57 protein-coding genes and 1 tRNA gene (2 of these 58 running past the window's edge) are annotated in these 55,365 nt (G+C 69.4%); 23 read left to right on the top strand and 35 right to left on the bottom strand.

Annotated features, from left to right (window positions below; translation table 11 throughout):
* On the bottom strand, window positions 1–425 hold the 5' portion of the coding sequence (gene idi / locus ACIBL3_RS10815) for an isopentenyl-diphosphate Delta-isomerase (protein WP_396353074.1). Its footprint begins 133 nt before the window's first position; 425 of the gene's 558 nt are visible here — the first part of the coding sequence; it begins with the start codon at window positions 423–425; its stop codon lies beyond the left edge, outside the window.
* 215 nt (window positions 426–640) lie between these two features.
* Here idi and tyrS point away from each other — a divergent pair, with 215 nt between their 5' ends.
* From tyrS to ACIBL3_RS10835, 4 genes are all read left to right on the top strand, one after another.
* Window positions 641–1,864 carry a tyrosine--tRNA ligase gene (gene tyrS, locus ACIBL3_RS10820; protein ID WP_396353075.1) on the top strand — a complete coding sequence of 408 codons (1,224 nt, stop codon included), beginning with the start codon at window positions 641–643 and terminating at the stop codon, window positions 1,862–1,864.
* A 78-nt stretch (window positions 1,865–1,942) separates the two neighbouring features.
* Complete coding sequence (locus tag ACIBL3_RS10825; RefSeq protein ID WP_396353076.1) at window positions 1,943–2,773, top strand: hypothetical protein; 831 nt, start codon at window positions 1,943–1,945, stop codon at window positions 2,771–2,773.
* A gap of 211 nt (window positions 2,774–2,984) precedes the next feature.
* Complete coding sequence (locus tag ACIBL3_RS10830) at window positions 2,985–4,172, top strand: phosphotransferase family protein (RefSeq protein ID WP_396353077.1); 1,188 nt, start codon at window positions 2,985–2,987, stop codon at window positions 4,170–4,172.
* Complete coding sequence (locus ACIBL3_RS10835) at window positions 4,169–4,993, top strand: NAD(P)H-binding protein (protein ID WP_396353078.1); 825 nt, start codon at window positions 4,169–4,171, stop codon at window positions 4,991–4,993. The genes ACIBL3_RS10830 and ACIBL3_RS10835 overlap by 4 nt, the downstream gene beginning before the upstream one ends.
* Here the strand turns inward: ACIBL3_RS10835 and ACIBL3_RS10840 are convergent.
* From ACIBL3_RS10840 to ACIBL3_RS10855, 4 genes are read right to left on the bottom strand one after another with little or no spacing between them, the layout of a single operon-like run.
* Window positions 4,986–6,296: a cytochrome P450 gene (locus ACIBL3_RS10840; protein ID WP_396353079.1), complete on the bottom strand. Its 1,311-nt coding sequence runs from the start codon at window positions 6,294–6,296 to the stop codon at window positions 4,986–4,988. The genes ACIBL3_RS10835 and ACIBL3_RS10840 overlap by 8 nt on opposite strands.
* 34 nt (window positions 6,297–6,330) lie before the next feature.
* Window positions 6,331–6,867, bottom strand: coding sequence for an isochorismatase family protein (locus tag ACIBL3_RS10845; RefSeq protein ID WP_396353080.1), 537 nt, complete (start codon window positions 6,865–6,867; stop codon window positions 6,331–6,333).
* Window positions 6,864–8,510 carry a family 43 glycosylhydrolase gene (locus ACIBL3_RS10850; RefSeq protein WP_396353081.1) on the bottom strand — a complete coding sequence of 549 codons (1,647 nt, stop codon included), beginning with the start codon at window positions 8,508–8,510 and terminating at the stop codon, window positions 6,864–6,866. Before ACIBL3_RS10850 ends, ACIBL3_RS10845 begins: the two co-directional genes overlap by 4 nt.
* Entirely contained in the window at window positions 8,507–11,677 is a 3,171-nt protein-coding gene (locus ACIBL3_RS10855; RefSeq protein ID WP_396353082.1) for a DUF2961 domain-containing protein, read from the bottom strand. The genes ACIBL3_RS10850 and ACIBL3_RS10855 overlap by 4 nt, the downstream gene beginning before the upstream one ends.
* 181 nt (window positions 11,678–11,858) lie before the next feature.
* Between ACIBL3_RS10855 and gndA the strand changes: the two genes are divergently transcribed.
* From gndA to ACIBL3_RS10880, 5 genes are all read left to right on the top strand, one after another.
* Window positions 11,859–13,298 (top strand): NADP-dependent phosphogluconate dehydrogenase, encoded by a 1,440-nt coding sequence (gene gndA, locus ACIBL3_RS10860; RefSeq protein ID WP_396353083.1) that lies wholly within the window; start codon window positions 11,859–11,861, stop codon window positions 13,296–13,298.
* Window positions 13,299–13,407: 109 nt separating this feature from the next.
* A complete protein-coding gene (locus ACIBL3_RS10865) occupies window positions 13,408–13,830 on the top strand; it encodes a DUF6319 family protein (RefSeq protein WP_396353084.1) in 423 nt (140 codons plus the stop codon).
* Window positions 13,831–14,224: 394 nt separating this feature from the next.
* On the top strand, window positions 14,225–14,761 hold the full coding sequence (locus ACIBL3_RS10870) for a DUF6817 domain-containing protein (RefSeq protein ID WP_396353085.1): 537 nt from the start codon (window positions 14,225–14,227) through the stop codon (window positions 14,759–14,761).
* Window positions 14,762–14,834: 73 nt separating this feature from the next.
* The gene (locus ACIBL3_RS10875) at window positions 14,835–15,242 is read left to right on the top strand and encodes a hypothetical protein (RefSeq protein WP_396353086.1); all 408 of its coding nucleotides are present in this window, start codon (window positions 14,835–14,837) and stop codon (window positions 15,240–15,242) included.
* Window positions 15,243–15,478: 236 nt separating this feature from the next.
* Window positions 15,479–16,270, top strand: a complete 792-nt coding sequence (locus ACIBL3_RS10880) for a hypothetical protein (RefSeq protein ID WP_396353087.1) — start codon at window positions 15,479–15,481, stop codon at window positions 16,268–16,270.
* Window positions 16,271–16,338: 68 nt separating this feature from the next.
* Here ACIBL3_RS10880 and ACIBL3_RS10885 read toward each other — a convergent pair whose 3' ends face one another.
* The 9 genes from ACIBL3_RS10885 to ACIBL3_RS10925 form a co-directional block, all read right to left on the bottom strand.
* Window positions 16,339–17,058: a PIG-L deacetylase family protein gene (locus ACIBL3_RS10885; RefSeq protein ID WP_396353088.1), complete on the bottom strand. Its 720-nt coding sequence runs from the start codon at window positions 17,056–17,058 to the stop codon at window positions 16,339–16,341.
* Window positions 17,059–17,067: 9 nt separating this feature from the next.
* Entirely contained in the window at window positions 17,068–18,366 is a 1,299-nt protein-coding gene (locus ACIBL3_RS10890) for a D-arabinono-1,4-lactone oxidase (protein ID WP_396353089.1), read from the bottom strand.
* Window positions 18,363–19,517 carry an amino acid deaminase/aldolase gene (locus ACIBL3_RS10895; protein ID WP_396353090.1) on the bottom strand — a complete coding sequence of 385 codons (1,155 nt, stop codon included), beginning with the start codon at window positions 19,515–19,517 and terminating at the stop codon, window positions 18,363–18,365. The genes ACIBL3_RS10890 and ACIBL3_RS10895 overlap by 4 nt, the downstream gene beginning before the upstream one ends.
* Window positions 19,518–19,563: 46 nt before the next feature.
* The gene (locus ACIBL3_RS10900; RefSeq protein WP_396353091.1) at window positions 19,564–20,340 is read right to left on the bottom strand and encodes a hypothetical protein; all 777 of its coding nucleotides are present in this window, start codon (window positions 20,338–20,340) and stop codon (window positions 19,564–19,566) included.
* Window positions 20,337–21,692: a M15 family metallopeptidase gene (locus ACIBL3_RS10905; RefSeq protein ID WP_396353092.1), complete on the bottom strand. Its 1,356-nt coding sequence runs from the start codon at window positions 21,690–21,692 to the stop codon at window positions 20,337–20,339. Before ACIBL3_RS10905 ends, ACIBL3_RS10900 begins: the two co-directional genes overlap by 4 nt.
* A gap of 85 nt (window positions 21,693–21,777) precedes the next feature.
* Entirely contained in the window at window positions 21,778–22,878 is a 1,101-nt protein-coding gene (gene dapC / locus ACIBL3_RS10910) for a succinyldiaminopimelate transaminase (protein WP_396353359.1), read from the bottom strand.
* On the bottom strand, window positions 22,878–23,780 hold the full coding sequence (locus ACIBL3_RS10915) for an alpha/beta fold hydrolase (protein WP_396353093.1): 903 nt from the start codon (window positions 23,778–23,780) through the stop codon (window positions 22,878–22,880). The genes dapC and ACIBL3_RS10915 overlap by 1 nt, the downstream gene beginning before the upstream one ends.
* A 28-nt stretch (window positions 23,781–23,808) precedes the next feature.
* Window positions 23,809–24,405, bottom strand: a complete 597-nt coding sequence (locus ACIBL3_RS10920) for a TetR/AcrR family transcriptional regulator (RefSeq protein ID WP_396353094.1) — start codon at window positions 24,403–24,405, stop codon at window positions 23,809–23,811.
* A 41-nt stretch (window positions 24,406–24,446) separates the two neighbouring features.
* Window positions 24,447–24,917 (bottom strand): MarR family winged helix-turn-helix transcriptional regulator, encoded by a 471-nt coding sequence (locus ACIBL3_RS10925; protein ID WP_396353095.1) that lies wholly within the window; start codon window positions 24,915–24,917, stop codon window positions 24,447–24,449.
* 87 nt (window positions 24,918–25,004) lie between these two features.
* Between ACIBL3_RS10925 and ACIBL3_RS10930 the strand changes: the two genes are divergently transcribed.
* The gene (locus ACIBL3_RS10930; RefSeq protein WP_396353096.1) at window positions 25,005–25,382 is read left to right on the top strand and encodes a DoxX family protein; all 378 of its coding nucleotides are present in this window, start codon (window positions 25,005–25,007) and stop codon (window positions 25,380–25,382) included.
* Here the strand turns inward: ACIBL3_RS10930 and ACIBL3_RS10935 are convergent.
* Window positions 25,379–25,858, bottom strand: coding sequence for an amidohydrolase family protein (locus ACIBL3_RS10935; protein ID WP_396353097.1), 480 nt, complete (start codon window positions 25,856–25,858; stop codon window positions 25,379–25,381). The genes ACIBL3_RS10930 and ACIBL3_RS10935 overlap by 4 nt on opposite strands.
* A 46-nt stretch (window positions 25,859–25,904) precedes the next feature.
* Between ACIBL3_RS10935 and ACIBL3_RS10940 the strand changes: the two genes are divergently transcribed.
* From ACIBL3_RS10940 to ACIBL3_RS10950, 3 genes are read left to right on the top strand one after another with little or no spacing between them, the layout of a single operon-like run.
* Complete coding sequence (locus tag ACIBL3_RS10940; RefSeq protein WP_396353098.1) at window positions 25,905–26,549, top strand: FMN-binding negative transcriptional regulator; 645 nt, start codon at window positions 25,905–25,907, stop codon at window positions 26,547–26,549.
* Window positions 26,546–27,598 carry an FAD-dependent oxidoreductase gene (locus tag ACIBL3_RS10945; RefSeq protein WP_396353099.1) on the top strand — a complete coding sequence of 351 codons (1,053 nt, stop codon included), beginning with the start codon at window positions 26,546–26,548 and terminating at the stop codon, window positions 27,596–27,598. Before ACIBL3_RS10940 ends, ACIBL3_RS10945 begins: the two co-directional genes overlap by 4 nt.
* On the top strand, window positions 27,588–28,700 hold the full coding sequence (locus ACIBL3_RS10950; RefSeq protein ID WP_396353100.1) for an amidohydrolase family protein: 1,113 nt from the start codon (window positions 27,588–27,590) through the stop codon (window positions 28,698–28,700). Before ACIBL3_RS10945 ends, ACIBL3_RS10950 begins: the two co-directional genes overlap by 11 nt.
* Here ACIBL3_RS10950 and ACIBL3_RS10955 read toward each other — a convergent pair.
* From ACIBL3_RS10955 to ACIBL3_RS10980, 6 genes are all read right to left on the bottom strand, one after another.
* Window positions 28,691–28,984, bottom strand: coding sequence for a co-chaperone GroES (locus ACIBL3_RS10955; protein ID WP_131362142.1), 294 nt, complete (start codon window positions 28,982–28,984; stop codon window positions 28,691–28,693). The two genes, ACIBL3_RS10950 and ACIBL3_RS10955, sit on opposite strands and share 10 nt — an antisense overlap.
* A gap of 41 nt (window positions 28,985–29,025) precedes the next feature.
* Window positions 29,026–29,289 carry a DUF3618 domain-containing protein gene (locus ACIBL3_RS10960; RefSeq protein WP_396353101.1) on the bottom strand — a complete coding sequence of 88 codons (264 nt, stop codon included), beginning with the start codon at window positions 29,287–29,289 and terminating at the stop codon, window positions 29,026–29,028.
* 75 nt (window positions 29,290–29,364) lie between these two features.
* Entirely contained in the window at window positions 29,365–30,408 is a 1,044-nt protein-coding gene (locus tag ACIBL3_RS10965) for a glucose 1-dehydrogenase (protein ID WP_396353102.1), read from the bottom strand.
* Between the two features lie 4 nt (window positions 30,409–30,412).
* Window positions 30,413–31,255 carry a transglutaminase domain-containing protein gene (locus tag ACIBL3_RS10970; protein ID WP_396353103.1) on the bottom strand — a complete coding sequence of 281 codons (843 nt, stop codon included), beginning with the start codon at window positions 31,253–31,255 and terminating at the stop codon, window positions 30,413–30,415.
* Complete coding sequence (locus ACIBL3_RS10975) at window positions 31,252–32,196, bottom strand: alpha-E domain-containing protein (RefSeq protein WP_396353104.1); 945 nt, start codon at window positions 32,194–32,196, stop codon at window positions 31,252–31,254. The genes ACIBL3_RS10970 and ACIBL3_RS10975 overlap by 4 nt, the downstream gene beginning before the upstream one ends.
* A 16-nt stretch (window positions 32,197–32,212) precedes the next feature.
* Window positions 32,213–33,721: a circularly permuted type 2 ATP-grasp protein gene (locus ACIBL3_RS10980; RefSeq protein WP_396353360.1), complete on the bottom strand. Its 1,509-nt coding sequence runs from the start codon at window positions 33,719–33,721 to the stop codon at window positions 32,213–32,215.
* Between the two features lie 197 nt (window positions 33,722–33,918).
* On the opposite strand from ACIBL3_RS10980, the gene bcp reads away from it, so the two are divergent.
* The 6 genes from bcp to ACIBL3_RS11010 all read left to right on the top strand — a co-directional run bounded on the left by bcp (window position 33,919) and on the right by ACIBL3_RS11010 (window position 39,383).
* Window positions 33,919–34,386 carry a thioredoxin-dependent thiol peroxidase gene (gene bcp, locus ACIBL3_RS10985; RefSeq protein WP_396353105.1) on the top strand — a complete coding sequence of 156 codons (468 nt, stop codon included), beginning with the start codon at window positions 33,919–33,921 and terminating at the stop codon, window positions 34,384–34,386.
* 375 nt (window positions 34,387–34,761) lie between these two features.
* Window positions 34,762–36,366: a substrate-binding domain-containing protein gene (locus tag ACIBL3_RS10990; RefSeq protein WP_396353106.1), complete on the top strand. Its 1,605-nt coding sequence runs from the start codon at window positions 34,762–34,764 to the stop codon at window positions 36,364–36,366.
* 57 nt (window positions 36,367–36,423) lie between these two features.
* Window positions 36,424–36,504 (top strand) — tRNA-Leu (locus ACIBL3_RS10995).
* A 59-nt stretch (window positions 36,505–36,563) separates the two neighbouring features.
* Window positions 36,564–36,830 carry a hypothetical protein gene (locus ACIBL3_RS11000; RefSeq protein ID WP_396353107.1) on the top strand — a complete coding sequence of 89 codons (267 nt, stop codon included), beginning with the start codon at window positions 36,564–36,566 and terminating at the stop codon, window positions 36,828–36,830.
* Window positions 36,827–38,683, top strand: coding sequence for a TOMM precursor leader peptide-binding protein (locus ACIBL3_RS11005; RefSeq protein WP_396353108.1), 1,857 nt, complete (start codon window positions 36,827–36,829; stop codon window positions 38,681–38,683). The genes ACIBL3_RS11000 and ACIBL3_RS11005 overlap by 4 nt, the downstream gene beginning before the upstream one ends.
* Window position 38,684: 1 nt before the next feature.
* The gene (locus tag ACIBL3_RS11010; RefSeq protein ID WP_396353109.1) at window positions 38,685–39,383 is read left to right on the top strand and encodes a SagB/ThcOx family dehydrogenase; all 699 of its coding nucleotides are present in this window, start codon (window positions 38,685–38,687) and stop codon (window positions 39,381–39,383) included.
* Here the strand turns inward: ACIBL3_RS11010 and ACIBL3_RS11015 are convergent.
* The 6 genes from ACIBL3_RS11015 to ACIBL3_RS11040 all read right to left on the bottom strand — a co-directional run bounded on the left by ACIBL3_RS11015 (window position 39,380) and on the right by ACIBL3_RS11040 (window position 45,659).
* Complete coding sequence (locus ACIBL3_RS11015; protein WP_396353110.1) at window positions 39,380–42,319, bottom strand: AAA family ATPase; 2,940 nt, start codon at window positions 42,317–42,319, stop codon at window positions 39,380–39,382. The genes ACIBL3_RS11010 and ACIBL3_RS11015 overlap by 4 nt on opposite strands.
* A 94-nt stretch (window positions 42,320–42,413) precedes the next feature.
* Window positions 42,414–42,812, bottom strand: coding sequence for a hypothetical protein (locus ACIBL3_RS11020; RefSeq protein ID WP_396353111.1), 399 nt, complete (start codon window positions 42,810–42,812; stop codon window positions 42,414–42,416).
* Window positions 42,813–42,912: 100 nt separating this feature from the next.
* Window positions 42,913–43,509: a hypothetical protein gene (locus tag ACIBL3_RS11025; RefSeq protein ID WP_396353112.1), complete on the bottom strand. Its 597-nt coding sequence runs from the start codon at window positions 43,507–43,509 to the stop codon at window positions 42,913–42,915.
* A gap of 2 nt (window positions 43,510–43,511) precedes the next feature.
* On the bottom strand, window positions 43,512–44,117 hold the full coding sequence (gene rdgB / locus ACIBL3_RS11030; RefSeq protein WP_396353113.1) for an RdgB/HAM1 family non-canonical purine NTP pyrophosphatase: 606 nt from the start codon (window positions 44,115–44,117) through the stop codon (window positions 43,512–43,514).
* Window positions 44,114–44,830: a ribonuclease PH gene (gene rph, locus ACIBL3_RS11035; RefSeq protein WP_396353114.1), complete on the bottom strand. Its 717-nt coding sequence runs from the start codon at window positions 44,828–44,830 to the stop codon at window positions 44,114–44,116. The genes rdgB and rph overlap by 4 nt, the downstream gene beginning before the upstream one ends.
* A gap of 10 nt (window positions 44,831–44,840) precedes the next feature.
* Window positions 44,841–45,659, bottom strand: coding sequence for an SGNH/GDSL hydrolase family protein (locus tag ACIBL3_RS11040; protein WP_396353115.1), 819 nt, complete (start codon window positions 45,657–45,659; stop codon window positions 44,841–44,843).
* 162 nt (window positions 45,660–45,821) lie between these two features.
* On the opposite strand from ACIBL3_RS11040, the gene ACIBL3_RS11045 reads away from it, so the two are divergent.
* The 3 genes from ACIBL3_RS11045 to ACIBL3_RS11055 all read left to right on the top strand — a co-directional run bounded on the left by ACIBL3_RS11045 (window position 45,822) and on the right by ACIBL3_RS11055 (window position 48,965).
* Window positions 45,822–46,994: a Gfo/Idh/MocA family protein gene (locus ACIBL3_RS11045; protein WP_396353116.1), complete on the top strand. Its 1,173-nt coding sequence runs from the start codon at window positions 45,822–45,824 to the stop codon at window positions 46,992–46,994.
* 163 nt (window positions 46,995–47,157) lie between these two features.
* Window positions 47,158–47,997, top strand: a complete 840-nt coding sequence (locus ACIBL3_RS11050; RefSeq protein ID WP_396353117.1) for a hypothetical protein — start codon at window positions 47,158–47,160, stop codon at window positions 47,995–47,997.
* Window positions 47,994–48,965 carry a DNA glycosylase AlkZ-like family protein gene (locus tag ACIBL3_RS11055; RefSeq protein ID WP_396353118.1) on the top strand — a complete coding sequence of 324 codons (972 nt, stop codon included), beginning with the start codon at window positions 47,994–47,996 and terminating at the stop codon, window positions 48,963–48,965. The genes ACIBL3_RS11050 and ACIBL3_RS11055 overlap by 4 nt, the downstream gene beginning before the upstream one ends.
* Here ACIBL3_RS11055 and ACIBL3_RS11060 read toward each other — a convergent pair.
* The 4 genes from ACIBL3_RS11060 to murI form a co-directional block, all read right to left on the bottom strand.
* Window positions 48,960–49,553, bottom strand: a complete 594-nt coding sequence (locus tag ACIBL3_RS11060; RefSeq protein WP_396353119.1) for a TetR family transcriptional regulator — start codon at window positions 49,551–49,553, stop codon at window positions 48,960–48,962. The two genes, ACIBL3_RS11055 and ACIBL3_RS11060, sit on opposite strands and share 6 nt — an antisense overlap.
* The gene (locus ACIBL3_RS11065) at window positions 49,550–51,064 is read right to left on the bottom strand and encodes a DHA2 family efflux MFS transporter permease subunit (protein ID WP_396353120.1); all 1,515 of its coding nucleotides are present in this window, start codon (window positions 51,062–51,064) and stop codon (window positions 49,550–49,552) included. Before ACIBL3_RS11065 ends, ACIBL3_RS11060 begins: the two co-directional genes overlap by 4 nt.
* 70 nt (window positions 51,065–51,134) lie before the next feature.
* On the bottom strand, window positions 51,135–51,881 hold the full coding sequence (locus tag ACIBL3_RS11070; RefSeq protein ID WP_396353121.1) for an MBL fold metallo-hydrolase: 747 nt from the start codon (window positions 51,879–51,881) through the stop codon (window positions 51,135–51,137).
* Between the two features lie 134 nt (window positions 51,882–52,015).
* Window positions 52,016–52,819 carry a glutamate racemase gene (murI, locus tag ACIBL3_RS11075; RefSeq protein WP_396353122.1) on the bottom strand — a complete coding sequence of 268 codons (804 nt, stop codon included), beginning with the start codon at window positions 52,817–52,819 and terminating at the stop codon, window positions 52,016–52,018.
* Window positions 52,820–53,021: 202 nt separating this feature from the next.
* Between murI and ACIBL3_RS11080 the strand changes: the two genes are divergently transcribed.
* Window positions 53,022–53,381: a hypothetical protein gene (locus ACIBL3_RS11080; protein ID WP_396353123.1), complete on the top strand. Its 360-nt coding sequence runs from the start codon at window positions 53,022–53,024 to the stop codon at window positions 53,379–53,381.
* 188 nt (window positions 53,382–53,569) lie between these two features.
* Here ACIBL3_RS11080 and ACIBL3_RS11085 read toward each other — a convergent pair whose 3' ends face one another.
* From ACIBL3_RS11085 to ACIBL3_RS11100, 4 genes are all read right to left on the bottom strand, one after another.
* Entirely contained in the window at window positions 53,570–54,520 is a 951-nt protein-coding gene (locus ACIBL3_RS11085; RefSeq protein WP_396353361.1) for a PLP-dependent cysteine synthase family protein, read from the bottom strand.
* A complete protein-coding gene (locus tag ACIBL3_RS11090) occupies window positions 54,520–54,798 on the bottom strand; it encodes a MoaD/ThiS family protein (RefSeq protein WP_396353124.1) in 279 nt (92 codons plus the stop codon). Before ACIBL3_RS11090 ends, ACIBL3_RS11085 begins: the two co-directional genes overlap by 1 nt.
* A 2-nt stretch (window positions 54,799–54,800) precedes the next feature.
* Window positions 54,801–55,256 (bottom strand): Mov34/MPN/PAD-1 family protein, encoded by a 456-nt coding sequence (locus ACIBL3_RS11095; protein ID WP_396353125.1) that lies wholly within the window; start codon window positions 55,254–55,256, stop codon window positions 54,801–54,803.
* Window positions 55,257–55,320: 64 nt separating this feature from the next.
* A protein-coding gene (locus tag ACIBL3_RS11100) for an aldo/keto reductase (RefSeq protein WP_396353126.1) crosses the window boundary here: on the bottom strand, window positions 55,321–55,365 show its 3' end. The gene runs 933 nt beyond the window's last position; only the last 45 of its 978 coding nucleotides appear in the window; its start codon lies off the right edge, out of view; its stop codon occupies window positions 55,321–55,323.

Here is a 55,365-nt window from a genome sequence, read left to right on the forward strand (position 1 = left end):
TCGGCCCACCGGTACGACGCCACTTCGGCCGGATTCGGCGTGGGTTCGCCGGTCCAGGCGACCCGGTAGACGGGACACAGCTCGTTCTCGACCACGCCGGTCGGCATCTCGGCGCGGTAGCGGAACTCCGGCAGCACCAGGTCGACCTGGTCCGCGACGATCCCGAGCTCGTCGACGAGGCGGCGCCGTACCGCGTCTGCCACCGGCTCACCCGGAAGTGGGTGCCCACAGCAACTGTTCGTCCACACGCCTGGCCAGGTCGGTTTGTCCAACGCGCGTTGGGTGATCAGCACCCGGCCGGCCGCGTCGACCACGTAGCTTGAGAACGCCAGGTGCAACGGGGTCGCCGCATGATGGACCGTCGCCTTGGTCTCGGTCCCAATCGCCCGACCGGCCTGGTCCAGCAGCACAACCCGCTCCTCCATCACAATCCACGAGCCTAGTCGACAGCTCATTTGCTACTCTGTCCGCGTGATCAAGCGACGTGTGGCGTATCGACCGGCTCTGGGAGGGGCCGGTATTCGGTAGTCCCCACACCTCGCTCCACCCAGAGCCTCCGGCACAGGAACGCGGTTCCTGTGTCTTTTTTGTTGCCCGGAGGCGGTCTGCGGGGTGCCTCCTGTCTTGTGAGAGGAATCCCATGGTCGAACCCAAGATGGTGGTCGAGCGGTTACGCCGTACCACCGACACCATCGTCGGCGAGAGTGAGTTGCTCGAACGGCTCGCGTCCGGCCGGCCGCTGCGGATCAAGTACGGCGTCGACTGCACCGCGCCCGACCTGCACCTCGGGCACGCGGTCAACCTGTGGATGATGCGGCAACTGCAGGACCTCGGCCACCAGGTCGTGTTCCTGCTCGGCGACCTGACTACCCGAGTCGGTGACCCGACCGGCCGCTCCGAGGCCCGTCCGCTGCTCACCCCGGCGCAGATCGAGGCGAACGCGCAGTCGTTCCTCGAGCAGGTGTCGCTCGTACTGCGCACCGACCCCGAGGTGCTGGAGATCCGGCGGAACTCCGAGTGGTACGACGGGATGCAGGTGGCGGAGCTGTTGAGCCTGTTCGGCCAGGTCACCCAGGCACAGTTGATGGCGCGGGACATGTTCCGCGAGCGGGTCGCCGCCGGGCGGGAGATCGCGGTGCACGAGCTGGTGTACCCGGTGCTGCAGGGGTACGACAGTTTCGCGATGCGCAGCGACCTCACGATCGTGGGGTCCGACCAGCTGTTCAACGAGCAGCTCGGCCGGCACTTTCAGCACCGCCTGGGCGCGCCGCCGCAGGTGGTGATCACGACGACGATCACGCCGGGGATCGACGGGCGAGCGAAGCAGTCGAAGTCGCTGAACAACTACATCGCGCTCACCGACAGCCCGCGGGACAAGTTCGGCAAGCTGATGAGCATCCCGGACTCGCTGGTCGAGAGCTACGCCCACGTATACACCGAGCTTCCCCTCGACACCGTCGCCGGTCTGGGCGCCGCCGCAGCCGTCGGAGGCCCCGCGGCACGCGACGCCAAGCTCCGCATGGCCGCCGCCGTCGTCACCCGCTACCACGGCGCCGGCGCAGCGCGGGCGGAGCTTGAGGCGTTCACCCGAACGTTCGCGGAGGGCCGTCAGCCGACGGACATCCCGGAAGTCGTGGTGTCGGCGCTGACACCGACGGTCCTCGAACTCCTACAGGCCGCCCGCCCGACGGACAGCAACTCCGCCCTCCGCCGCCTGGTCCAGGCTGGCGCGGTATCGATCAACGGAACCCGCGTCGCCGACCCCGCCATAACGGTCGACCTCACGACAGACGCCGTACTGAAGTCAGGCCCACGCACTTGGCACCGGCTGACCCGGGAGTCTCTGGAAGGACGTGGTCAATGAGCGACCCCTTTCTTCCGGAAAGCCGGTTGTCCACAGGGGCGTCTGCGAGGCTGGGGTGGATCGGGCAGGGTAGGGCGGATGGAGTGGTGGTGGCAGCGGCAACTCGCGGACGGTGGACTGCACGCACTGATCCACGACCAAGGCCGCATCGTCTCGCGAGTCCAGCTGCGGACAGCCGGCTGGAGCGCGGCCCAGACCAGGCGACCGTTGCGCAGCAGGCGATGGCAGACCGTCCATCCTGGTGTGTACGCGACACACACCGGGCCGATCGGGTACGACGAGCAGTTGCTGGCGGCACTGCTTTACGCCGGGCCGGACGCTGCGTGGAGCCACTACACCGCGGCGGAGCAGCTCGGCCTGATCGCGCCGGACCGCAACCGTCTGATCTACCTGACGATTCCGGAGCGGCGCCGGGTCGTGCCGCGACCCCCGCTCGTCGTCCACCGGGACGCGCACTGGGCCGACCGTCTCGCCCGAGTCGTCCCACTACGGCGGACACCCGCGCACGCCGTACTGGACATCGTCGGCATCACGCCGTCGCTGGACCAGTCGGCGGCGCTCATCGCCGAGGCGTGCCAAAGCGGCCGGGTCAGTACGGCGGACATCCTGCAGGCGCTCGCCGATCGTCCGCGCCTGCGCCATCGCGGATCACTGGGCCGATCCTTGCCGACGTCGCCGCCGGGTCCCACTCGCTCCTCGAACTCCGCTACCTGCGCGATGTCGAGCGCCGGCACCGGCTGCCGACCGGCGTCAGGCAACGTGCGGTGGGCGACGAGTTCACCGACGTCTATTACCGCGGGTTCGCTCTGGTGGTCGAACTCGACGGCCGCCTCCACCTCGTCCCAGCTCGCCGGTGGCGTGATCTCGACCGCGACAACCGGGCAACACTGCGGTCGGAGGCGACCTTGAGGTACGGCTGGATCGACGTCACGAGCCGCCCCTGCCAGGCCGCCGTACAGGTTGTTCAGGTACTGCGCCGCACCCAGCCCCACCTGACCGCCAATCCCTGCTCCCCGTCATGTCCGGTGCGGTGACCTTTCCGGACGTTTGTTGCCAGCAGGCGACACTTTCCTTCCGAAAACCGGGAGACCTGCGGGCGGGAGGTGGGGACACTTGGCGGGTGGAAGTGAAGTGGGTTGAGGCGTTGGTGAGTGTGGGGGCCGCGTATGTGGGGCGGCTGCCGGGGTTTGAGGTGGAGCCGGCTTGGTGGGCGGAGGTTGAGGGGGTTACTCGGCGGCTGGAGCGGGTGCTTGGGGTGCGGACCGTCGTACTGCGGTTGGTGCATGCGGATGAGGACGTGATCGGTCGGGGTGGGCGGACCGTGTACCACGTGCAGGCGATGGGCGAACCGCGGTCCGGTGTGCTCGACGAGACGCCGTACGACGGGTGGGACGCGATCGTCGCGCCGCAGCCGCTGCGGGCGACCTGGGCCGAGGTGGACGGGCCGGAGCGGATGGCCGCGTGGGCGCAGTCGATCATCGGGCCGGGCGAACCGGTCCAGGTGAAGACGTGGAACCTGTCGTGCCTGATGCGGTTCGACGGCGCGTGGGCCAAGGCGACGAGCCGGTTCGCCAGCGTGGACGCCGACATCATCGAGCAGGTCCAGCGGTACGACGAGACGCTCGCGCCGACCGTCCTCGGCCGGTCGATGGCGGACCGCTGGTCACTGCTGGCCCACGCACCGGGGGTCGACTGCTGGGAGCCCGATCCGGCCACCGTCGAGAACGTGGTGAGCCGATGGGTCGCAGTCCAAGCACAACTCGCAGGCGACCTCGACGTACTGCGAGCCCCTCGGATGCTCCCGGACGGCCTGACTGCTCAGGTCCGGCATCTCCTCGACGTCGTCGACCTGCCCACGACCGACCACGCGGATGTCGAGCAGTTGCTCACCCGTCTGCCGGCGTTGATCGCAGACCTCCAGGCGGCGGGCTTGCCGATCACCTTGGTGCACGGCGACTTCCACCCCGGCAACTGGCGCTCCGACGGCACTCGGCGGGCGATCGTGGACTGGGCGGACACGTTCGTCGGCCACCCGGCGACCGACATTCGGCGCCTGCTCGACTGGCTGCCCGAGGCGAAGCGTGCCCATGCTCTCGAGGTCTGGACATCCACCTGGAAGAGCCGGCTGCCCGACGCCGATCCTCCGCGTGCTCTCCGGCCGATGACAGTCCTGAACCACCTCATCTACGCCGTGATGTACCAGACCTTCCTCGACAACATCGAGCCCGACGAACGCGTCTACCATCGGGACGACCCGCGCACGGAGCTGCAGGCAGCCGTGCAGGCCTACAGAAATGAGCTGGCATGACCGTTCTGGTGACAGGTGCGACCGGCAACGCAGGCGGCGCCGTGGTGCAGTCCTTGGCGGACGCGGGTCTGCCGGGGCGCGCGCTGGTGCGCAAGGAGGTCGCTTTGCCGCCGGGGATCGAGCCTGTGTACGGCGATCTCAATCAGCCGGACACCTTCGCCGACGCGCTCGATGGTGTGTCGGGCATCTTCCTGCTGAGCGGGTACGACCGGGTCGAGGAGTTGCTGGCCAACGCCGTACGCGCGGGGGTCCGCAAGGTCGTGCTGTTGTCGAGTAGCTCGCTGGACAGCGCGGACACGTCGAACGCGATCGCGGCGTACCACCAGGCGGCTGAGGAGGCGGTGCGCGCGTCCGGGCTCGAGTGGACGTACCTGCGGCCGAACTCCTTCATGTCCAACACGCTGCGCTGGCTGGATCAGCTGCGCGCGGGCAACGTGGTCCGGGTGCAGTTCCCCGAGGTGCCGATCTCGACGATCCATCCGCTCGACATCGGCGACGTCGCTGTCCGCGCGTTCACCGGCGACCACGCCGGCGCGATCCACCGGTTGACCGGCCCGGTCGCGCTGACTCCCCCGGAGCAGGTCGCGATCCTCGGCGAGGCGCTCGGCCGCCCGCTGACGCCGTACCCGATGAGCCGCGCGGAAACGCATGCCGACCTGCAGGCCTCCATGCCTGCGCCGTACGCCAACGCAATCGAGAGCTTCTTCGGCGACGGCATCATCGACGAAACCTCAGTCAACGACACCGTCACCCAAGTCACCGGCCACAAACCCCGCACCCTCCAGGACTGGACCCGCGCGAACGCCCGACTGTTCAGCTAGTCCTCCAGAAGCCCAGGCGGGGGGCGGTGTGGTCGAAAGTGGTGGGGAGTGGGCCGCGGGTGAGTTTGGCTCGGGTGTGTGGGTCCAGGTCGACGTCGTACTGCGAGAGCAGGTGATGGGCGGCGGTGCTGATTGTCAGCAATGCGACATTCCTACCGGGACAGACCGCCGGGCCTTCGCTGAACGGGATCAGCGGCCACGACCCGTCGGACCGCCCGTCCAGCCAGATCTCGGGGACGAAGTCGTTCGCGAAGTCGAGGGCCTCGTCGTCGCGGTGGAAGACCGAGCTCACGATCGCGAACTCGGTTCCGGGCGGCGCCGTACCGGCGTCCCAGGAGGTCTCGGTGCGGCCTTCGCGCAGTACGACGAGAGACGTCGGCCACAACCGCAGCGACTCCAGCGCGGCACCACCGGCGTACGCCCGCAGCGGCGAATCGTCCTTGGCCACCTGCTCGGCGGCGTCAGGTCGGGTCGCGAGTACGGCGAGCAGTCGCCAGAGCGCAATGCCCGCGGCGTCGAACGCGAACAACCAGTGCGGCACCTGACCGGCCGGATCGAGTCCTCCCCCGGGCACGAAGCTCCGGCTGTCCCGCTTGATCGAGCTCAGCATGAGCGCGTCGACGAGGCTGCCGGGCTCGGCGTGCTCGACGTACTCGGCGAGCTTTCGATCGAGCCGCTGCCGCGCGTTCCGGTTGCGCGGATGCAGCGCAGCCCAGTTGGCGTTCGACCGCAGTACGTCGAGCAGGTCGGTGAGCTCGGTGTCGTCGCGGGCGTGGTCGCCGAGCACGATCCGGCGCACGATCCGCGACCAGACCGCCCGGAAGTCGGTCCAGCCGAACGTGCCTTCGAGCTGGAGTTCCTCGGTGATCGCGGCGGTCATCGACTCGGCGTCGCGATGAACGGGCTGATGAGTGTCGAGGGCTTCCTCGTTCAGCTCGCGACGCGGTGCGCGCAGCGGCGGGTCGGTCGCGAGGCCGGCGTGCGGCTGGAAGTGGTTCAGGGCGCCGACCTTCTCACTGGTCGCTGCGGAGAACGGTTCGGGTGTCTCACGCAGGATGCGATGCACGTGGCCGGGATCCAGGACGAGCGCGATGGTCCGGCCCGGGAGGCGGATCAGCAGTGGGCCCCCGCCGTACCGCCGCCGGAGCGCACGTACCCGCCGGAGTGCATGGTCGTCGGCGTGCAGCAGTTCGGCTGTCCTGGAGGCCGCCGGGCGACGCAGGATCGCGCCTTGCGCAACCACCGGCAGCAGTACGTCGCGGATCGCCCGGGCGGCGTCCGGCAACGTCGCAGTGGGGAGCATGCCCGCCCAGTGCCCGAGCGGGCAGGTGACAAACTCAGGCGTTGGGGCCGAGGGCGGCGACGTACTCCGTGCCGGAGCAGGTGGTGCCGAGCCGCGGGAAGATCATCGACACCGCGAGCTCATGGGCCCGGCCGTCCAGCCCGGTCATCGCGTCCGTGATGTAGACGGTGTCGTAGCCCAGGTCGTCCGCGGCGCGCCCGGTGGACTCGACGCCGAAGTTGGTCGCGATGCCGGCCAGCGCGACCGTCTCGATCCCGCGGGTCTGCAGTTCGTGGTCCAACACGGTCCGCCCGAACGCACCGAGCGTCCGCTTCACGATCTCCAGGTCCCCCGGCGCCGGCTCCGCACCGGGCGCGAACCCACTGCCCTCCGGCTGCACCTCGACCCCGGGCCGTTCCACCCGGACGTTCACGACCAGCCCACCCACGGACCGCGTCGCTTTCGCCAGCGCCACGCATCGCTCGAGCACCTCCGGACCGCTCAGTGGCGCCGTCTCCAGTGCCACGATCCGCGGCATGAGATCGATCAGCACCAGTGCAGTACTGCGGGGGTCCAGGCCGAGTGTGGTCACCCACCGAGACTAGCGGCCAGGGTTTCAGCGAAGGTGACGTCCCGCTCGGTGCCGGAGAACCCGAGCCGCCAGCGACCACCGTCGTACGAGCCAGGTGGGAGCGGCCGTCCGCCCGGTTGCCAGAGCGGTTGCCAGGCGACCGAGCCGTTCGGCGGGTCGTACCAGTGGTTGTCCTCGGACCAGGCCGAGCCGGGCCGGTACGCCGTCACGACACTGAGCCCGTCGCCCGTCGCCATCGACCACCGCGGCAACCCGGCCACATCACCAGACCGCCCGAAGCCGCCCGGATCGCCTTGGTCGGACAGCGCCGAGTCGACGTTCAGGGCAACCTCCCAGACCGAGGCATTCGTGTCGCCGTGCACAGTCCAGTCGAGCCGGGTGTCGAAGGTGGTCGCGCCGAAGTCGAACGACCAGTCCGCCGTGACCGGCTCGTCCCCGAAGGCGATGCCGTGCAGCGTCAGCGACGTACGGCCGACGTCGACCCGGGCCGCCGGGCCACTGAGATCGGTGGCTCCGAAGTTCCCGACCGCCAGGTACGGCGCAGTCGACCGGCCGGTCGAGTCCAGGACCGGACGGTAGTCACGACGGCCGGCCGGATCCACCTGCAGACCGGTCAGCGCCGCGCGTGGACTCGTCTCGATCGTCGCCCGGTAGTGCGCCGTACTGACGACGCGGCCCGTCGTCACCTGGACTTTGGCGAAGTCGAGAGGTGCGATGAACAGACCGCCCTTGCCCCAGCCTGCTCCGGTGACATACCAGTCCGCGCCGTCCTGGACGACCTCGGCTGCGTGCGCCGGGATGGTCCCGGCCAGTTGGTCGACCGTGAAGTGCAGCGGGTCCTTGCTTTTGTACACCTTGGTGACCTCGTACCCGCCGTCGCAGCAGACGAACAGGTACCAGTCGGTACCGCGCTGGACGACGTACGGCGACTCGGTCGGGCCACCGAACGTGCCGGTCGCCGGATGCTGGAACGCCGTCCGGCGCTCGCTCCAGTGCCTCAGGTCGGTGCTGGTGCGGTAGGCAACGATGTGGTTGCCGCCGGCCGGCGTAGAGTTGGCCGTGTAGTACATCACCCACTGGTCGCCGACCTTGCGCACCATCGGGTCCCGGCCGTCGAACCCGTCGGTGAACAGCGGGTTGGCCGCGTCCCGGGTCCAGTGCACGAGATCGGTCGACGTCGCCAGGTGCATCCGGTACGCCGTGTGGTCCGGCGTACCGGCGGCGTAGAACATGTAGTACGTCCCGGCCTCGTACAGCACGTACGGCGCCCAGATGTGGCTCTCGCCCGCCGCCGGATCGGCGACCAGCGCCGGCGGCTGCTTCGTCCACGGACCGTTGGGAGTCGGCGCGGTCGCGTGCCCGAAGCTCTTCTCGTCGAGCGGGTTCGCCGGCTCCGCGTGCGTGATCGCGAACACGTGCCAGACACCGGTCTCACGGTTCTGCACCAGGGTGTGGTCGTTGTAGTACCAGGGTCCGGTCTCGCCGACACTCGGGTCGTAGACCTTGGTAAAGGTGCCGGCCGCAACCACCTTGTCGACTTCGACGTACGGCGTGATGCGCACCCGCTCGGGAGACGCCACGGCCTGCAGCGGCGTCATGAGGACAGCAAGGCCGACCAATGCGGCGATCAGCTTGCGGATCATGAGTTGAGCACCAGATCGAGGAAGTCGAGACCCACCAGATAGCCGGTCGCGGCCGGGTTCTTGCCGGTCAGCGTGATGGTGAGCTGGTGGCTGCCTGCGGTGAGTTGCGCGGTCCCCAGATCAACCTGCTGCGTGGTCACTCCGGCCGCCACATAGCCGTCGAACGTGACCTTAGCTCCGGCCACCTCCACGTCCGCGATGCCGTAGTCCGCTGCCTTGGTGAGGACCGTCGAGAGGTTGTAGGAGCCCGTGGTCGGGACGGTGAACCCGAGGACGACCTTGTCGCCGGCCTTGGTTCCGTGGATCCAGGCCTGGGTGCCGTTCGACCAGCTCACCCCGCAGCAGTTGCCCTGCGGATCCACCGGCACGGTCGACGAGACCGGCGGCAGCATCGACTCTCCCTCGACCCGCAACGTGTTGCCGGTCGTCGCCTTGGCAGCTGCGGACTTCGGCCCGACGTTCCCGGCGAGATCGACCGCCGCGATCCGGTACGACCAGCTCTCGTGCAGCCCGAGGTTGCGGTGCAGGAACCCGGGCAGTGGGCTCGTGCCGATCAGCTTCTCGGAGCCGCCGGCCTTCGCGCCGTAGACGTTGTACCGCGCGATGCCGCTCTCGTCGGCGGCGTCGGACCAGCGCACGTCGATCGCGTTGTCCGTCCGCCCGGCGGCTGTCACCGAGGCAACCGCGCCGGGGGCACGCTTGTCGTCGTACGGGAGGACGAGGGACTGGACGACGTAAGACGATGCCGTCCAGGTCGGCCCGGTCGGGCGGAGCTCGATGTCGAGCTTGCTACGACCGAGGGTGAGTGCCGAAGGCAACTGGTAGTTGTCGTCCAGCCAGCGCTGACGGTCATTGCCGAGCGGCTGCAACCAGGTGCCGGCGTCCTTGCCGTTGACGATCACCTTGGCGGACTGGCCGGACACGTTCTGATCGCCGGTCCGGCGCAGCGTCACGCCGCGGTTGGCGGGGTCGATCTTGACGCTGAACTTGATCGGCTGCGTGGTCTTTCGGACCTGGTCGGTCAGGACGATGTCGTCGTGCTCGCCCTCGTAGACCGACGTCAGGTCATCGGTTTGCGCTCCGGTGTCGACGTACGCGTGCTGCTGCCGGCTCTGGGCGGAGCCGGTGTCGATCCGGTCGGACTCGCGCGCGCCGAACTCCGCGGCGGCGTAGAGGAAGGCCGTCGAGCCGTAGATGGCCGGGTGGTCGTCCTGCTGGCCGTGCTCGATGCTGAAGTCGAGCTGGTTCTGGAAGCCGATCGAGTCGGTGATGTGCAACCGCCAGGCGCCGTCGCACTCGTAGGTGCAGAACCCGGCCTTGACCTCGTGCGCGGAGTTGCCGTGGAACGGGGTCGAGTAGGTGCCGGCGTTGAAGTACCAGCCGGACTCGTAGTAGTCCTCGGTCCCGGTGCCGTGGATCGCCGGCGTCCGCTCGCCGTCGACGTACACCCGCTCGTCGCCCTCGAGGTAGCCACGCGTGTTGCCGTCGGCAAGCAAGCCCTCCATCGTCTGGGAGACGCCGACGAACTTCCCGCGCCCGCTGACGTCCGCGAACGTCCAGTCGCTGCCCTGCGTCGTCTCACCACGGTGCGAGATCGCGGTCAAGTAGCCGGTCTTCCCGGACAGCAGGTCGGCCGCCTTGCGTGCGTCGCGCACCGAGGTCGTCTCGGCCTGACCGGTCAGCGGGTACGTCGACTTGTTGACCAGAGTCACCGTGGCACGGGCGGCGTACGGCATCGGCCACCAGGACGAGTACCAGCCGTCGGGGTCCATGGCGAAGAACAGCGAGCGGACCGGGTTCTCGCCGAGACCGGAGCCGAAGAACTCGCCGATCGGGGCGTCGACGCGCTTCTTGCCGTCGATCGTGACCTGCACGCGCACACCGGCCAGCAGCGAGTCGGACGGCTTCACGCGGGCGGCGTCCTCCTCGGTGGCGGCGTACGCCATCGAGTGCATGCCGCTCCAGTTCTGCTTGGTGATCACGTAGCCGTGCGCTTGCTCCTCGGCCAGGTGGTTCGGGCCGAGGTCGAGCGTGTCGGTGCGCTTCGCCGTACCGCCGACGATCGAGTCGACCCAGTAGGTGAACTCGTTGAAGTCGAGGTCGGACGAGATGAACTCGTTGGTGACGGTGATCTGCGACTTGCCGGCGGTCAGCGCGGCCGGCAGGTCGACGACCTGGTCGTGCCACTGCGCGCCCTCGGCCTTCAACGGCGCCCACTCGCCGGCCTCGACGCCGTCGACCAGCACCTTCGCTCGCTGATTGCCGATCCGCAGGTCCATCCGGCGGATCAGCTTCACGCCGGTGTTGGCCGGATCGATCTTGACCGTGAACTTGCTGCTGCCGGTGAACGCGCGGCCGTCGTCGGAGAACGCCTTCAGGTCGAGCCCGACGAGCTCGGGGAGCTTGAGCCGGAGCGCGCTGAGCTCACCCGCTCCCCGGTCGTCGGCCAGGGTGATCTGCTTGCCGGGGGCAAGGTTCAGCCCGGTGGTCCGGGTCTGGCTGCCGGGTTGGGCCGGCTTGGGGTCCTTCGTGCCGGCCGCGTTCAGCAGCGCGACGACGTCCTCGGCCTTGTCCGCCGGGTCGAAGGTGCGGATGCCGGTCGCGTCGGGGAACTCGCGGTAGCCGACGTGGTAGAAGTACGGGTTGCTCTGGGTGGTGATGCGCATCGAGCGCTGGTACGGCATCGGCACCCGGACGTAGACACCGCCGCTGGTCTCCTTCGCGTTCGCGACCAGCGGGAAGACGAACGGCGCGCCGAGCTTGCCGTCGACGAGGTCCTGTAGGGACGTGTGGATCACCGGCTTGCCGTCGAGCTCGATCGTGATCGTGCCGGTCCTGGTGACGTTGCCGTCGTCGCGGGTGAACCAGATCGTCCCGACCTCGCCGGGGCCTTCGTCCTCGGCGATCACGCAGCCTTCGGCGGTGGTGCGCAGGCAGGAGTACTTGCCGTCGAAGCCGTCGTTGTTGGTGCCGTCGCGGCCGAAGCTGGAGAACTGCTTGGTCCGGATGCCGGTCTGGAGCTCGGGCAGGCGGTCGAGGTTCCGGTACACGTCCCAGCCGACCGGGCCGTTCACGTCTGCTTGCGCGGCTGACGCCGTACTCGGGGTGGTCAGAACAGGGAGGGCGAGCAACGCGCTGAGCGCCAGCGCGGCGACACGACGGAGCATGTGGGCGGCCTTCCGACTTCGTGGGAAATCGATTTCTGAGATGTCTACCATCGCTCATGGGTGCTTGAGAAGACCTCGCGAGCGATTGCCTGGCCGTCCCACGGGTCGGGCCCGCCGGATCGGGCCCTTGCCGCGCGCGACAGACTGGGTCCCGACACCACACTGACCAGCGGGAGATTCGATGAGTTCTGCTCCAGCCCAGATCGCCGTCACCGGCCTCGCGGTGATGGGCCGCAACCTGGCCCGGAACCTGGCGCGCAACGGGTTCCGCGTCGCCGTCCACAACCGCTCGCAGAGCCGGACGGACGCCCTTGTCAAGGAGTTCGGCCACGAGGGCGAGTTCGTCCCCGCCGCCGACCTGCCCGCGCTGGTCGAGTCGCTGGAGCAGCCGCGGAAGATCATCATCATGGTCAAGGCGGGCGAGCCGACCGACGCCGTCATCGACGAGCTGGTGCCGCTGCTGGACGAGGGCGACATCGTCGTAGACGCCGGCAACGCGCACTTCGCCGACACCCGGCGCCGGGAGACCGCGCTCCGCGAGAAGGGCCTGCACTTCGTCGGCAGCGGCGTGTCCGGCGGCGAGGAGGGCGCGCTGAACGGCCCGAGCATCATGCCCGGCGGCTCCCCGGAGTCGTACGCCGCGCTCGAGCCGATGCTGACCAAGATCTCCGCCCACGTGAACGGCGAGCCGTGCTGCGTGCACGTCGGTCCGGACGGCGCCGGGCACTTCGTCAAGATGCTGCACAACGGCATCGAGTACGCCGACATGCAGCTGATCGCGGAGGCGTACGACCTGCTCCGGCACATCCTCGGCCTCGCGCCGGCCGAGCTGGCCGACGTGTTCCGGGAGTGGAACACCGGCGACCTGGAGTCGTTCCTGATCGAGATCACCGCCGAGGTGCTCAGCCAGGTCGACCCGACCACGGGCGGCCCGTTCGTGGACGTCGTCCTGGACCAGGCGGAGCAGAAGGGCACCGGCCGGTGGACCGTGCAGTCTGCGCTCGACCTGGGCATCCCGGTGAGCGGCATGGCCGAGGCCGTGTTCGCCCGGTCCCTGTCGGGTGACGTCGTACGGCGCTCCGCTGCCGCCGGTGTGCTGCCGGGGCCGGCCGAGACGAAGGCGGACGTGGACCGGGACGCGTTCATCGAGGACGTGCGGCACGCGCTGTACGCGTCGAAGCTGGTCGCCTACGCGCAGGGGTTCGACGCGATCCGGGCGGCGAGCGAGCAGTACGGGTGGGACATCGACCTGGGCGCGATGGCGACGATCTGGCGGGGCGGCTGCATCATCCGGGCGCGCTTCCTGGACCGCATCAAGGAGGCGTACGACCGGAACGCCGACCTGCCGTCGCTGCTCGTCGACGACTACTTCAAGGACGCCGTCTCGAGCGGGCAGGAGGCGTGGCGCCGGGTGGTCGCGACTGCGGCGACCGTCGGCGTGCCGGCACCTGGGTTCTCGGCCGCGCTGTCGTACTACGACGGCCTGCGGGCGGAGCGGCTTCCGGCTGCGCTGATCCAGGGGTTGCGTGACCTGTTCGGCGCGCACACCTACCGGCGGACGGACCGCGAGGGCACCTTCCACCTCGAGTGGTCGGGCGACCGGTCGGAGTCGCAGGCCTGAGTTTTCACGGTGTGGCGGATTGGCGCTGGGCTTCGAACATATGTTCTAATAGACGCTCAGCGCCAGCCCGCTCACGGCGGGCGATGTTCAGAAGGAGATCGCCGCAACGATGACTGTAGACACTCTGGCAGTAGAAGCGCCGTCTGACGTCGCCGACACCCCCGACACCGCTACCCCGGCGGCCGACCCCGCGCCGGCTCCGGAGGCCGTCGTGGCCGAGGAGAAGCCGAAGAAGGCTCCGGCGAAGAAGACGGCCGCCAAGAAGACCAAGACCCTCGAGCTGACGCTGACCGTCACCGGCACGGCGGACGGCGAGTGGCACGCCGAGCTCAAGCAGGGCAGCACCTACCTGGCCCGCAACCTGGCCGTCGCCGCCGCCGCGGTCTCCCGCGCCGCCAAGGAGCTCCACGAGGACCTCTCCACCCCGATCGACGAGGTCATCGAAGCCGCCCGCGAACAGCAGGCCGCCAAGGTAGCCGCCCTCGAAGCCGAGCTGGAAGCCGCTCGCAAGGCCCTCGCCGACCTCGACTGACCTCCCCGGCAGGCAGGTCGCCTGCCTACACCCCGGCCGGCCGCAGCCGACGCCCGGCCGTCACCACACGCCTGCCTCCGCCCGAGGCACGGCCGGCACCACGGGTCTGCCTCGGCCTGGGGCGCGGCCTGTTCCAGAACTGCTGACGTTTGGTGCTTTCCACCCGGCACTGCGAGCTTCCGTGCGCACCTCCCGCACGAGGGTGGAAAGCACCAAACGTCAGCTACCCGCACCATCAGGCAACGCACGCGGCAGCGGCACCCACCGCCGTACCACCCCGGAAATGTGACGAAGCCGCCGCGCCGGATCCCTGGGCGAGGCGGTGAGTGAAGCCTTACCGTGATTGCCTGGGCCGTCCCTGCGGGGCCCTGGCCACTCCGGATGAAGGGGTCAGATGAGCGCTTTTCAGGACATGGGATCGCTGCTGATGGTGCGCGGCGCCGACGAGCTCGAACACGCGGGCGGCAGCCTGTACGTCCACCTGCACCGCGTCGCCAAGCGCCTCACCACCCTCGGTGCGTCCGACACCCTGGTGCTGGCCGGCCTCGCGCACGCGGCGTACGGAACCGATGGGTTTCCCACCCACCTGTTCGACTGGCAGCAGGAGCGTTCCGTCCTGGAAGCCGTCATCGGCCCCGAGGCCGAGCTGATCGTCTACCGCTACGGCTCCTGCGAACGCGAGACCACCTGGCGCGACCTGGCCGAGCACCACACGGTCACCGACCGCTTCACCGGCACCTCTGAGGAGCTGTCCGGCGCCGAGCTGCGCGACTTCATCGACCTCACCATCGTCAACGAGCTCGACGTCCTCGACCACGCCCCCGCTCTGGAGCCCAAACTCCGGCCGTTCCTCCAGGACCAGGTCCCCCGCTGGCAGTCCCTCGCCTCCCCCGCCGTACTCGCCGAGGCCTACCGGATCCTTCAACTCTGAACCGTCGGGGCAGGGCAGGTAGCTGCCAACCACGATCCTGGAAAACCGGGTCCGCGCGACGGATGATCGAGGCATGGCCCGGTATGAAGTGGTTGCGCGCGCGAAGACCGACCGACGACTGTCCGACACCGACTACCTCGAACTCGCGCTGAAGTCGCACGCGCTCGACAAGGGCATGCGCTTCCAGCGGGTCGAAGACCTGCCCGACGGCACGATCGCCGTCGTCCTGCAGCACAAACTCTCGCCCCGCAAACACGACGCCGCCTGCACCATGGCAAACCGCAGCCTCGCCCAACTCGGAATCCCAGCCAGCCAGGTCCAGCAGATCGACCTCCACCGCCTCTCCCGCAAAGGCCGCGTCCTAGTCCGCTCCTGGCACACCCCTCCACCCCCGGGCGACCCGTCCGGCGACCGCGAACCCCGCCGCCCATCCCCCAACCCACCCCACCTCACCATCTCCCTCGACCTCCCCGACCGCTGACCCCAGCGAGTTGTCAATCCAGGTCGAAATCTGAGGCCTACACCGACCCCAAACGACAACTCGATCCCAAACGGCCGCGGGCTGTGGATAAGGCGCGACGGGGAGCGAGGGGGTTGGGGCATTGTGGTGGGGTGGGAGATCGCGATCGAGGGCTGTTCACCGGGGCGGAGGGGCGCGCCGCGGGGATCTCTCGGGGTGTGTTGCGGAGTCGGCGGTATCGGCGGGTACTCGGGTCGGTGTACGTCGCAGCCGACGTACCGCTGAGCCTTCACCTGCGCGTCGAGGCCGCGCTCTTGCTCGCGCCCGACGGCGTCCTGAGTCACCACACTGCCCTGGCACTGTGGGGTGCGTCGGGGCCGGCCGACGAGCGAGTGCATGTCAGCGTTCGTCACGACCCGACGCGGTCCGCGCCCCGTGTTCGCGGCTTGGTGGCGCACCAGGTTCGGCAGCTCGATCGCCGGACCGTCAACGGATTGCCCGTGACGTCGCCAGAGCGCACGTTCCTGGATCTCGCCGGCGGCAGCGATCTCACCTCGCTCGTCATCGCGGGCGACTCGCTGGTACGTCGTACGGCGGCAACTCCTGAGTCGCTGGCGGCATCGGCCGAGGCGACAGCTGGTGCGCGTGGAATCCGGCGCGCCCGGCAGGCCGCAAGACTCGTCCGCGGCGGAGTCGACTCTCCGATGGAGACTCACCTTCGGCTGCTACTCGTACTCGCCGGGCTCCCCGAGCCCACCGTCGGGCACGTCGTCCGCGACTCCGACGGCGGCTGGCTAGCGATGCCCGACCTGGCCTACCCGGAGTTCAAGATCGCCATCGAGTACGACGGTCGCCACCACCTCGACGATGTCGCGCAATGGCAACGCGACATCCGTCGGCGGGAGAACCTCGAACGCGCCGGCTGGCTGGTGCGGGTCGTCACCGCCCGGGACCTCCTGTCAGCTCCCGCCACCGTCGTCGCCCGGATCACCACCGACCTTCGCGCCCGCCACCACCCCGCGGCGCGGCGTGACCTCAGAGCGGGCTAGCCACCCAGTTGTCAACGTTGGCGCGAAAGCACGACGATTCGCGACCCGAATCGACAACTCGACGGGAGCTAGGGGGTGAAGACCTCGAAGGGGGCGGCGTATTTGGTGTTGAGGCGGGTGCCGGTGGTGCGGGAGATGCCTTCCAGGAACTCGGTGGGGTCGAAGTCGTAGCCTAGGCCTTCGATGTAGGCCTTGTGGGCGCGGAGCGACTCGACGCCTAGGTCGAAGGTTTCGGTGGTGTCGACGGCGTGGCGGCCGTTGGGCGAGCCGGAGGCCCAGACCTGGCGTACGCCGTTCCAGCGTTCGCCCGCGTCCGGGAAGATCCAGCGGTTGGCCGCGTCCCGGACCGCGTCGAGCGTGGCGCGGCCGGTGTTGATGTGGTCGGCCTGGTTCAGCAGGACGTCGCCGTCCCAGGTGTCGCGGAAGTTGTTGGTGATCACGATCTCCGGCCGGTGCCGCCGGATCACCGAAGTGATCACGCGGCGGAGCGCGACGCCGTACTCGATCGTGCCGTCGGGCTGGCCGAGGAACTCGACCGCCGACACTCCGACGATCCGCGCCGACTCGATCTGCTCGGCCTCGCGCAGCGGACCGCACTCGTCCGGGGCGACGCCGTCGATCCCCGCCTCACCCGACGTCAGCAGGCAGTACACGACCTCCTTGCCCTGCCTGGTCCACCGCGCGACCGCGGCCGCCGACCCGAACTCCAGGTCGTCCGGGTGCGCGACGATCGCCAGCGCCTTCTGCCAGTCCTCGGCTACTGCGTCCAGTTTCTCCACACCGGTCATGTCCGCAGGCTAGCCGAAGACCTGCCGCGTGTAAGGGTTCGAAAAGGCACCGTTGGGGTCCAACCGGTCCCGTACGGCGAGGAAGTCGTCGAACCGTGGATAGCGAGGACGCAGCTCGTCCGCGGTCAGGGTGTGCAGCTTGCCCCAGTGCGGGCGACCGTCGTAGTCGGCCACGATCCGCTCGAACGCGCGGAAGTAGTCGGTGTGGTCGAGCCGGTGGTACTGGTGGATGGCGATGTACGCGGTGTCGCGGCCGTACGCGGTCGACAGCCAGATGTCGTCCGCCGCGGCCACCCGGACCTCGATCGGGAACGGGAGATGCGATCCGGACGCGTCGATCCAGGCCCGGAGCCGGCGGATCACCTCGACCACGTGTTCCCGCGGTACGGCGTACTCGGACTCACGGAACACCACGTTGCGGACGGAGCAGAACACCTTGTACGACGCGTCGACGTACTCGCGGGCCGTCAGTGCGCGGCACGCCACCTGATTGATCCGTGGCACCAGCCCGGGCCGGCGGGTCGCGAGCCGGTTGGTCAGCTCGAAGACCTTGTTGGACAGCAGTTCGTCGTCGACCCAGCCGCGGATCCGGCCGACCGGGGAGGCGCCGACGCCGGCCGCGACCCGGTTGTTCCGCTTGGTCACCGCGACATCGGTGTGCGGGAACCAGTTGAACTCGAAGTGATCGTTGCCGTCGGCAAATTCGTCGAAACCGTCCAGCACCTCCGGCAGCGGCAGCGGCATCTCCTGCGCTCGCAGCAGGAAGGCCGGCACGCACTGCAGGGTGAGCGACGTGATCACGCCGAGCGCGCCGACCGAGATCCGGGCCGCGGCGAAGACGTCCGCGTTCTCGTCCGCGGAGCAGTGCAGCACCGAGCCGTCCGCGGTGACCAGCTCGAGCTCGACGATCTGGGTCGCGAGGCCGCCGAGCCCGGCGCCGGTGCCGTGCGTTCCGGTCGAGATCGCGCCGGAGATGGTCTGCTTGTCGATGTCACCGAGGTTGGCCATCGCCAGGTCGAAGGCGGCCAGCCCGGCGTTGAGCTTGCGCAAGCCGGTGCCGGCGCCGACCGTGACAAGACCTGACTTCTTGTCGGCGCTGGTGATCGAGGACAGCCCGTCGAGCCGGATCATCACCTGCTCGGGCACGGAGCACCCGGTGAACGAGTGACCGGCGCCGACCGCCTTCAGCTTCTTGCCCTGCTCGGCGGCGGTCTTCACCGCGGCCGCGAGCTCGTCGGCCGACGCCGGGCGAAGCAGTTCCACCCCGGTCGCCGACTCGGTGCCGGACCAGTTCCGCCAGGTGCTCATCCGAAGTTCTTCCCCTCGCCCCGGTACGTCGCCAGCGCGGTCAGCTCGTCACCGTCGATCGCGTGCACGACATCGAACCGCTCCAGCATCTCGCCCGCCTTGGCGTAGCGCATCCACACCCGGTCCCCCAACCGCAGCGTGTCGGCGGAAGCCCCCTGGACCGGAGTCTGCACTTCGCCCGCGCCTTCCGTGCCGAGCAACTTCAGCCCGCCCGGCCAGGTCGGCAACGGCAGCCGCGACTTCTTCGCCGGACCGGACGCCACGTAGCCGCCGCCGAAGAGCGTGGCGATCCGCGGCGCCGGTCGCCGTACGACGTCCAGCGCGAAGAAGACCGCGGGCGACGGCTGGAAGACGTCGTACTTGTCGAAGAGGGTCGGGCCGTAGAGACCGGAGCCGGCGGTGACTTCGGTGACGACCGGATCGGCGCTGCTGACCTCGATGCTGCCGGTGCCGCCGCTGTTCACGAGCCGCAGCGGGGCGAACTGCTTGAGGGCATCGACGACGGCGCCGCGGCGGTCGGCCAACTCGGCGGCCGAGCGGCGCTTGACCCAGCGGACGGCCGGCGACGTGTCCGGGAGACCGGCGATCTGCGCCTCGTAGAACATCACTCCGACCAATTCGAAGGCGTCGTCGGCGACCACCTTGCGGGCGAGTTCGGCGACCTCCGCCGGCGTCCGAAGCGGGGAACGACGTACGCCGAGATGCTGACCGAGAACGCGCAGCGACGCGTCCACGTCGAGGCAGACCTGGATCCGGGCACCACCGGCGGTGACGGACTTGATGAACCCCAAGTGCTCAGGTGAGTCGATCATCAGCGTGATCCGCGCCGCCGCCTCGGGGTCCTCGGCCAGCGAGCGCAATGCGGTCCGATGGGTCGTCGGATAGCCGAGCAGGATGTCGTCGACACCCTTGCCTGCCAGCCAAAGCGCCTCGGGCAGCGAGTAGCTCATCACGCCGTGGAACCCGGGCCGCTCCAGCGCCGCCGCGATCAGCGCGCGGCAGCGGACCGACTTCGACGCGATCCGGATCGGGGTCCCCGCGGCGCGGCGGACCAGGTCGTCCGCGTTCCGCCGGAACGCGGCCAGGTCGACCACCGCGTACGGCGCGTCCAGGTCCGCGGTGTGGCGGGCATACCGGTCGAAGTCACCCATACCGGGAGTGTAAGTCAAGGAATACTGAAAGGTAATAAAACTTCTGTCACGGGACGTCGATCACGTCTTGCAGCGCCTGCACGACTCCATGCGCCCAGTCGGCCTGCTTGTCAGGGTCTGCGGATGCAGCGGCGAGCAAAGCGACCGTGGAGCCCTGCACCACGGACACGTCGACGTATTGCTCCGCCTCGTCGCCCCCGTAGCGCCGTACTGCGGCTGCTGCACTGTTCTCCGACCACAGTTGCTTCACGCTGAGGTCGCCGCCCTCGCCGCAGGCTGCCATGCGTGCCTGGTAGCCGGTGCGGTACGCCGCCGCCTTGTCTGCGGCCGCGAAGCGCAGGAGGAGGGCTGTGCCCGGCTTGCCGTCTCCAGACCGGTAGGCGCCTTGCAGCGCGTACTGCGGCACGGGCAGCGAGCCGGTCGGGAGCTGACCGGCGCACCCGACCGGCAACGCCTCATAAGCAGCCTGGTGCGGCTCACGGCGGCGAGTCCACGTGTCGTTGCCCAGGAAGCCGACCTCCGCTCCACCGGGGTCGACGTACGTCTTCCAGCCCGCACCAAGCTTGTCGGGCGTCGGCAGATTGCGTGCAGTGAGCGGTCCGGCGGTAGCCGGCGGCGGAGCGGTCGCCTCCTCCGGCACCTGAGGCGGTACGGCGGCATCCGTCGGCTTGACCGTGCTCAGCGTGTTGGTGGGAACGGGCACGGTCCCACCGACCGTCTCGGGGATGGACGGGGTGGCGGTGGGAGCAGCCTGCGGAGTCTCCTCGGCGCTGCACCCCACCAGCAGCGCCGACAGGATCACCGCCGCACTGACAGCTCTCACTTCGGCTGGAAGTGCTGGTAGTCGGGCTTGCTCCAGTAGGCGCCCCAGAAGTAGCCCTGGTTGATCAGCGCCTTGGTCGCGGTACTGCTGGCGAAGAGCATGCCGGGGCGGACGATCGAGCGGTTGCGGTAGGCGAGGCCGTTCGACGGGTACCAGACGCCGTTGGCGGCCAGGTACGGGTTCTCGACGGTGTTGATGTCGATCGCCCAGCCGTACGAGTGCGGCGACAGCGCGTACGGGTTGCCGGTGACCCGGCGGCAGTTGAAGACCGACGTGTTGTCCGCCTCCATCGACTTGATGTCGCTGCCGCCGAACCGGTCCACCCGGCGCATCTGCCGGATCGGGAACTTGGCCGCGAACGTCGAGGTCCAGACCGTGATCATCTTCGAGACGGCGGCGTCCCGGACGATCAGCTCACCGCGGTGCACCGTGCCGTCGAAACCCCAGTAGTTGAGCTGGATCAGCCGCAGCGACGAGGGCGCGACCGGACAGCCCGAGCGGTACGTGTACGGCACCATCGAGGCCGAGACGGCGTACACCTTGGGGTTCAGGGCGGCCTTCACGACGACCGTGGCCAGGCCGGAGTACTCCATCTGCGGCTGCGTCACCCACCGCGTGACCACGCGGACGGTCCGGGTCGCCGGCACGTTGTCCGGCACCCGCAGGCGGAAGCCGCCCTTGGAGTCCATCGTGCCGATCGCGAGCAGCCGCCACTTGCCGCTGCCGAGGTAGTCCTGCAGCGCAAGCTCCTTGCCCGGCTCAGCCGGCGTCATCCGGCCGGTGACCGAGGCGCCGGTCAGCGTCGCGTACCACGGCGCCGGGGTGTTCAGGACGATCTTGCGGTCCTGGATGTTCGAGGACTGGTACGGCGAGATCGCGAGCGCGGTCTCGGCCTTGACGCCGATCATGGTCCGGAACGCCCAGGTCCCCGGCGTGGCCGAGACGTAGCTGAACCTGTAGACGCCGCCGGTCGTGGTCCGGGTCGAGGCACGCAGCACCCAGGCGCCGGGGACCCGCTGCCACAGGGTGATGTACGACCCGGTGATCGGCTGGCTGATCTTGCCGGTGAAGACCGTCGGCCGGTCCTCCCAGGACGCGGCCGGCGGGTCCAGCGTGATCTCCCACTCCGCGGCAGCCGCCGTCCGCGTCGGGGTGGGAGTCGGCGTTGGCGTTGGCGTCGGCGTGGCCGTGGGGGTCGGCGTTGGAGTGGGAGTCGGCGTCGGCTCCTCCACGGTCGCCGATGGAGGCGTTACCGATGGAGTCGGCTCGTCCGCCGCCGCGGCACCGGGCGCCTGCAGCCCTACCGCGAGCAGCACTGCCGCCATCCCCACCCCGAAGACCCGCCACGTCATGTGATTGCCCCTCTCCCCAAACCGCAACTTACCCACTAAAGATGCAGGCAAAGAGGAAGACGTCACACAGGACGCGGAAGTTCTGTTATTCGTGCAGTCTTTTCACTGCGGCGTCGATGCGCTCGTCGGTGCCGGTCAGCGCCACGCGGACGTGCCGCGCCCCCGCCGTACCGTAGAAGGCTCCCGGAGCGACCAGGATGCCGCGGTCCGCGAGCGCGCCGACCGAGCCGTAGGAGTCGTACTCGGGGTGCTCGGCCCACAGATACAGACCGCCGTTGGACAGGGTGATGACCCAGCCCGCGTCGGTCAGGGCATCCCGCAGTACGGCGCGACGCCGCAGGTACCGCTCCCGCTGCTCGTCGACGTGGGTGTCGTCCAAGAAGCCGGCCGCCATCGCCGCCTGGATCGGCGACGGCACCATCAGGCCGGCATGCTTGCGGACGGCAAGCAGCTCGGTGACGACCGTCTCGTCACCGGCCACGAAGCCGCCGCGGTACCCGGCGAGGTTGGACCGTTTCGACAGCGAGTGCACCGCGAGCAGGTTGTCGAAGCTGCCTCCACACACGTCCGGGTGCAGCACCGACACCGGCCGCGCGTCCCACCCGAACTCGGCGTAGCACTCGTCGCTCACCAGCAGCACGTCGTTCGCCCGCGCCCACTCGACCGCGCGGCGCAGGTCCTCCGGCGAGGTGATCTCACCCGACGGGTTCCGCGGGGAATTGAGGTACGCGACCCGCACCGGCCCGTCGTACGTCGTCGGGTCGGCGACCGGAACGCTCGTGGCCCGAGCCAGCGCGGCACCGGCCTCATAGGTCGGGTAGGCGAGGTCCGGAATGAGCACGGTATCGCCGGCGCCGATCCCGAGCAGCGTCGGCAGCAGCATGATCAGCTCCTTGGTGCCGATCACGGGCAGCACGCCCGCCTGCGGGTCCACGCCGGGCACCTCGAGACGCCGGGCCATCCAGTCCACGGCCGCCTGCCGGACGGTCGACGTACCGATCGTGGTTGGATACGCCGGTGCGTCGGCCGCGTCCGCGAGCGCCTGCTGGATCAGGTCCGGCACCGGGTCGACCGGGCTGCCGATGGACAGGTCGACGATCCCGTCGGGATGGGCGGCCGCCTTCTGCTTGTACGGCGCGAGCTTGTCCCACGGAAAGTCCGGCAACCGGCTGGAGGTCTCGAAGATCACCCCCGCATTCTCTCCTGCCGGCCGGATCGCCGGTCGGTAGGAGCCCGCTCCGCGAGAAACTCGACCGCCTTCTTCACCAGATCGGGGTCGCGCAGGACCCGGCGATGCCCCAGCCCGTCGCTGGTCTCCAGCCGGGCGCCGGGCCAGTGCGCGGTGACGTCGACACTGCCCTGGTACGACGTTTCCGGGTCCGACCGGTCGTGGACGATCAAGAGCGGCGGCAGCTCGCGGCGCTCGGCGATGGCCGGGATGACCGCATCCATCGCGAAGGAGTCCATCGGGCCGAACCGCGCCTCGAACCGCCGCAGGAACCCGGCTCGGATCCGCGGACCGAAGCCCAGCGCCGCCTGCAACTGGTCGAGCCACTCGGTGAAGTCCGTCGCCGTGGCGACGAAGACCAGGCGGTCGATGTCGAGGCCGTCGCGCATCGCCAACGCGGTCGCGGGCGCCCCCAGCGAATGAGCGACCACGCCGTACGCCGGACCTTGTGCAGCGACCACCGTCTTCAGCGCGTCGGCGAGCTCGAGGAGCGTGGAGAAACCCTTGCCCTCGCCACCCGGAGCCGAGTCGCCATGGCTCCAGGCGTCGTACGTGACCACCCGGAAGCCCGAGTCGACGAGGGGCTTGATGTGCGCAGCCAGCTGCAGCCCCCAACCGCCCCATCCGTGGACGAGGTAGACAGTCGGCCCCTCGCCGTACGACTGGCCACGGATCCCCGCAACCTCGAACGGGGTCGCGATCGGAAGCTCACCACGCGGCCGCCGCGCCTTCTCCGGTACGGCGGGAACGCGGAACCAGAGCCTGTTCAGCAAGCTGGTGCCGGCGGCCGGCGCGACTCGCTCGAGCAGGCCGAAGCCCAATCTAAAGAACCGAACGTTCGTGCTTTTCTTTGCTGCCATGGCGACTACTCCAGATCGTCAGTAAGGGTCAGAGGCGGGCCGCCCGGACGAGCGCCTCGAAGGCGGTACGTGCTCGATCCTCGGCCTTGGGGTCGGCCAGCAGCCGGCTGGCGTGGTGGTATGAGAGCAGGACGCCGCGGATGTCGAAGGCGTACTGGTCGGGGTCGGCGTCGGGGCGGAAGTGGCCTTCACTGATGCCGGTCCGGAACACCGTGGCGAGCAGGTCGCCGTAGTCGCGCTCGGCACTCACGACGCGGTCGCGGACCGGGCTCGGCGGCGCGTCGTCGAGCTCGGCGGAGACGCTGGCGAAGAAACACCCACCAGGCAGGGCGAGATCGCCGTTGTCCCAGCGGAGCTTGCGGTCGAAGAGCTCACGCAGGCGCGGTTCGCCGCGGGGCGCCTGCAGCGCAGGGCGGACGACCCGCTCGGCGAACAGCTCGGCGGCGCGCTCGACCACCGCGACCTGGAGCTGCTCCTTGGAGCGGAAGTGTGCGAACAGACCGCTCTTCGACAGCTGCATGCGGTCGGCCAGCAGGCCGATGGTGAGACCGCTCAAGCCGGTCGCACTCACCACCCGCGTCGCCTCGTCCAGCACGGCAGCCCGTGTCTGTTCGCCCTTGCCCACCTCAAAATAAAAGCACGACCGTTCGCTCGACGGCAAGTGATTCAGCAGGACTTCCCCGGGTCGACCTTGGCGAGGATCTGGTCGGCGATGGTCTTCAGCTGGGCGAGTTGCTCCGGTGTCAAGGCGTCGATGACGAGTTCGCGCACGGTCGTCACGTGACCAGGCGCGGCCGCGACGAGTACGTCGTACCCGGCGTCGGTGATCGTGGCGACGGTGATCCGGCCGTCGTCCTCGGCGGGGCGACGCTCGACGAAGCCGCGCTGCTCGAGGCGCTTGACGACATGGGACAGGCGCGAGAGCGAACCGTTCGCGAAGCCGGCCAGGTCGCTCATCCGCCGCGACCGGCCGGGCGACTCCGACAACCCGGCGAGCACCAGGTACTCGAAGTGACTCAGCCCGGAGTCGCGCTGGAGTTGGAGGTCGAGGGCGCCGGGCAGCTTGAACATCAGGGCCGCGAACGCCATCCAGCTCGCGAGCTCGTCTTGGTCCAGCCACCGCACCCCGTCGTCCATGACCGCATTTTACGGCATTAGTTGACGCTTCAAGTCATCCGGGTCTAGCGTTGAGTTGAAACGTCAACCAATGACTGAGAGTGGGACATGAACCTCTTTCTGTGGATCGTCGCGGGACTGCTGGCCGCCGTGTTCCTGGGCGCGGGCGTGATGAAGCTGACGCAGGAGCGCCGCAAGCTGCTGGCGAACCCGAACATGCAGTGGGTCGAGGACTTCTCGGCCGGCACGATCAAGCTGATCGGCACCGCCGAGCTGCTCGGCGCGCTCGGCCTGATCCTGCCTGCCGTCCTCGACATCGCCCCGGTCCTGGTCCCGCTCGCGGCGACCGGCCTCGCCGTCCTGATGCTCGGCGCGGCGATCACCCACGCCCGCCGCAAGGAGACGCAGCCGATCGTCATCAACGCCGTACTGCTGATCCTCGCGCTGGTCGTCGCGATCTTCCGCTTCGGGCCGAACAGCTTCTAAGCCTGCCAGGTCCACCGGCCCGCGAGCAGGGTCGAGTGGACCGGGAAGGTTCGCAGGTCGTCGACGGCGGCGAGCATCGGGTCGGCGTCGAGGACGACGAGGTCGGCCGGACCACCAGCACGCGGGGTCCGGCCACCGCGGGTCGAGGCGTCCAGCGCAGCGCCGACCGGGATCTCCTGCTCCGGGTGCCACGACTCCCGATCGTCGTCCGAGCGGTGTACGGCGGCCGCCGCCGACAGCCATGGATCGAGCGGCGCCACCGGTGCATCCGACCCCAACCGGAGCTCCGCACCCGCCGCGAGCAACCCACCGAACGCAAAGGCGCGACCGGCACGTCGCCCGAGACGTCGTCCAGCAACGACTTGAGCGGCTGGTCCGGCCAGCTCGCGCGCGGACGTCGTACCGGCGACCGGTTCGGCCGGCGCGCCGTCGCGGACCAGGCGGGCGTTGCGGAGCAGGAGGTCGGCAGAAGTCATGGCCTTACTCTGCAGGGAGACCGGTCGACAACGGAACGGAGCCTGGATGTACGTCGCCCCCGACTACGCGGAGCCCGACCTGGACGAGGTGATCCGGCTGATCGAGGCGCAGCCGTTCGCCACGCTGGTGACGGACCAGCCCGACCTGCGGATCGCGCACGTGCCGGTCCAGGTACGGCGGGACGACGGCCTGGAGATCGTCGCCCACGTGGCCGCCCTCGACCCGTTTGCTGAGTCAGTCCGGCAGCACGCTCGCATCCTGGTCAGCGTGCTCGGGCCGTCGGTGTACGTGAGCCCGGCGTGGTACGCGAGCCGCGGGCTGCCGACGTACAACTTCGTCGCCATCGAGCTGCGCGGGCAGGCGGTGCCGCTGGACGACCCGGACGCCGTCCGGGCGCACCTGACCCGGCTCGTCAAGGACCATGAGGAGGCGCTCAACCCCGGCGACCCGGACGCGCGCTGGCGGGGCGACGAATGGGCGCGGGACCGGACGAACGAGCTGCTGCCGGAGCTGCAGGCGTTCACGCTGCGGGTCGAGCAGGTGACCGCGAAGGTGAAGCTGGGTCAGAACCGCACCGAGGCCGATCGGGTCGCGACGATGGCCGCCCTGCACCACTCGCCACGCACTGACCACCAGGCAGTCGAGGGCTTGATGCGGGCCCGGTACGACGACGAGGGGCGGACACGGTGACGTACGACGTGGCGGTGGTCGGCGCCGGCGCGATGGGGTCAGCGGCCGCGCGGGCGTTGGCGGCGGCGGGGCGTGCGGTCGTCGTACTCGAGCAGTACGAGCTCGGGCACGTGCGTGGCGGGTCGCACGGTGGGACACGGCTGTTCCGGCCGGCCGCGGACAACGCTGAGGTGGCCCGGCTGACCGAGCAGGCTCGTGGGCTGTGGCGGGCGCTGGAGGACGAGTCCGGCGAGACGCTCTTCGAGGTGACCGGCGGAGTCGACCACGGGGTCGACGAGACGGCCATCGAGACCTTCCGGGCCCTGCACCCGACCGGACAGGTGCTCACGGCAACCGAGGCGGCCGAGCGGTGGCCCGGTATGCGGTTCGAGACCCCGGTGCTCTATCAGCCTGGGTCCGGGCGATTGTACGCGGACCGGACGGTCAGTGCACTGCAGCGAGTGGCGGATGCTGAGTTCCGGGAGCTGTCGCTGGTGCGGGCCTTGCGGGTCCAGGGCGACGTCGTCGAGCTCGACGTACCCGGTGGGGCCGTGCAGGCGCGGCAGGTCGTGGTGACGGCCGGGGCGTGGGCGCCGAAGCTGCTGACCGGGCTGGTGCAGTTGCCGCCGTTCCGGGTGACGCAGGAGCAGCCGCGGTTCTTCGAGCCGGTGGCGGACTTCGACTGGCCGTCGTTCGTCCACCACGGTCGCTACGGGCTGTTCGAACCCGGGTCCGGGGTGAAGGTCGGGTTGCACGCCACCGGGCCGGAGGTCGACCCCGACACCCGCGACTTCGCGGTCGAGCCCGAACGGGACAAACAGCTGGTGCGGTACGTCGAGGAGTGGTTCCCCGGCGTGGACCCGACCAGGTCGACCGCGATCAGCTGCCTGTACGACAACACGCCGACGGACAGCTTCGTCATCGACCGGGTCGGGCCGATCACCGTCGCGGCCGGGTTCTGCGGGCAGGGGTTCAAGTTCGTGCCGCTGATCGGTGAGTTCGTCCGTGGCCTGGTCACCGGCGAGGCGTCGGTCCCGTCGCGCTTCCGCCTGAGCAGCCATGCTGTCTGACCACGTGGACGGCCTGGCGCTGGTGGATCACCACGTGCACGGCGCCGTCAAGGGACCGCTCGACCGGACCGGCTTCGAACAGCTGATCACCGAGTCGGACCGGCCCGTCCCGCCGTGGATGTCGACGTTCGACTCGCAGCTAGGCCTCGCGATCCGCCGGTACTGCGCTCCGCTGCTCGGTCTGCCTGCACACGCATCAGCGGACGACTATCTGGCCGCCCGTGCCCACGCCGACGTGAACAGCCTGTTCCTCCGGGCCGCCGGCGTGAGCGACTACCTGGTCGATACCGGGTATCTGGGTGATGCGGTGACCGGAGTCGATGAGCTGGCCAAGCTGAGTGGCTCCCGTGCGCACGAGGTGGTGCGGCTGGAGGCGGAGCTCGAGTACGTCTCCACACAGGAGTCCGACGTGGCCGCCGTACCTGATGCGCTGGTACGGCGGTTGGAGGAGCGGACTGGTGGGGCGATCGGGCTGAAGAGCATCGTGGCGTACCGCTACGGGTTCGACTTCGACCCGGCTGAGCCGAGTAGTGCCGACGTACTGACTGCTCTGGATCGGTGGTACTCGTCGGGTGCTGGGCGAGTCGCTGACCCCGTGCTGCTGCGCTGGTTGCTGTGGACTGGCGCTCGCCGCGGGCTGCCGCTGCAGCTACACGTCGGCTTCGGTGACACGGAGCTGCAGCTGCACAGGGCTGATCCGGCGCTGCTGACGGAGTGGCTGCGGCTGGTCGAGCCGCTCGGCACGCAGGTGGTGCTGCTGCACTGCTATCCGTTCCACCGCAACGCCGCGTACCTCGCGCATGTGTTCCCACACGTCCACCTGGACCTCGGGCTCACCACCATGTACGTCGGAGCGCGGGCGGCCGCCGTACTGGCCGAGGGGCTGGAGCTGGCGCCGTTCGCGAAGCTGCTCTACTCGTCGGACGCGTGGGGTCCCGCCGAGCTGCACTTCCTAGGCGCCGCGCTGTGGCGACGGGCAGTCAGCTCGGTGCTGGATGGCTTCGTTGCCCAAGGCGATTGGTCTGCGGACGACGCCGTACGTGTGGCCACGCTGTGGGGCCGGGAGAACGCCGTCCGCCTGTACGGCCTCGATCAGAGGTAGAGACCGGTCTGGCCGTCCTCGAGGCGGCCGGCCGCGACTGCGTGCAGGTCGCGCTCGCGGAGCAGGATGTAGTCGTCGCCGCGGACCTCGACCTCGGCCCGGTCCTCCGGGTCGAACAGCACGCGGTCGTCCACCTCGACGGTCCGCACGTTGGCTCCGATCGCGACCACCTTCGCCCACGCCAGCCGACGGCCCATCTGGGCCGTGGCCGGGATCAGGATGCCCGCCGAGGATTTCCGCTCGCCCTCCTGCTCGAGGGAGACCAGCACCCGGTCGTGCAGCATCCGGATCGGCAGTTTGTCGTCCGAGAGCCGCTTGCGAGGAGTCACCGGCGACCCACCAGCCGGCGGATCAGCAGCAGTACGGCGACGACGCCGACCGCGGCACCGCCGACCGCGACGATCTTCTGGGTCCGCAACTGACCGCGCTCGTCGAAGACCTGGGCCTTCGCCTGCTCGACCTGCCGCTTGGCCACGTTCTTCGGGTGCGCCCGGTCGACCAGCTCGTCCACGGTCGAGGCCAGGCGCGCGCGGGTGGCGGCGATGTCCGCCTCGATCTGCTCGGCCGTCCGAGCCTGCGTGTCCGGCACCTGTCGACACTCCCTTCGTCTCCTGGACCTGCCCCGGGATGCCCGGGCGGGCCCTGCTGAGTCCATCCTCGCAGGTCATCGCTGTAAGTCGACGACCACCTTGATGTCTTCCGGTGCCCGGACCAATGCGCCCGGCCACTCCGACAGCGGCACGGTCCGCGTGATCAGCCGCTCCAGCCAGGCTTTGTCCGCGGCCTGGAGAATGCCGACCGCGTCCGCGTAGTGCCGCTTGGCCGCGTTCACCGACCCGACCAGAGCGGCGTTGCGGACGACCAACTGGCGGTTGAGGGCATCCAGCGGTACGTCGATGGTCGCCGGACCGGGCGAGATCCCGGCCAGGCACATCACACCGGCCGGGGCGAGCAGACTGGCGCAGTCGAACACCACCTGCCCGGCGCCGGTCGCCTCGATCACCACGTCCGGCGTGACGGTCAGCTCCGCCAGGTCGGTGATGTAGGTGCCGCCGAGTGCACGGACCAGCTCTGTCTTCGGCCCGCCCACGACCCGGTCCAGCACGTGCACGCCGTACCCGCGCTGGGTCGCGATCAGGGCGGCGAGCAGTCCGATCGGACCTGCTCCGGTGACGAGGACGTGCTCGGGTCCGTACCAGGACCGCGAGCCGACGCGGTCGACCTGCTCCCAGGCCTTGGCGAGGATGCTGGTCGGCTCCACGAGTACGCCAAGGTGACCTAGCTGCTGCGGGACCGGTGCTGCGAAGTACGGGTCGATGCGCCACCGCTCGGCGCCGTACCCGTCCATCTCTTTGATGCCGCGCTCGGTGTAGAGCCCGTTGCGGCAGAAGTCCCACTCACCGCGGGCGCAGGCCGGGCAGGGCTCTGGGTCGGGCCGGCGGACCACGCCGGCGACCAGGTCACCGGTGCTGAAGCCGGAGCCTTCCGGGGCCTCCAGGACCCGCCCGAGCGACTCGTGGCCGATCACCAGGTGGTCGGAGCCCGGTCGTCCCCGGCCGAACCCTCCGGAGACCAGCTCCACATCAGTGCCACAGATCCCGGTGAGCAGTCCCTCGACCAGGATCGAGCCGTCCGATTCCGGCGGCTCCTCCACCTCTCCTACCGCGGCTGAGTCAGCTTTCCCCGTCGTGACTGTCATCGCCCGCATGGGCTCAGGCTAACCGGGTCATGTTGACGGTCACCTCGATCGCAGTCGCCGCGCCGCCGGAGTAGATTCCCTTCAGCGGCGACACGTCGGCGTAGTCGCGACCAGTGGCCACCCAGACGTGCCGGTGTCCGATCGGGAGGTCGTTGGTCGGGTCGAAGCCCCACCACTCCCCGGTCCACGCCTCGATCCAGGCATGGCTCTCCCCCACGACTGTCTCGCCCACTGCCGCATCGGGCTTGGTGTGCAGGTAACCGGAGACATAGCGCGCGGGTACGCCGACTGCCCGCAGCATGGCGAGCGTCAGGTGCGCGTAGTCCTGGCACACGCCCTCACCGGCCTGCCAGGCGTCGACAGCAGAGGAGTGCACGCCAGTGGTGCCGCGCTGGTACTTCAGCGTGTCGTGCACCCACTTGGACACCGCCAGCACAGTCTCCTGCGGCGTAGCCCCCTTGCGTAGCGACCGAGCAACCGCGGCGAGCTCCCGATGCTTCGGCACGTACGTCGTCCACTCGAGGTACTCGGCGTACCGGTCGAGGTTCTCCTCCGCCCGGATCTGCGTCCAGGTGGCGTCGACGGTCGGCGCCGGCTGCTCGGTCGTCTCCACCACGGAGGCGGCGACGACCTTCAGCTCGGTGTGGGGCATGTGCAGGTCGAAGGAGTTGACCTCCGTGCCCCAGTAGTCCGTGTACTTGTAGGCCCTTGCCGTCGGCACCGTCTCGAGCCGGGCGACCATGAGGTTCTGCCGGTCGTCACTGCGCGGGGTGAGCCGAGCCTCGTTGTAGGACTGCGTCACTGCAGTCGCATAGCGGTAGCCAGTTGTATGGACCACCCGGAGACGCCACTTCACAGGTTCACCTCCGCGTTGTTCCACTCGATCCACGGCACTGCATGGAAGTACTGCCTCGACACGGCCTCTCCCACCTCGCGCACCGTGGTCTGCAGCGCTTGCAGCCGGCCAGTGAGGTCGTCCAGCAGCTCGGCCGGTCGCAGGAACTCCAGGTCGCTCCGTGCCTTCCCCAGCAGCCGCGATGCCTCCGCACCCGCACCGATCCGGGCAGATGGCCCGTGGTCGAGCTCCACCAGACAGGACTCGGCCTGCGTCAGTGCATGAAAGGCAGAGCGCGGGAACAGCCTGTCCATCAGCAGGAACTGCACCACGCGCGAGGCGTCCAGCGCCCCGCGATACGTCCTCAGATAGGTGTCATGCGCGCCCGCAGAGCGCAGTACGGTCACCCATCCCGGCGACGTCGGCTTGTCGCCCACCCGGGACATCAGCAGCCGCACGATCATGTCCACGCGCTCCACCGACCGGCCGAGCACCAGGAACCGCCAGCCGTCGTCCCGGCTCATGGTGGAGTCCGCCAGCCCGGCGAACATCGCCGCCCGGTCCTCCACGAACGTGAAGAACTCGTGCGGTCCCACCCGACGGGCAGCCCGCTGCCGCTCCGGTACGGCGTTCCACATGGCGTTGATGCACTGCCACAGCTCGCTGGACACCACCTCGCGTGCCACCCGGGTGTTCTCCCGGGCACTCCCGATCGAGGACACGATCGACCCGGTCTCCGGCGACATCGCGACCAGTTCGGTCAGCCCCCACACGTCCAACCGGGTGCCGCGCGGCGGGCTGATGCCCAGGACCGACAGCAGGGTGCGGCTCTCGGTGTCGGCATCGACTGTCGCGTCCTCGAGCAGCTGATGGACCGACACGTCGAGGATCCGCGCTGTGTCGTCCGCGCGTTCGACGTACCGGCCGATCCAGTACAGCGACTCGGCGTTGCGTGCGAGCATCGTCAGCACCTCCCCATCACTGTTGCTGCTGCTGTTGGGCGATGTTCAGCTCCGGCCCCTGCTCCGGGGTGGACGCCTCGTCCGACTTGACGCCGGTCGCGCCCAGCCCGCGGCCACGCAGTTCGGCGTCCTCACCGGAGGCTCTGGGCGCCAGCACCCAGGTGTCCTTCGACCCGCCGCCCTGCGACGAGTTGACGATCAGACTGCCCTCGGGAATGGCCACCCGGGTCAGTCCGCCCGGCAGCACGAACACGTCGTCGCCGTCGTTCACCGCGAACGGCCGCAGGTCCACATGTCTCGGCTGCAGCCGCTCACCCACCTTGGTAGGCACAGTGGACAGCTGTACGACGGGCTGCGCGATCCAGCCGCGTGGATTGGCCTTGATCCGGCGCCGCTGGGCCTGGAGCTCCTTCGGCGAGGCATCCGGTCCGAAGACGATGCCGTACCCACCGGAGCCCTCGACCGGCTTGGTGACGAGCTGGTCCAGCCGGTCCAGCACCTCGGTCTGCTCGTTCGGCAGCCAGCAGCGGTACGTGTCCACGTTCGGCAGCAGCGGAGTCTCGCCCAGGTAGTACTTCAGGATCTCCGGAAGGTACGTGTAGATCAGCTTGTCGTCGCCGACCCCGTTGCCGATCGCGTTGGCGATCACCACGTTGCCGGCTCGTGCCGCGTTCACCAGGCCCGCGACACCGAGCACGGAGTCCGGCACGAACTGCACCGGGTCCAGGAAGTCGTCGTCGATCCGCCGGTAGATCACGTCGACCCGCTGCTCGCCCTCGGTGGTCCGCAGGTAGATGACGTTGTTGCGGGCCAACAGGTCGCGCCCCTCGACCAGCTCGACACCCATCTGCCGCGCCAGCAGCGAGTGCTCGAAGTACGCCGAGTTGTAGACGCCCGGCGTCAGTACGACGACGTTCGGGTCGGTCGCACTCGGTGGAGCCGCCGCTCGGAGGGCTCTGAGCAGATGGACCGCGTAGTCGCCGACCGCACGGACCCGGTGCTTGGCGAACAGGTCCGGGAACACCCTGGTCATCGTCCGGCGGTTCTCCATCACGTACGACACCCCGGACGGGCTGCGCAGGTTGTCCTCCAGCACCCGGAAGTCGCCCTGCTCGTCGCGGACCACGTCGATGCCGGCCACGTGGATCCGGACGCCGTTCGGCGGGACGATCCCGGCCGCCTGCCGATGGAAGTGCTCGCACGAGGTGATCAGGCGCCGCGGCAGCACGCCGTCCGCGACGATCTGCTGCGGTCCGTAGATGTCGGCGAGGAACGCCTCCAGTGCGCGGACTCGCTGCACGATGCCGCGCTCCAGCCGGGACCACTCCGAGGCCGTGATCACCCGTGGCACCAGGTCCAGCGGGAACGGCCGCTCCTGGCCGGACAGGCTGAAGGTGATGCCTTGGTCGACCAGCGCCCGGTCCAGCGCCTCGGACCGGGCGGTCAGGTCGCCTGGTTGCAGCGGCTTGAGCGAGTCGTGCAGCCGCTTGTACGCCGTCCGGACACCGTCGACGGGGTCGAACATCTCGTCGTACGCGCCGGCGTGCGGGCGCCGCGGGTCGAGGTACCCGTCGAACAACTGGGGGCCCGCGGGGCGGGTGGTTGCGCGGCTCATCTGCGCATCTTCACCCACGGACGCCGCGCTCGCACCCGGAACGCTCTCCAGTTATCCCGCACGTAACATTGCGCACAGTCACTCGATCTGCTTCGTGGAGGCCCCTGATGTCCGAACGACTGTCCGTCGGCGACACCGCACCCGAGTTCACCCTGCCGGATGCCGACGGCAACGAGGTCTCGCTGGCCGGCCTGCGCGGCAAGAACGTGATCGTGTACTTCTACCCGGCCGCGATGACCCCGGGCTGCACCAAGCAGGCGTGCGACTTCCGCGACTCGCTCGACTCGCTGCAGGCCGCCGGGTACGCCGTCCTCGGCATCTCACCGGACAAGCCGGCGAAGCTGGCCAAGTTCCGCGAGCGGGACGCGGTGACGTTCCCGCTGCTGAGCGACCCGGACAAGCAGGTGCTGACCGCGTACGGCGCGTTCGGCGAGAAGACCATGTACGGCAAGAAGGTCACCGGAGTGATCCGCTCCACCTTCGTCGTCGACCCGGACGGGAAGATCGCGGTGGCGCAGTACAACGTCAAGGCGACCGGCCACGTCGCCAAGCTGCGCCGCGATCTGGGCCTCTGAGTCACCGTCCTCGGGCACCCTGCGCGGGGTCCCGCGGAGGGAAACCCTCGACCGTTTCACGCGACTGGTCCATGGAACGGTCGTTTGAGTGGCCGATCCAGTGTGATTTGGATCACAGGCCGATCTCAGCGGATCGCAGCCGCGACGCTACTTTCGGTGCATTTTCCAGCGTTCCTGTGAAAGACCGGTACTCCCGCACCCGCCCGCGTCCGGTTGCGGTCCCTCCCCGGGTGTGTCCGGAACCACGGCGATCTTCGCCGTGACCAGCCGAAACCGGGTACTCTGCGCGCGCAGTCAGCCTCTGGGAGGGAGGGACCTGCCGCGATGGGAAAACATTCCTCTGCGGTGACGCGAAGTAACAACAACCGTCGATCGGTGTACATCACCGCGGTCGGGCTTCTGGTGATCTCGCTGGGCGCCGTGTTCGTGGTCCGGTCCTTCGGATCCGAGTCGGGAGCCGACGGCTTCCTGAGCGGCGGCGGCCAGTCGTGCGACGATCCGGCGCAGATCTCGCTCAGCACCACGCCCGAGTTGCAGCCCGCGCTGGAGTCGGCGGCCAAGTCGCTGGCCGGCAAGGGCGGTGACGACGGAACTCCGTGCCTGCAGTTCACCATCAGCGCGGCTCCCTCGGCGAAGGTCGCCCAGGACATCGCCGGCAACCGCGACAACCGTCCCGACCTGTGGATCCCGGACTCCTCGCTCTGGGTGGCCCAGGCCGACGACGGCCAGAGCGTGCCGTCCGTCGCCGTACCGTCCGTCGCCTCCTCACCGCTGGTGCTGGTCGGCCGGAACACCAACTTCGCCGACACCTCGTCCTGGCTGCGTGCGCTCGGCGGCGCCGACCCGGCCCTGCTGGACCCGCTGAGCACGTCGCCCGGCGCGCTGTCCCTGCTCGCCGTCCAGTCGGAGCGGCAGCGGACGTCGGCGTCCGACACCCAGGTCGCGACGGTCGTCGTGCCGCTGGCTCAGCGGCTCGGCTCGATGGCCAAGCCGTACACCGACCCGAACGCCCTACTGGGCCGGGCGGACCAGGACGGCAGCCGGGTCGTCGTACCGGTGTCGGAGCAGACCTTCATCAAGTACCAGGACGACCACCCGGACGCTCAGCTGCGGGCGATCGTGCCGTCCACCGGCACGCTGGTGCTGGACTACCCGGTCGTGATCACCGCCAAGTCCGACGTCCAGCAGGCGACCGACGCCGCCAAGTCGCTGGCCGCCGAGCTGCTCACCGACGGCTCCGGCCAGGCCAGGGACGACTCGGGCTTCCGGGACGCGCAGCTCAGCCCGCTGAGCGGCGGCCGCGGGGTCGGCGACATCACCCAGCTGCCCAAGCCCAACGGCGAGACGATCGACAAGACGCTGCTGAACTGGACCCGGCTGTCACTGTCCACGCACTCGCTGGCGGTGATCGACATCTCCGGCTCGATGGGCGAGAAGGTCGGCGCCAAGACCCGGATGCAGCTCACCATCGAGGCGGCCGGCGGCGGTCTGTCGCTGTTCCCGAACAGCGCCTCGCTCGGCCTGTGGACGTTCTCCACCAAGATCGGCCCAGACGACGCCGACTACAAGGAGCTGGTCCCGATCGCGCCGCTGTCGGACCGGCAGCGCAAGAAGATCCTCGACAACCTGAAGATCCAGCGCCCGATCCCGAACGGCAGCACCGGCCTGTACGACACCGCGATCGCCGCGGTCCGGGCAGTCCGTCAGCAGTACGACTCCAGCGCGGTCAACTCGATCCTGCTGTTCACCGACGGCAAGAACGACGACCCGGGCAGCCCCACCCTGGAGCAGACCGTGAAGACCCTCGAGAGCCTGACCGACCCGGCCCGCCCGGTCCGGATCATCGCCCTCGGCATGGGGCCGGAGGCGAACGCCGACGAGCTCCGCGCGCTGGCCAAGGCCACCAACGGCCAGAGCTACGTCGCCCGCAACCCCGGCGACCTGCGCCAGGTCTTCATCGACGCCTTGCAAAGCCGCTGACCGCGACCCCGAGCCGCCTCCCCTAGGATGTCCTCCGAAGGGGAGGCGACTCCCCCGGCCAGAGTGGTGGAACGGCAGACACGCCGGCTTTAGGTGCCGGTGCCCCCGGGCGTGCGGGTTCAAATCCCGCCTCTGGCACCTTGAGCTTCCGTCGGACCCCGGTCGATACTGCGACTGGGACGACGGGAGGGGGAACGATGGCCGTCCAGGAGTTGGAAGACCTGAAGCGCCGGTTCCAGACCATGAAGGAGAAGCTGGACACGGTGTCCGACCAGGAGTGGCAGGCCTACGTCAAGGTCCGCGACATCCTCGCCGCCGACAGCGATTCCGGGCTCGGTTCGGCGGCCCACCTGGGTGGGTTGCGCTGCGCCATGATGGGCATCTTCGAGACGCCCGGGGAGGTGGGCACGCTCGGCGAGCACGACGCCGGCGCGGTCCAGCGCTTCGCGAACCTCGGCGAATGACGGGGCGGCTGCCCGGGATGCGCGTCCTGGTCGGCCATCCGGAGCTCACTGCGGCCCTGGCCGGGTCGGCGATCCCGTCTGCCCGTTGGGTGCGAGCGCCGTACCCGGAGCAGCGCGAGGAGTTGCCGGCGGTGATGACCGGCGCCGATCTCGTGATCGCTGCCGACGACGGTGCGTTTCCGGTGCTGCACTCCTGGGTCAACACGACCGGGCTGCGCCTGGCCGTGCCGACGCTGCATGTCGCCGTACGGGGACCCCAGGCGACTGTCGGTCCGCTGGTGCTGCCGGGCGAGGGGCCGTGCTACTTGTGCTGGCGGATGCGGGCGCTCGCGTGCGAGCAGGACTTCGCGGCGGCGATGGCGGTCGAGGAAGAGCTTGACGCCCGCCGATCACCGGATGCGGCTCAGGCGGTGCTGCCCGCGCTGCTGGAGATGGTCACTCGGGCGGAGCTCTCCGATGGTGTGCTGGCCCTCGATGCAGGGACTGGCGTCGAGCAGTTGCATCCGGTGCTGCCGCGTCCGGACTGTCCAGCGTGTGCAAAGAGCCGCCAACCACCGACTGCGGTCTCCATCGACATGGACGACGTCGAACGCCGCACGGTCGATCGGCTGTGCGGTGTCGTCCGGGTGCTGGAGCTGATGCCGAAGGACGTCGACGAGCCGGAGCGGCCTTACGTCGTACGTGCCGAGCTGGCGAACGCCCACTTCCGCACGAGCCGCGACGCGTTCATCTCCTGCACGGGCAAGGGCTGGACCCGGCGGGCGGCGCGTGACACCGCGATCGGCGAGGCCCTCGAGCGGTACGCCGCGATGACCTGGCAACCCGAGCGCAGGCTCACCTCGACGTACGACGGACTGGACCGGCCCGGCCTGCATCCGCGGGACCTGGTGCTGTTCGCCGATCACCAGTACGACGACCTGCCCTACGAGCCCTGGCGACCGGAGACCGAGTTGGAGTGGGTGCCCGCGCAGTCGCTGGTGACCGGTCAGGAGGTCTGGATCCCCTTACTGGCAACGCATCTGGCCTACCGGTCACCGGCCGCGCTGTTCCCGGCCACGTCGAATGGGTTCGCAGCCGGACTGGACCGGGACAGCGCCACACTGCGGGCGCTGCTGGAGGTGGTCGAGCGGGACGCGTTCGCGATCGCCTGGACGCATCGGCTGCCCGGCCGGTGCGTGGCTGCGGCGGACGTGCCCGACGAGGTCGTGCAAGGGATCGCCTCGACGCATGCGCGGCGTGGCGTCGAGCTGACGGTGCATCTGCTCCCGACCGATACGACGGCCACCGCCGTACTCGCTGTCGCGTGGTCCGACCGGGCACCGGCTGCGGTGATCGGGACCGCTGCCGCCATGGACCCAGTGGCTGCTGCGCGGTCTGCGGTGCTGGAGGTGGCGCAGGTTCGCCCTCTGCTGCGCAGTCGGCTCCGGCTGCCCGCTGTCCGGGCTCGGATGGCGGAGTTGGCCGCCGTACCGGGCAAGGTCGCGACGCTGGACGATCATGACCTGCTGTACGCCGCCCCGGCCGCCGTTGACGGACTGCGGTTCCTCTGGGACAACCCGCGGATGCCGTGGCCGGACACGTCCCCGGACGACGAAAGCCTGACGGCGTTGGTCCAATCGCTGGCTGCGGTCGCGCCGGACGTGCTTGCGGTGGACGTCACGCCGCCTGATGTCGAGGCTGTCGGTGTCCGCGTGGTGCGCGGGCTGGTGCCGGGCTTCGTGCCGATCTGGTTCGGCGCGAACCAGGCACGGCTCGGCGGATCCCGCTTGCTGGAGCTGCCGGCCCGGCTCGGCCTGCGACCGGCACCGGCCCGCTTGGACGAGCTGAACCTCGCCCCACACCCACTGGCCTGAGATGCCCGACTTTCCGACCCCAGGACGAGAGGATCCGACGGCCCCGTGGATCCCGCTGCCGACGGGCCTGAAGCTCGACATGCCGCTGGCGGACCTGGTCCGCAACCGCGTGTCCTGCCGCGCGTTCCAGGACCGTCCGATCGGCTTCCCGGAGCTGGCCACGCTGCTACGGGTCGGGTACGGGAGCACCGGAGTGACCGACGACGGGCCGCTCTATGTCGTCGATCGAGTGGTGCCGTCCGGCGGCGGGCTCTACCCACTCGAACTCAGCGTGATCGTGCGCTGCGTGGACGACCTGCCTGCTGGCATCTACCACTACGTCCCGCTCGCGGACGGCCTGGAGCAAGTCAGCGAAGGCGCGGTGCCGCCGGCACTGGTCAGCCGGCTGTTCTTGGACCAGCCGTGGGCGGCCGAGGCTGCCGTCGTACTGGTGCTGTCCGCGCGCTCGACGGACAAGTACGGCGACCGCGGGTCCCGGTACGCGCTACTGGAAGCAGGGCATGTCGCGCAGAACGTCGTACTCGCAGCGACCGGCCTCGACCTCGGAGTGGTCAACCTCGGCGGCTTCCTCGACGACGAACTGTCTGGGCTGCTGCAGCTCGGGTCCGAGCGCGTGCTGTACGGCGCAGCCGTCGGCCGACCGTCGTCCGCCGACCGCACCGCCCGCCGCGCGCTCGGCCGACTGGAGGACGGCGGCTAGTCAGCTGGTGAGTGGCCGAGGCGGATCGCGAGCGCGGCTACCTCGCGGCGAGACGACGTACCGGTCTTGTGCAGCAGGTTGGACACGTGCACGCTGACCGTCTTCTCGCTGATGAACAGCGCCTGCGCGATCTCGGCGTACGTCCGCCCGGCCACCAGGTACGCGAGCACCTCGCGCTCTCGCTTCGTCAACGAACGCAGGCGTTCCGGTGCCTCGTCCGGCACAGGCTGAGCCGGCTCCTGCAGCGGGACGCCGCCAAGAGCCGCCAGAGCCTCGACCTGGTTGAGCAACGGCTGCGCACCGACCTCGCTCGCAAACCGGTGCGCAGACCGCAGCGGTACGGCGACGACGGACCGGGCGGCCCCTTCGTCGAGCAGAGCCTGTGCCCACCGCGCTGAGGCAACAGCCTCGTCCCAACGCAGTCCCGCGTCGGCAGACCGCCGTACGGCGTCCTCCCAGGCAGCCGAAGTGGACGACTCGAACGCCGCGAACAACGCCTGCATAGCCGGCTGGATCAGGTCAGCGGGTCCGCCGGGTTCGAAGGGCGCCGGCTGCATCGTCCGGCGCGCGGCGCGGAGGTCGTCGAAGGCAGCCCGGGTCGTCTGCATGGCGTCGCTGTCCTGCCGGTCCCTCGCAGCCTCCATCAGCGCGGCCGCTGCGCGTGCTCCCCACACCAGCAGTTCGTCGGCGTCGCGGGTATCGACGTTCGGAACGCCGATCGTTCGCGACAACAGGTCGAGGGCAGCTTCGGCTCGACCGGTGGCAAGCAGGTACTCCGCCAGGACCGGCTGCGAGAACAGGCCGTCCCGGCTCTCGATTCCCGGGAGCAGTTCTTGCGCCCGCTCGAGGTGCAGGCCTGCCGCGTCCGTGTCTCCTTGCCGCACTGCCAACGAAGCCGCACTCAGGCGTACCATCGCGGCCGCGTTCGGCAGACCGGTCAGGGAGAGGCCTTCGCGGATGACCTCCGCGCTTTCCTGCAATCGCCCGAACATCAGCAGGTGATGGGACAGCAGCCCGGCGGCGAAGACCGCGACCGACTGCGCGCCGACGTTGAGGGCGAACGAGAGGAACCGCTGAGTGGGGTCGATGCATTCGGTCACCCGGCCGCGCCGGCTGAGGAAGTTCTGGCGGATCACGAGCATCCGCCAGATCAGTTCCGGGTCGCCGGTCTCCTCGGCGAACCCCAGGCCGGTGGCGGTGTCCTGGTCCGCGCGCTCCCCATGGCTGTCGGCATTCCCGCGGGCGGCGTACGCGAGGCTGAGGGCCGCCTTCGCGCCCGACCGCTCAGCGGCTTGCACTGCTTCCTCGGCGTACGTCGCGGACAGTTCGAGCTCGTTGTTCCACCACTGGCACCAACTCAGGTACGCGAGTGCCTCGGCGTACTCCGCGCTGTCGGGGAAGCCCCGGCTGAGCTCGACCGCATGCTCCGCCTCGGCGATCGGCCGCCCATGGGTCCGGCCCGTCGCGAAGGCCGAGTCTGCCCACCGCCTCAGCAGCCGACAGGCCTGCAGTGGCGCTGCCCGCTCGTCGACGAGTTCGAGCGCACGGCTCCACGCTTGGAAGCTCGCCTCGCCCTCGCCGACCAGGTCGTTCGCCCGCGCGACCCGCTCCAGCAGCCGCACCTCTTCGTCAACGTCGCCGCCGTGGACCGTCGGCCAGAGACGCGCCGCACGACGCAGATGGCCCGCCTCCTCGCGCCGCGCCTTGATCCCGCTCGCAAGGTCGGCCGCTCGCAGCGACGCCTCGAAACAGGCCTCCAGATCACTTGCGGCCTCGTAGTGGAGCGCCAGATCGCCCTGTCGCTGGAGCTCGTCCAGGCCGGTCGCCGTACGGGCTGCCAGCGTCTTCGCCCAGGCGGCGTGCACGGACTCCGCCTCACCGGGGACGAAGGTGGCGTACAGAACCTCGGCCAGCAGCGAGTGCCGGAACCAGCACACGCCCGCGCCCTGTGCCACGGTGATCCCGGTGTTCGTCGCCTCGGCCAGGGCGCTGGTCACGGCGCCGGGACCGATGCCGTGCGCCGAAGCGACTTCCCGGAGGTCATCGATCGAGGTCGGCCGGCCCGCGACCGCCAGCAGCCGCATGACCTCACGCGCCGTCGCCGGGAGCCGGTGCCAGGCGGCGAGCAACGCTCCGCTCAGCTCGGCCGGCAGTCCGGCGGGCAGTTCGTCGGCGGTCACCGGGACTCCCTCGAGGAGTAGCTCGCTGAGATACGGGTTGCCGTCGGACCGTCGTACGACGTCGTCCACCAGGTGATGATGTGGACGACCGCCGAGCAACATCGCGACCTGCTGCTCGGTCTCGTCCCAGCTCAGCCGGTCCAGCCGTACGACGCTCACCGCCGGCAGCCGGCGTAGATCCGCCAGCCAGCTGTGGATCGGATGACCGGTGCCGAGCTCCTCGTCCCGACACGTCGTCAGGACTCCCAGCCGCTGCCGGCGGAATCCCGCGACCAGATAGGCGAGTGCGTCGCGGGACGCCGGATCGGCCCACTGCACGTCGTCCACGACCAGAATGGCCGGCCGGCGCGTGGCGATCGCGACGACCATTGCATCGACCACGGACAGCAGTCGGACCTCACGGTCGTCGGCGTATCCACCGAGTGACGGCAACAACTCCCCTGCGGCCGGGACAGCCTTGAGGACCTCGGCCACGTCACTGGGCTCGGCCGACTCGACCCAACCCTCCAGTGCTGCGACCAGAGGACCGTACGGCGAGTCGACTGCGCCGAAGCGGACACAGCGCCCCCACAAGACGGCCATGCCGCTGTCTGCAGCCTCGGCACACACCGCCTGGACCAGGCGGGTCTTGCCCACACCGGCCTCACCGTGCACGAACACCGCACACGGCCGACCGTCGGCCGCTCCCCGGATCGCCGCGGCGAGGATCGCCGTCTCCGCGACTCGACCCGCAAGGCCGGTTGTTCCCCCTCCCACAGGGTTCAGTCTGCGCTCACCGGCCTGGCCTGTCTGTACCAGCTGTCCGGCGCGCAGGCCCGCCGGACAGCTGGTCCCCCTCCTCTGAAACGCCCTATGTCGCCGGACGGTGATGACGCCGGACCAGCCACATCCCACCGAAGCAGAGTCCGGCGGCGCCGAGCGCGGAGGCGCCCATCTGCAGCGCGGTCTCCCCGGCGTCGGACTTGCTCACCTTGGCAGCGGCGGACGCAGCCTGCACCGGCGTCACTCCGTACCTCGCGTCGCGGACCTGCGGCTCGTACTTCGGGTCGTAGTTCGGGTAGCTGTACTCGGGGACTTTGTCGCCGTCGCCCGGGAATCCGGTGCCTTCGTCAGGCCAGGCGGGCGGATCCGTCTTGACGACGGTGAACTCCCGGTCCGGATGCGGGTCGGCGGCGGCTTCGGTGGCAGTGAACGCGAACGCGCCCACTGCGGTTGCGGACAGTGCGAGGGCTGACCACCTGCGGTTCATGATTCCTCCTGTGAGACCGGCGGCGGATTCGCCGCTCGATCTCACGATCGGATTCCAGCCCCCACCCCCACATCGGAACCAACCCCTCAGAAACCGCCCCCTACCCCTCAGATCTGCGCGACTCCAGGTACGCCGTGCCGCGGGGGCTGAGTTCGTAGCCGACTTCGAGGCTGTGGGTGAGGCCGAGGTTCTTGAGTTTGCGGACGTCGAGTTTGAAGGGAGCGGTCTCGCGGCCTAGCTCGGTGGCGAGGTCCGCGGCTCGGGTGGCCGGCTTGGCCTGGATCAAGCGGAGTGTCGCGACAGTCCAGGGACCGTGGTGGCTGAGTGCGTCGAACTTGTCCAGGCGTGACGTCAGGTCCTCGAGGTCCGCGGCGGTGAGGGTGGACTGGGCGGCGAGCTGTTCGCGCGGGTCGGGGCCCTCGACCAGGTGGAACTTGATCAGGAACGTGGGCCAGTCCTCGTTGCCGCGGAGCCGGCGGCGGACGTCCTTGGCGTTGCGGCGATCCGCGGCCGCGACGTCGGCGTCGGTGTCTGCGATCAGGTCCGGGTTGACCTCCCGGACACTGTCGATCTCGATCCGGCCGGCGTTGGTGCGGTAGATCCGCCCCTCGACCACACGCGCCTCGGCCCAGCGCCGGTACGCCGTGGTGATCTTGCCGTCCGCAACACCGTCCCGATCCGATCCGGCGAAAAGCATGACTACCCTCCCAGCGCCTTCGCGACGATTGGGGCGAGGGCGCGCAACGCCCTGCCCCGGTGGCTGATCGCGTCCTTCTCCTCGATCGACAGCTCGGCCGTGGTCCGGTCGTACCCGTCGGCGGCGAACAGGACGTCGTACCCGAACCCGCCGGTGCCGCGCAGCTCCCGGATCACGTGGCCGCGCATCTCGCCGATCACGATCTCGTCCTCGGAATCCGGCCGGACGAACGCGACAGCGGCGACGAACGACGCCCCGCGGCGCTCGTCCGGGACGTCCTCGAGCTGCCCGAGCAGCAGCACGTTGTTCGCGTGGTTGTCCTTCGCCGGCCCGGACCAGCGCGCGGACAGCACGCCAGGCATCCCGTTCAGCGCGTCGACACAGATCCCGCTGTCGTCCGCGATCGACGGCAACCCGGTCGCCTTCATCGCGGCGTGCGCCTTCAGCAGCGCGTTCCCCTCGAACGTCGGCTCGGTCTCGGCGGGTTCGTCGTACGGCGGTACGTCGCCCAGCCCGAGCACCTCGATCCCCGGCACGATCGGGGTCAGGATCCGGCGCAGTTCCTCGAGCTTCTTCTTGTTGTTGGAGGCAAGCAAAATACGGCTCACGCGAGCGCCTCCTGCTGCAGCTTGGTGAGCTCGGCGCATCCCGCCGTACCGAGTTCGAGCAGGCTGTCCAGCTCGGAGCGGTCGAACGGCGCACCCTCGGCGGTGCCCTGGACCTCGATGAATCTGCCGTCGCCGGTCATCACGAGATTCATGTCGGTCTCGGCCCGGACGTCCTCCTCGTAGCACAGGTCGAGCATCGGCGCGCCGTCGATGATGCCGACCGAGACCGCGGACACCGAGCCGGTCAGCGGCTCGGACTTGAGCAGCTTGCGGTCACGCAGGAACGACACCGCGTCGGCCAGGGCGACGTACGCGCCGGTGATCGCCGCGGTCCGGGTGCCGCCGTCGGCCTGCAGTACGTCGCAGTCGAGCAGGATGGTGTTCTCGCCGAGCGCCTTGTAGTCGATCACGGCCCGCAGCGAACGCCCGATCAGCCGGGAGATCTCGTGCGTGCGGCCACCGATCCGGCCCTTCACCGACTCCCGGTCCGAGCGGGTGTTCGTCGACCGGGGCAGCATCGCGTACTCCGCGCTGACCCAGCCCAGCCCGGAGCCCTTCCGCCAGCGCGGCACACCCTCGGTCACGCTCGCCGCGCACAGCACCCGGGTACGGCCGAACTCGACCAGCACCGAGCCCTCCGCGTGGTCGAGCCACTTCCGGGTCAGCGTCACGGGCCGAAGCTGGTCGGCAGTACGTCCATCAATACGCGCCATGCCCCCGACCCTATGCCTCCACGCGCTGCACCTCCGCATTGGTGGCCGGCTTCAGCTGACTGACCGCCATCCGGGCTGCCCAAGGGGTCAGATCGCCGGCCCGGCGGCCGAGCCACGGCACCCCTTCGCGGACCATCCAGACCGCGTCCGCCCACCGACTCGGCGGCCGATAGGCACAGTCCAGCTCCGGCGGTACGTCGATCCGCAGACCACGCCGGGCGAGTTCGTCGGCGAACCCGCGGGCCAGCCGGCGGTGACCGCGTTCCCCGGGGTGCAGCCGGTCGACGCTCCAGAAGTCCCGGCGGTACACCTCCGGGTAGTTGGCCATGTCCAGCCGGATCCCGCCGTGCCTGGCGTGCAGGTCGTCGTACGCGAGGTTGACCTGCTCGATCCGCTGCCACAGTGGCCGGCGAAGCCAGGCTGGCAGCCCGAACACCTGGCCGTGGTCGTGGAACCGGACGGTGAGCAGCAGCGCGCCGCGCGCGGTCAGCTGCTCGGCGCACAACTGCAGGCAATCGCGGATCCGGCCGGGGTCGAAGGTGGAACGCAGGGTGTCGTTGACCCCGACGATCAGGGAGGCGATGTCGATCGGAAGCTCGGTCGACACCGCGTCGGGCAGTTGGTCGGTCGCGACGGCGGACGCGGTGGCGCCGCTGGTCGCGAAGTTGGAGAACGTCACACGGTGGGAGCTGGCCAGGGCGTCGGCGAGCAGCGAGGCCCAGCCCCGCCACCCTTCGCCCGGTCGAGCGCCGGCACCGGCAAGGTCGGTCGTGCTACTGCCGTTCATCGGGTCCCCGACACCCACGGTGGTCGAGTCCCCCAGTGCCACGTAGTGGAGGCTCACATTCCGTCATGGTGAGGTCACCGGTCGAGCCGCTGGTGTTGCCCGGATGACGACTGGGGCAATTCCAGTGGGAGGAAGGGTGATTGAAGGACGGAAGTGCTCGGAGTTAGGGTGCTGCAAACAACTATGTGCAGGAGTTGCCTGGTTATGACTGATCTTCGGTTCGGTGTGGTGGGTCTCGGCGCCCGCAGCCGCATCGCGCAATACGCCCACCGCCACGGCGAAGGGTCCGAGGTCGTGGCGCTCGCCGACCCGGCCGCCGCGCAGCGGGAGGCCGCGCAGGCGCAGTACCCGGAAGCCACCACGCACGCCGACCACAGCGAACTGCTGGACCAGAAGCTCGACGGGGTCTTCCTGACCACGCCGGACGACCTGCACGAGGACCCGGCGATCGACTTCCTCCGAGCCGGTGTCGCGGTGTTCGTGGAGAAGCCGCTGGCGATCACGACCTCCGGGTGCGACCGCGTACTGCAGGCGGCCTACGAGAGCGGCTCCCGCCTGTACGTCGGCCACAACATGCGGCACATGCCCGTCGTACTGACGATGCGCGACCTGATCCAGTCCGGTGCGATCGGCGAGGTGAAGGCGATCTGGTGCCGGCACTTCGTCGGCCACGGTGGCGACTTCTACTTCAAGGACTGGCATGCGGACCGGCGCCGTACGACCAGCCTGCTGTTGCAGAAGGGCGCCCACGACATCGACGTGATGCACTGGCTCGCCGGTGGCTACACGACCCGGGTGAACGCGATGGGCGCGCTGACTCTGTACGGCGGGATCGAGGATCGACTCGACCGGTCCGGGCAGCGGTTCGCCGACTTCGTGTCCGAATCCAACTGGCCGCCGTTGTCGCAGCGGGGGATGGCGCCGGTGATGGACGTCGAGGACCTGTCGATGGCGAACCTCCTGCTGGACAACGGGGTCTACCTCACCTACCAGCAGTGCCACTACACGCCGGACTACTGGCGCAACTACACCGTGATCGGCACCGAGGGCCGGCTGGAGAACTTCGGCGACAGCCCGGGCGGCGTGGTGAAGGTGTGGAACAGCAGGCGGTCCGAGTACCGCGACGACGCCGACCTGGTGGTCGACATCCCGGACGCCGACGGAGGTCACGCGGGGGCCGACCCGCGGCTGGTCGACGAGTACATCCGGTTCGTCCGCGAGGGCGGCGCGACGCTCACGTCCCCGATCGCAGCCCGCGCCGCGGTCGCCGCCGGGTACGCCGCAACCACGTCCCTGCGCGAGAACGGCACCCCGATCGACATCCCGGCCCTGGACCCGGCCGTCGTCTCATATTTCGACGGCGGGCAGAAGCGGTAGTGCTACCATCGCGATCGTGACTGTGTACGCCGCCATGCGAATGCTGAGCCCTCGATGCGGAGGACTCTAGCGGCGCACGCACTGATGCTTGCAGCGAGAGAGGCCCCCGACGCGTCGGGGGCCTCTCTCTTTTCCTTCCGGCTGCAAACGTCAATGGAGAATCATGTACCCGATCACCTACCTCACGGACTGTTCCGACGGGAACGCCCGGGCCCGGCTGAGCACCCGCATCGGCGCCCTGTTCGGCCAGTCGCCGACCATCGTGGCCGCCGACGGCCCCGACCCGGAGGCCTTCGCGGCCTTGACCCTGCTGGACTGTCTGAGATCGACGCAGTCCCTCGGTGAGGACGGCCATCCCACCATCACCCTGCTCAACATCGCGCCCCGCGACGGCGCTTGGCCGAACGGCGTGCCGTTCTGCTACTTCTGGTTCGGCGAGCACCTGGTCGCGAGCACCTTCAACCCACGGGCCTTGGCCCTGGTACGGCGGGAGCTCGACATCGACAAGGTGTTCGTGACGGACATCCGCGAGGTACTGGCCTCGGCATCCTGGACGAACCTCACGCCTGCCGACGTGGACAGCATCGCGGACACCCAGTTCCGCAGCCTCTGGTACCTGCCGCTGCTCGCCAAGTGGGTCGCCGACGACCGCCCGGTCGCCTCCACGCCAACCGCCGTACCCGTGACTCCGGAGGAGCCGCCGACCGTCAGCGTCATCGACAACTTCGGCAACTGCAAGTTCGACTGCCTCCCCGTCGACGCCGGGTTCGCCCTCGGCGCAACCCTCCCCATCACCCACCGCACCCCTACCGGCGCCGCGACGATCACCCACGTCACCTGCTACCCACACCTCACCGCAGTCCCCCGCAACACCCCCGGCCTGATCCCCGGCAGCTCCGGCACCGGCTACCTGGAACTCGTGATCCGCAACGCCTCCGCCGCCACCCACTTCAACCTCCACCCCGGCGACGCACCCCTCTGCCCAGCAGAATCTGGTGCGTGAGTCTCTCGATCAGTTACCAGGACGCCGTCCGCTACCGGCTGTGGGTGAATCGGCTGGCAGAGCGCTTGCCGGCCGGGGCGTACATGGAGGCGGCTCGGTATGGGTTGCAGGACGCGGCGCCTCGGGATGCGTTGGTGGCGTTGCACGCGCGGGTGGCCGGGTGTGAGCCGGGGGCTTGGGAGGCTCCGGGGCTGATTCAGACTTACAGTCCGCGGTGCGCGGTGTACGTGTTGCCAGAGGTCGACTTCGGGGTCTTCACGATCGGGCGGATGCCGTTGGATCCGATCGAGCGCACGGGGATCGACGAGAAGGCCGACCGGATCTGCCGCGATCTGGCGGGTGCTGAGCATCGAGGCGGGCGCGGGCCGGAGCTGAGGGGTTCGTGCGGGAGTGGGCGGCTCGCGCTTCGGTGGACGACGAGCGCACTGTACGTCCGGGAGGTTCCGCGGCCTGAGATCGACTTCTGGGAAGCACATCTGGAGCTGTGCCGACGGCATGTGCAGGCGTTCGGTCCGACCACGGTGGAGGCGTTCGCGTGGTGGGCGGGGTTGTCGAAGCCGGATGCGACCGAGGTCTGGAGCAAGCTGGCGGACGAGTTGATGCCGGTCGATCTCGAAGGCCGGCAGGGATGGATTCGTACGGAGGACGAGGATGCGGTGCGCTCCGCACCGGAGGTGACCGGGGTCCGGTTCCTCGCGGCGCCGGATCTGCGGTTGTTCGGTCAGGACCGGCACGGCTTGTTCATCGCGCCGGGACTGAAGCCGCGCATCCACCTGCACGACACGTTCCACCCGAACGGACTGATGCTGGACGGCAAACTCGTCGGGACCTGGGGCCGCCGGAAGGGCAGCGTCGACGTACGAGCCGTCAAACCCCTGTCCCCCGGCGCCAGAGAAGCGATCGAGGCCGAGGCGCTGTCCATGCCGATCCCCGGCGCGAGCATGTCGGTCGCGATCACTGAGCTATAGCGGCAGCCCCGCCTGCAGGTGCTCGAAGCCCTGGTCCATCAACCGGAGGCTGTCCTTGAGCGATAGGTCGGGCGTCATCTCGTAGGTGGCCATCACGACGCCGACGACGGCACCGGCCCATGCGCGTACGGCGAAGTCGTCAGCGGACCGATGGACGCGCTCGGCCGCCAACTCGGCCAGCAAGTCGATCCCGGCGTACAACTGATCGAGCATCCGGGCGCGGAGTTCCGGCGCCCGGAGGACGAGGCGCTGCCGCTCGGACTCGAGCTGCCACTCCTCGTCGGACAGCGTGGCCAGGCTGTCCCGGAGGGTGGCGCGCAGGGCCTCGGTCGGGTTCAGGCCGGCGGGCTGGGACCGGAACAGGTCGATCATCACCGGGTCGAGCCGGTCGAAGACGACGGTGTCCTCCTTGGTCGGGAAGTAACGGAAGAACGTGGCCGGCGACACCTCCGCCGCGGCCGCGATCTCCTGCACCGTCGTCTCGGCGTACCCCTGCTCCCGGAACAACCGCAGCGCGTGCTCCTGGATGGCCGCCCGGGTCTTCGCCTTCTTCCGCTCGCGCAACCCGGTCGGCTTGTCGGTCGTCATGAGCTGATTGTGGCAACTTCCTTCGGCTCGGTGTCGGGCGACACGGGCCGGCGCGGGAGAAAGCCCAGGGCGAGCACGAGTCCGGCGAAGGCGACCGCGCAGCACGTCCACAGGGTCGCGTTCATCCCGTGCACGAACGCGTCGCGCGCCGACTCGGCCAGGGCCGGCAGGTTCGCCTGCGCCGCGACGGCGACGGCACCGGAGGCGCTGTCGCGGGCCGCGTGCGCGGCTTCGGCAGGCAGTCCGGAGACGTCCAGCTGGTCCCGGTACGCCGAGTTGAGCACGGTGCCGAGGATCGCGACGCCGATCGTCCCGCCGACCTGACGCAACGCCTGGATGAGCGCCGAGCCCGAGCCGCTGCGTTCCACCGTCAGCGCACCGATCGCCAGATCCATCACCGGCGGCAACGTGAACCCGATACTGAGCCCGACCAGGCTGACCCAGATCGCCGTGTAGCCGTAATTGATGTTGCCCAAGGCACCCATCGCCAACCCGGCGAGCATCAGCACGAAGCCGATGGAGACGGCGACCCGCGCCCCGGCCGCGATGACGATCCGTTCGGCGATCTTCGCCCCGACCAGCAGGCCACCGATGATCGGCAGCAACCGCAGACCGGTCGACAACGCGTCCGCGCCCTGCACAGCCTGGAAGAGCTGCGGCAGCAGGAACAGCAACCCCATCAGGGCGAACGACGCCAACGTCGCAAGCACCGTCCCCCAGGTGAACCGCGGCGACCTGAACAACGCAAGGTCGACCAACGGATCCCTCGTCCGCACCTGCCACGCCCCGAATGCCGCCAGCAACGCGACCCCACCGGCGATACATCCCAGCGTCACCAGCGAACCCCAACCACGTTCCCCGGCCGCGATGAACCCGTACGTGAGTGCGACGAGCCCCGACCCCGACAGCAGGATCCCGAGTACGTCGATCCGCCCAGAACGGTGACCGCGGGCCGCCGGGATCAGCACTGCCACCGCCACCAGGCCGACCGCGACGAGCGGCAGGTTGATCAGGAAGACCGATCCCCAGCGGTAGTTGTCCAGCAGCCACCCACCGAGCACCGGCCCGAGCGGGATGCCGAGCGAGTTCGCCATCACCCAGATCGTCATCGCCCGCGCCCGCTCCTCCGGCGCGAACAGCACGTTCAGCAGCGACATCGACAGCGGGATCAGGAACGCCGCCCCGACCCCGAGCGCAGCCCTGGACGCGATCAACTGCCCGGGCGTCGACGAGAACGCACACGCGGCCGACGCGGCGCCGAACATCAGCAACGCGAACATCAGCAGCCGCTTCTGCCCGAACCGGTCCCCCAGCAACCCCGCCGGCAGCAACAGCGCGGCCAGCACCAGCGTGTACGCGTTCGCGAACCACTGCAGCTGACTCGTCGACGCCCCGAGCTCGGTCGCGAGCGTCGGCAACGCCACGTTCAGCACGGTCAGATCCAGCCCGACCACCAGCAGGCTGACCGACATCGCCCCCAGCGCCCACCATCTCCGCGGATCAGTACCCATGACAACACCCCTTCTGAGATCAGCTCTAATTTGAGAGTAGATCTCAGAATCGGTGTTGTCCAGTACTTCCTCAGATGTCGAAGACGGCGTGCGGGGTGGCGACCTCGACGGGGCCGGGGTAGGTCTTGCGGGCGTTCTCGGCTTGGGTGTCGCGGTCGTACCAGGGTGGGACGTGGGTGATGACGAGGCGTTTGACGCCGGCTTTCTTGGCCTGTTCGCCGGCGTCAGCGGGGGTGAGGTGCAGGTCGGTCGGGTTGCGCGGGTTGTTGTCCTGCAGCGCAGCCTCGGACAGCAGCAGGTCGGCGCCGCGGGCGAGCTCGATCAGCGCCTCGTTCGGCCCGGTGTCGCCGGTGTAGACGAGCGCTTTGCCGCCGTGCTCAACCCGGATCGCGTACGCCGGCACCGGGTGCACCATGGACGCGGTGCGCACCGTGAACGGCCCGATCTGCTGTACGTCCTTCCAGGTGTGGAACTCCAGCTCCTCCTCCATCCCCGGGTCGAGCGGCAGGTCGTAGGCGAGCGCCATCCGGTACGCCGTACCGGGTGGGCCGTAGACCGGGATCCGCGGAATCGGCGCGCCTGGCGAGTACTTGGCCGAGACGTACAGGCCGCACAGGTCCATACAGTGGTCAGGATGCAGGTGGGACAGGCCGATCGCGCCGATCTCCGGTACGGCGAGATGCCGCTGGAGCGAGCCGAGCGCGCCACTGCCGAGGTCCAGGATCAGGTTGAACCCGTCGGCGGTGACCAGATAGCTCGAGGCGGCCGAGTCCGGCCCGGGGACGGACCCGGAGCAGCCGAGCACGGTGAGCTTCATAGCTTGAACATTACCGGCGGGTTGCCTGCTTCGCAGGGCAACCGGTGGCGTCGCGAGAGGGCTGATCCGGTTGCCTGGCAGTGATTTCGCGCACGTCGACGCTCGATCTGGTGCCGTGGACAACGGCCGAAGGGCTAGCGGATCCAGGCGAACTGGTCGACGCCGGACAGCACCGGGCCGAGGAAGCGGGAGCCGATCGCGGCGAACTCGGCCGGGCTGCCCGTGGTGACGAACCGGTGCCGCGGCTCGGGCAGGTTGTCCGGACGGAGCAGGCCGGTCTTGGTCAGTACGCCGTACACGTCCTTGGCGCACTCCTCCGCGCTGCTGACCAGCGTGACGTTGTCACCCATCACGTAGGAGATCACGCCGGTGAGCAAGGGGTAGTGCGTACAGCCGAGGATCAGGGTGTCGACACCCGCCTCGACCAGCGGGTCGAGGTACTCGTGGGCGGCCTCGAGGAGCTCGGGGCCGGACGTCACGCCGGACTCGACGAAGTCGACGAACCTGGGACAGGCGCGAGTGAACAGCTCGACCTGCGGCGCGGCCGCGAAGCCGTCCTCGTAGGCCAGCGAGGCCGCGGTCGCCCGGGTGCAGATCACGCCGACGCGCTGGTTCCGGGTCGCTGCGACAGCACGCCGGGCCGCGGGCAGGATCACTTCCACCACGGGTACGTCGTACCGCTCGCGGGCGTCCCGGAGCATCGCGGCGCTGGCGGAGTTGCACGCGATCACGAGCATCTTGACGCCGGCCTCGACGAGGTGGTCGAGGCACTCCAGCGCGTACTCGCGCACCTCGGCGATCGGCTTCGGGCCGTACGGCTGCCGCGCGGTGTCGCCCAGGTAGAGGATCGGCTCGTGCGGCAGCTGGTCGAGCACCGCCCGCGCGACCGTGAGTCCCCCGAAGCCTGAGTCGAAGATCCCCACCGGTGCGTCAGCCACGCCGGACAGCTTAACCGGCCGATCCCGGGCAGCCGGCGACACCTGTGGACAAACCCGGGATCGGGCAGTTCTCACGCCAGGCTTACCTAAGGTAATCAAACGACACGCCGGACTTATCCACATCTTTACTCTCCGGAGTTGCCTTTTCGCGTGATGCGCGCCACTCTGGAGCGATGTTTGGTAGACCGCCCTTCGTGATGCCATGAACCTGGCGCACCACATCGCGGTGGTGCTGAGCACCACTGCCGCACCGAATCCGCAACCGGTGAACGTTACGGCCGCTGGGCAGGCCACCGGTCAGGCTGCGGAGACCAACAGCACCATGGCGGATGTCGTGGCGGCCCTCGGGCCGACCGGGACGATGCTGGTGCTGGCCATGGCGGCGTTCGCTCTGTACGTCGTCTCGCTGTCACTGCACCCGAACGCCAAGTGTCACCGCTGTAAAGGCGCCGGGCGTCACCACGGCAGCATCTTCAGCTACGCACAGCGCCCCTGCACCAGCTGCAAGGGCCGCGGCGTCCATCCCCGGATCGGACGCAGGATCCTCTTCAAGCAACCGTAGGCAGCAGCAATGACGTAACGACCCAACAGGTGCCTAAGGCAACGATCAGGCACCGCACCGGGACGGGCTCCTCCGCCGGCCCAACCCGGTGACTCCGCACTTCGACGGCCCACCCCGACGGCTCGACGCCCGGGGCGCAGCCTCGTGCGGGGTCTCCCAGACCGGCACCCGCCGGCCGGCGCTGGCAGTCAGGCCCAGAGTTGGCCTTCCAGGCGGTCTTCGGCCTCGTCGATGGTGCCTTCGTAGGCGCCGGTGGACAGGTATTTCCAGCCGCCGTCGGCGACCACGAACGCGATGTCCGCGGCCTCGCCCTCGCGCACGCACTTGGCCGCCTGGCCGAGCGCGGCGTGCAGGATCGCGCCGGTCGAGATGCCGGCGAAGATTCCCTCGTTGTCGAGCAGCTCGCGGACCCGGCGGACGGCGTCGCGCGGGCCGACCGAGAACCGGGCGTCGATGAGCGTCTCGTCGTACAGCTCGGGGACGAAGCCCTCGTCGAGGTTGCGCAGCCCGTAGACGAGCTCGCCGTACCGGGGCTCGGCGGCGACGATCCGCACCTCGGGCTTGTGCTCGCGGAAGAACCGGCCCGCGCCCATCAGCGTGCCGGTGGTGCCGAGGCCGGCCACGAAATGCGTCACCGACGGCAGGTCGGCGAGGATCTCGCGCGCGGTGCCGTCGTAGTGCGCGGCCGCGTTCGACGGGTTGCCGTACTGGTAGAGCATCACCCAGTCCGGGTGCTCCTCGGCGACCTGCTTGGCCACCCGGACCGCCTCGTTCGAGCCGCCCGCGGCCGGGGAGGAGATGATCTCGACGCCCCACATCCGCAGGATCTGCCGGCGCTCCTCGGAGGTGTTCTCCGGCATTACGCAGACCATCCGGTAGCCGCGCAGCTTGGCCGCCATCGCCAGGGAGATCCCGGTGTTGCCCGAGGTCGGCTCCAGGATCGTGTTGCCGGGCCGGAGCCGGCCGTCCTTCTCGGCGTCCAGCAGCATCCGCAGCGCGGCCCGGTCCTTGATCGAACCGGTCGGGTTGTGGTCCTCCAGCTTGGCCCACAGCCGCACGTCGGCCGACGGCGACAGCTTGGGCAGGCCGACCAGCGGCGTGCCCCCGACCGAGTCGAGCAGGCTGTCGAAACGCATGATCAGCCGCCGGCCACCGCGGGCAGCACGACGACCACGTCGCCGTCCTTCACACCGGTCTGCAGACCGCCGGTGAACCGGACGTCCTCGTCGTTCACGTACACGTTGACGAACCGGCGCAGCTCCTCCGGCTGCCCCTCGACAATGCGCTCCTTCAGGCCCGGGTGGGTGCCGTTCACGTTGTCGATGAACTCGGCCAGGGTCGCGCCGTCGCCGTTCACCGCCTTCTCACCGCCGGTGTAGGTGCGCAGGATCGTCGGTACGCGCAGCTCGATCGCCATCTCTAGTTCTCTCCTTCTGTTTCCTCATATGAACCGACCACGCGTACTTCTTCTTCCACGACCTCGCCGTCGATGATCCGGTACGACCGGACCTCGACCGGGCCGTCGTACGCCGGGGAATCCGCACCGTCCCGGGTCGACACCAGCACGTAGTGGGCGCCAGGCTCCTGGGCCAGCTTGATGTCCGTGCGGGACGGGTACGCCTCGGTCGCGGTGTGCGAGTGGTAGATCACCACCGGTTCCTCGTCGCGCTCGTCCATCTCCTTGTACAGCCGGAGCAGATCGCCGGAGTCGAACTCGTAGAACGTCGGCGACATGGCCGCGTTGAGCATCGGCACGAACCGCACCGCCCGATCGCTCCCAGCCGGCCCCGCAACCACCCCACACGCCTCGTCCGGGTGGTCCCGGCGGGCGTGCGCGACGATCGCGTCGTACGTCGGACGCTCGATGATCAGCACGAGACCAAGGTACGGCGGCCGCCGGACCGGGCCTGCCAACCCGGCAGTCGGTCCACTATGCGGACTACCAGCGGTCGTGGACCTGAGGGCGGATGAGGGTGTCGTAGAT

The organism is Kribbella sp. NPDC050124, from assembly GCF_044460355.1.
In the GTDB taxonomy this organism is placed as follows: domain Bacteria; phylum Actinomycetota; class Actinomycetes; order Propionibacteriales; family Kribbellaceae; genus Kribbella.

Excerpts from the sequence above, each read along its gene's own strand:
- ACIBL3_RS11000 (WP_396353107.1), top strand. The coding sequence starts at position 36,564 with ATGGCCGTCCAGGAGTTGGAAGACCTGAAGCGCCGGTTCCAGACCATG.
- ACIBL3_RS11050 (WP_396353117.1), top strand. The coding sequence starts at position 47,158 with ATGTACCCGATCACCTACCTCACGGACTGTTCCGACGGGAACGCCCGG.
- ACIBL3_RS10905 (WP_396353092.1), bottom strand. The coding sequence starts at position 21,692 with ATGACGTGGCGGGTCTTCGGGGTGGGGATGGCGGCAGTGCTGCTCGCG.
- ACIBL3_RS11045 (WP_396353116.1), top strand. The coding sequence starts at position 45,822 with ATGACTGATCTTCGGTTCGGTGTGGTGGGTCTCGGCGCCCGCAGCCGC.
- ACIBL3_RS11020 (WP_396353111.1), bottom strand. The coding sequence starts at position 42,812 with ATGAACCGCAGGTGGTCAGCCCTCGCACTGTCCGCAACCGCAGTGGGC.
- ACIBL3_RS10930 (WP_396353096.1), top strand. The coding sequence starts at position 25,005 with ATGAACCTCTTTCTGTGGATCGTCGCGGGACTGCTGGCCGCCGTGTTC.
- ACIBL3_RS10980 (WP_396353360.1), bottom strand. The coding sequence starts at position 33,721 with ATGTTCGACCCCGTCGACGGTGTCCGGACGGCGTACAAGCGGCTGCAC.
- ACIBL3_RS10885 (WP_396353088.1), bottom strand. The coding sequence starts at position 17,058 with ATGACCGGTGTGGAGAAACTGGACGCAGTAGCCGAGGACTGGCAGAAG.
- ACIBL3_RS11025 (WP_396353112.1), bottom strand. The coding sequence starts at position 43,509 with ATGCTTTTCGCCGGATCGGATCGGGACGGTGTTGCGGACGGCAAGATC.
- ACIBL3_RS10835 (WP_396353078.1), top strand. The coding sequence starts at position 4,169 with ATGACCGTTCTGGTGACAGGTGCGACCGGCAACGCAGGCGGCGCCGTG.
- ACIBL3_RS10935 (WP_396353097.1), bottom strand. The coding sequence starts at position 25,858 with ATGACTTCTGCCGACCTCCTGCTCCGCAACGCCCGCCTGGTCCGCGAC.
- ACIBL3_RS10890 (WP_396353089.1), bottom strand. The coding sequence starts at position 18,366 with ATGAGCACCTGGCGGAACTGGTCCGGCACCGAGTCGGCGACCGGGGTG.
- ACIBL3_RS10940 (WP_396353098.1), top strand. The coding sequence starts at position 25,905 with ATGTACGTCGCCCCCGACTACGCGGAGCCCGACCTGGACGAGGTGATC.
- ACIBL3_RS10895 (WP_396353090.1), bottom strand. The coding sequence starts at position 19,517 with ATGGGTGACTTCGACCGGTATGCCCGCCACACCGCGGACCTGGACGCG.
- ACIBL3_RS10850 (WP_396353081.1), bottom strand. The coding sequence starts at position 8,510 with ATGATCCGCAAGCTGATCGCCGCATTGGTCGGCCTTGCTGTCCTCATG.
- gndA (WP_396353083.1), top strand. The coding sequence starts at position 11,859 with ATGAGTTCTGCTCCAGCCCAGATCGCCGTCACCGGCCTCGCGGTGATG.
- ACIBL3_RS10855 (WP_396353082.1), bottom strand. The coding sequence starts at position 11,677 with ATGCTCCGTCGTGTCGCCGCGCTGGCGCTCAGCGCGTTGCTCGCCCTC.
- ACIBL3_RS10925 (WP_396353095.1), bottom strand. The coding sequence starts at position 24,917 with ATGGACGACGGGGTGCGGTGGCTGGACCAAGACGAGCTCGCGAGCTGG.
- ACIBL3_RS10950 (WP_396353100.1), top strand. The coding sequence starts at position 27,588 with ATGCTGTCTGACCACGTGGACGGCCTGGCGCTGGTGGATCACCACGTG.
- ACIBL3_RS11010 (WP_396353109.1), top strand. The coding sequence starts at position 38,685 with ATGCCCGACTTTCCGACCCCAGGACGAGAGGATCCGACGGCCCCGTGG.
- ACIBL3_RS11080 (WP_396353123.1), top strand. The coding sequence starts at position 53,022 with ATGAACCTGGCGCACCACATCGCGGTGGTGCTGAGCACCACTGCCGCA.
- ACIBL3_RS10955 (WP_131362142.1), bottom strand. The coding sequence starts at position 28,984 with ATGCTGCACGACCGGGTGCTGGTCTCCCTCGAGCAGGAGGGCGAGCGG.
- bcp (WP_396353105.1), top strand. The coding sequence starts at position 33,919 with ATGTCCGAACGACTGTCCGTCGGCGACACCGCACCCGAGTTCACCCTG.
- ACIBL3_RS10875 (WP_396353086.1), top strand. The coding sequence starts at position 14,835 with ATGGCCCGGTATGAAGTGGTTGCGCGCGCGAAGACCGACCGACGACTG.
- ACIBL3_RS11090 (WP_396353124.1), bottom strand. The coding sequence starts at position 54,798 with ATGGCGATCGAGCTGCGCGTACCGACGATCCTGCGCACCTACACCGGC.
- ACIBL3_RS11060 (WP_396353119.1), bottom strand. The coding sequence starts at position 49,553 with ATGACGACCGACAAGCCGACCGGGTTGCGCGAGCGGAAGAAGGCGAAG.
- ACIBL3_RS11065 (WP_396353120.1), bottom strand. The coding sequence starts at position 51,064 with ATGGGTACTGATCCGCGGAGATGGTGGGCGCTGGGGGCGATGTCGGTC.
- ACIBL3_RS10865 (WP_396353084.1), top strand. The coding sequence starts at position 13,408 with ATGACTGTAGACACTCTGGCAGTAGAAGCGCCGTCTGACGTCGCCGAC.
- rph (WP_396353114.1), bottom strand. The coding sequence starts at position 44,830 with ATGGCGCGTATTGATGGACGTACTGCCGACCAGCTTCGGCCCGTGACG.
- ACIBL3_RS10825 (WP_396353076.1), top strand. The coding sequence starts at position 1,943 with ATGGAGTGGTGGTGGCAGCGGCAACTCGCGGACGGTGGACTGCACGCA.
- ACIBL3_RS10870 (WP_396353085.1), top strand. The coding sequence starts at position 14,225 with ATGAGCGCTTTTCAGGACATGGGATCGCTGCTGATGGTGCGCGGCGCC.
- ACIBL3_RS11070 (WP_396353121.1), bottom strand. The coding sequence starts at position 51,881 with ATGAAGCTCACCGTGCTCGGCTGCTCCGGGTCCGTCCCCGGGCCGGAC.
- ACIBL3_RS10840 (WP_396353079.1), bottom strand. The coding sequence starts at position 6,296 with ATGCTCCCCACTGCGACGTTGCCGGACGCCGCCCGGGCGATCCGCGAC.
- ACIBL3_RS10965 (WP_396353102.1), bottom strand. The coding sequence starts at position 30,408 with ATGCGGGCGATGACAGTCACGACGGGGAAAGCTGACTCAGCCGCGGTA.
- ACIBL3_RS10975 (WP_396353104.1), bottom strand. The coding sequence starts at position 32,196 with ATGCTCGCACGCAACGCCGAGTCGCTGTACTGGATCGGCCGGTACGTC.
- ACIBL3_RS11005 (WP_396353108.1), top strand. The coding sequence starts at position 36,827 with ATGACGGGGCGGCTGCCCGGGATGCGCGTCCTGGTCGGCCATCCGGAG.
- ACIBL3_RS10915 (WP_396353093.1), bottom strand. The coding sequence starts at position 23,780 with ATGGCAGCAAAGAAAAGCACGAACGTTCGGTTCTTTAGATTGGGCTTC.
- tyrS (WP_396353075.1), top strand. The coding sequence starts at position 641 with ATGGTCGAACCCAAGATGGTGGTCGAGCGGTTACGCCGTACCACCGAC.